Origin of the sequence: Rothia nasimurium, from assembly GCF_049068285.1 — a bacterium.
Taxonomy (GTDB): Bacteria; Actinomycetota; Actinomycetes; order Actinomycetales; family Micrococcaceae; genus Rothia; species Rothia nasimurium_I.
In genome coordinates, this window is sequence record NZ_JBLKPV010000012.1 from 1 (window position 1) to 57,671 (window position 57,671).

Annotated in this window: 49 protein-coding genes and 1 other RNA gene (1 of these 50 running past the window's edge); 32 read left to right on the top strand and 18 right to left on the bottom strand. The window is 56.0% G+C overall.

From position 1 onward, the window contains the following. The 3 genes from ACMXX3_RS10115 to panB form a co-directional block, all read right to left on the bottom strand. A partial coding sequence (locus tag ACMXX3_RS10115) for a hypothetical protein (RefSeq protein WP_421084585.1) occupies positions 1–293 on the bottom strand: 293 nt, incomplete at its 3' end. Further along, positions 293–991: a hypothetical protein gene (locus ACMXX3_RS10120; protein ID WP_421084586.1), complete on the bottom strand. Its 699-nt coding sequence runs from the start codon at positions 989–991 to the stop codon at positions 293–295. The genes ACMXX3_RS10115 and ACMXX3_RS10120, both read right to left, overlap by 1 nt. A gap of 12 nt (positions 992–1,003) precedes the next feature. Then, on the bottom strand, positions 1,004–1,891 hold the full coding sequence (gene panB, locus ACMXX3_RS10125; RefSeq protein ID WP_421084587.1) for a 3-methyl-2-oxobutanoate hydroxymethyltransferase: 888 nt from the start codon (positions 1,889–1,891) through the stop codon (positions 1,004–1,006). 220 nt (positions 1,892–2,111) lie between these two features. Between panB and glnA (ACMXX3_RS10130) the strand changes: the two genes are divergently transcribed. Then, positions 2,112–3,455: a type I glutamate--ammonia ligase gene (gene glnA, locus ACMXX3_RS10130; RefSeq protein ID WP_421084588.1), complete on the top strand. Its 1,344-nt coding sequence runs from the start codon at positions 2,112–2,114 to the stop codon at positions 3,453–3,455. 112 nt (positions 3,456–3,567) lie between these two features. Next, positions 3,568–6,741 (top strand): bifunctional [glutamine synthetase] adenylyltransferase/[glutamine synthetase]-adenylyl-L-tyrosine phosphorylase, encoded by a 3,174-nt coding sequence (locus ACMXX3_RS10135; protein ID WP_421084589.1) that lies wholly within the window; start codon positions 3,568–3,570, stop codon positions 6,739–6,741. Positions 6,742–6,869: 128 nt separating this feature from the next. Here the strand turns inward: ACMXX3_RS10135 and budA are convergent, their stop codons facing one another. Continuing rightward, complete coding sequence (gene budA / locus ACMXX3_RS10140; RefSeq protein WP_421084590.1) at positions 6,870–7,622, bottom strand: acetolactate decarboxylase; 753 nt, start codon at positions 7,620–7,622, stop codon at positions 6,870–6,872. A 107-nt stretch (positions 7,623–7,729) separates the two neighbouring features. Next, complete coding sequence (gene glnA / locus ACMXX3_RS10145; RefSeq protein WP_421084591.1) at positions 7,730–9,154, bottom strand: type I glutamate--ammonia ligase; 1,425 nt, start codon at positions 9,152–9,154, stop codon at positions 7,730–7,732. A gap of 276 nt (positions 9,155–9,430) precedes the next feature. Between glnA (ACMXX3_RS10145) and ACMXX3_RS10150 the strand changes: the two genes are divergently transcribed. Together ACMXX3_RS10150 and ACMXX3_RS10155 are read left to right on the top strand one after the other, a co-directional pair. Beyond that, on the top strand, positions 9,431–9,892 hold the full coding sequence (locus tag ACMXX3_RS10150) for an RDD family protein (RefSeq protein ID WP_421084592.1): 462 nt from the start codon (positions 9,431–9,433) through the stop codon (positions 9,890–9,892). A gap of 9 nt (positions 9,893–9,901) precedes the next feature. Continuing rightward, the gene (locus tag ACMXX3_RS10155) at positions 9,902–10,726 is read left to right on the top strand and encodes a hypothetical protein (RefSeq protein WP_421084593.1); all 825 of its coding nucleotides are present in this window, start codon (positions 9,902–9,904) and stop codon (positions 10,724–10,726) included. Positions 10,727–10,777: 51 nt separating this feature from the next. On the opposite strand, the gene ACMXX3_RS10160 is transcribed toward ACMXX3_RS10155, so the two are convergent. The 3 genes from ACMXX3_RS10160 to lipB form a co-directional block, all read right to left on the bottom strand. Beyond that, on the bottom strand, positions 10,778–11,503 hold the full coding sequence (locus ACMXX3_RS10160) for a DUF4191 domain-containing protein (protein WP_421084594.1): 726 nt from the start codon (positions 11,501–11,503) through the stop codon (positions 10,778–10,780). A gap of 124 nt (positions 11,504–11,627) precedes the next feature. Further along, a complete protein-coding gene (gene lipA / locus ACMXX3_RS10165) occupies positions 11,628–12,635 on the bottom strand; it encodes a lipoyl synthase (RefSeq protein WP_421084595.1) in 1,008 nt (335 codons plus the stop codon). A 95-nt stretch (positions 12,636–12,730) separates the two neighbouring features. After that, the gene (gene lipB / locus ACMXX3_RS10170) at positions 12,731–13,402 is read right to left on the bottom strand and encodes a lipoyl(octanoyl) transferase LipB (protein ID WP_421084596.1); all 672 of its coding nucleotides are present in this window, start codon (positions 13,400–13,402) and stop codon (positions 12,731–12,733) included. Between the two features lie 201 nt (positions 13,403–13,603). Here lipB and ACMXX3_RS10175 point away from each other — a divergent pair, with 201 nt between their 5' ends. Further along, entirely contained in the window at positions 13,604–15,247 is a 1,644-nt protein-coding gene (locus tag ACMXX3_RS10175; protein ID WP_421084597.1) for a hypothetical protein, read from the top strand. Positions 15,248–15,311: 64 nt separating this feature from the next. Here ACMXX3_RS10175 and ACMXX3_RS10180 read toward each other — a convergent pair whose 3' ends face one another. The 4 genes from ACMXX3_RS10180 to ACMXX3_RS10195 form a co-directional block, all read right to left on the bottom strand. Next, complete coding sequence (locus tag ACMXX3_RS10180) at positions 15,312–15,695, bottom strand: hypothetical protein (protein WP_237188455.1); 384 nt, start codon at positions 15,693–15,695, stop codon at positions 15,312–15,314. A gap of 164 nt (positions 15,696–15,859) precedes the next feature. Beyond that, positions 15,860–17,548 carry a 2-oxoglutarate dehydrogenase, E2 component, dihydrolipoamide succinyltransferase gene (gene sucB, locus ACMXX3_RS10185; protein WP_421084598.1) on the bottom strand — a complete coding sequence of 563 codons (1,689 nt, stop codon included), beginning with the start codon at positions 17,546–17,548 and terminating at the stop codon, positions 15,860–15,862. A gap of 82 nt (positions 17,549–17,630) precedes the next feature. After that, on the bottom strand, positions 17,631–19,025 hold the full coding sequence (lpdA, locus tag ACMXX3_RS10190) for a dihydrolipoyl dehydrogenase (RefSeq protein WP_421084645.1): 1,395 nt from the start codon (positions 19,023–19,025) through the stop codon (positions 17,631–17,633). Positions 19,026–19,371: 346 nt separating this feature from the next. Then, complete coding sequence (locus ACMXX3_RS10195; RefSeq protein WP_421084599.1) at positions 19,372–20,889, bottom strand: leucyl aminopeptidase; 1,518 nt, start codon at positions 20,887–20,889, stop codon at positions 19,372–19,374. Positions 20,890–21,230: 341 nt separating this feature from the next. Here ACMXX3_RS10195 and ACMXX3_RS10200 point away from each other — a divergent pair, with 341 nt between their 5' ends. The 3 genes from ACMXX3_RS10200 (at position 21,231) to ACMXX3_RS10210 (ending at position 25,432) form a co-directional block, all read left to right on the top strand. Continuing rightward, complete coding sequence (locus tag ACMXX3_RS10200; RefSeq protein ID WP_421084600.1) at positions 21,231–22,175, top strand: proteasome assembly chaperone family protein; 945 nt, start codon at positions 21,231–21,233, stop codon at positions 22,173–22,175. A 185-nt stretch (positions 22,176–22,360) separates the two neighbouring features. After that, positions 22,361–23,830, top strand: a complete 1,470-nt coding sequence (locus ACMXX3_RS10205) for a DUF4192 family protein (RefSeq protein ID WP_421084601.1) — start codon at positions 22,361–22,363, stop codon at positions 23,828–23,830. A 162-nt stretch (positions 23,831–23,992) separates the two neighbouring features. Continuing rightward, entirely contained in the window at positions 23,993–25,432 is a 1,440-nt protein-coding gene (locus ACMXX3_RS10210) for an RNA polymerase sigma factor (RefSeq protein ID WP_421084602.1), read from the top strand. Between the two features lie 210 nt (positions 25,433–25,642). Here the strand turns inward: ACMXX3_RS10210 and ACMXX3_RS10215 are convergent, their stop codons facing one another. Then, positions 25,643–26,143 (bottom strand): Rv3235 family protein, encoded by a 501-nt coding sequence (locus ACMXX3_RS10215; protein WP_421084603.1) that lies wholly within the window; start codon positions 26,141–26,143, stop codon positions 25,643–25,645. 23 nt (positions 26,144–26,166) lie between these two features. Continuing rightward, the gene (locus ACMXX3_RS10220) at positions 26,167–26,439 is read right to left on the bottom strand and encodes a LysM peptidoglycan-binding domain-containing protein (RefSeq protein ID WP_421084604.1); all 273 of its coding nucleotides are present in this window, start codon (positions 26,437–26,439) and stop codon (positions 26,167–26,169) included. A gap of 765 nt (positions 26,440–27,204) precedes the next feature. Here ACMXX3_RS10220 and ACMXX3_RS10225 point away from each other — a divergent pair. Continuing rightward, on the top strand, positions 27,205–27,756 hold the full coding sequence (locus ACMXX3_RS10225; protein WP_421084605.1) for a hypothetical protein: 552 nt from the start codon (positions 27,205–27,207) through the stop codon (positions 27,754–27,756). A gap of 11 nt (positions 27,757–27,767) precedes the next feature. On the opposite strand, the gene ACMXX3_RS10230 is transcribed toward ACMXX3_RS10225, so the two are convergent. Beyond that, positions 27,768–27,995, bottom strand: a complete 228-nt coding sequence (locus tag ACMXX3_RS10230) for a helix-turn-helix domain-containing protein (protein WP_421084606.1) — start codon at positions 27,993–27,995, stop codon at positions 27,768–27,770. Between the two features lie 214 nt (positions 27,996–28,209). Here ACMXX3_RS10230 and ACMXX3_RS10235 point away from each other — a divergent pair, with 214 nt between their 5' ends. The 3 genes from ACMXX3_RS10235 (at position 28,210) to ACMXX3_RS10245 (ending at position 31,972) form a co-directional block, all read left to right on the top strand. After that, positions 28,210–28,848: an SAF domain-containing protein gene (locus tag ACMXX3_RS10235; RefSeq protein ID WP_421084607.1), complete on the top strand. Its 639-nt coding sequence runs from the start codon at positions 28,210–28,212 to the stop codon at positions 28,846–28,848. 2 nt (positions 28,849–28,850) lie between these two features. Then, positions 28,851–30,245 (top strand): AAA family ATPase, encoded by a 1,395-nt coding sequence (locus ACMXX3_RS10240; protein ID WP_421084608.1) that lies wholly within the window; start codon positions 28,851–28,853, stop codon positions 30,243–30,245. Between the two features lie 182 nt (positions 30,246–30,427). Further along, positions 30,428–31,972 carry a sensor histidine kinase gene (locus ACMXX3_RS10245; protein ID WP_421084646.1) on the top strand — a complete coding sequence of 515 codons (1,545 nt, stop codon included), beginning with the start codon at positions 30,428–30,430 and terminating at the stop codon, positions 31,970–31,972. A gap of 77 nt (positions 31,973–32,049) precedes the next feature. On the opposite strand, the gene ACMXX3_RS10250 is transcribed toward ACMXX3_RS10245, so the two are convergent. After that, positions 32,050–32,298 (bottom strand): WhiB family transcriptional regulator, encoded by a 249-nt coding sequence (locus ACMXX3_RS10250; protein WP_135013289.1) that lies wholly within the window; start codon positions 32,296–32,298, stop codon positions 32,050–32,052. Between the two features lie 282 nt (positions 32,299–32,580). Between ACMXX3_RS10250 and ACMXX3_RS10255 the strand changes: the two genes are divergently transcribed. Next, entirely contained in the window at positions 32,581–32,991 is a 411-nt protein-coding gene (locus tag ACMXX3_RS10255) for a hypothetical protein (RefSeq protein ID WP_421084609.1), read from the top strand. Here the strand turns inward: ACMXX3_RS10255 and ACMXX3_RS10260 are convergent. Continuing rightward, the gene (locus ACMXX3_RS10260; protein ID WP_421084610.1) at positions 32,942–36,688 is read right to left on the bottom strand and encodes an FtsK/SpoIIIE domain-containing protein; all 3,747 of its coding nucleotides are present in this window, start codon (positions 36,686–36,688) and stop codon (positions 32,942–32,944) included. The genes ACMXX3_RS10255 and ACMXX3_RS10260 overlap by 50 nt on opposite strands. Positions 36,689–37,021: 333 nt before the next feature. Between ACMXX3_RS10260 and glf the strand changes: the two genes are divergently transcribed. The 15 genes from glf to ssrA all read left to right on the top strand — a co-directional run bounded on the left by glf (position 37,022) and on the right by ssrA (position 50,175). Then, positions 37,022–38,209 carry a UDP-galactopyranose mutase gene (glf, locus tag ACMXX3_RS10265; RefSeq protein WP_421084611.1) on the top strand — a complete coding sequence of 396 codons (1,188 nt, stop codon included), beginning with the start codon at positions 37,022–37,024 and terminating at the stop codon, positions 38,207–38,209. Between the two features lie 11 nt (positions 38,210–38,220). Continuing rightward, positions 38,221–40,242, top strand: a complete 2,022-nt coding sequence (locus ACMXX3_RS10270) for a glycosyltransferase (protein ID WP_421084612.1) — start codon at positions 38,221–38,223, stop codon at positions 40,240–40,242. Continuing rightward, the gene (locus ACMXX3_RS10275; RefSeq protein WP_421084613.1) at positions 40,239–41,135 is read left to right on the top strand and encodes an ABC transporter permease; all 897 of its coding nucleotides are present in this window, start codon (positions 40,239–40,241) and stop codon (positions 41,133–41,135) included. Before ACMXX3_RS10270 ends, ACMXX3_RS10275 begins: the two co-directional genes overlap by 4 nt. 3 nt (positions 41,136–41,138) lie before the next feature. Beyond that, the gene (locus ACMXX3_RS10280; protein WP_421084614.1) at positions 41,139–42,200 is read left to right on the top strand and encodes an ABC transporter ATP-binding protein; all 1,062 of its coding nucleotides are present in this window, start codon (positions 41,139–41,141) and stop codon (positions 42,198–42,200) included. 358 nt (positions 42,201–42,558) lie between these two features. Then, complete coding sequence (locus tag ACMXX3_RS10285; protein ID WP_421084615.1) at positions 42,559–43,815, top strand: CpaF family protein; 1,257 nt, start codon at positions 42,559–42,561, stop codon at positions 43,813–43,815. Beyond that, entirely contained in the window at positions 43,812–44,669 is an 858-nt protein-coding gene (locus ACMXX3_RS10290) for a type II secretion system F family protein (protein ID WP_421084616.1), read from the top strand. The genes ACMXX3_RS10285 and ACMXX3_RS10290 overlap by 4 nt, the downstream gene beginning before the upstream one ends. Continuing rightward, a complete protein-coding gene (locus tag ACMXX3_RS10295) occupies positions 44,666–45,601 on the top strand; it encodes a type II secretion system F family protein (RefSeq protein ID WP_421084617.1) in 936 nt (311 codons plus the stop codon). The genes ACMXX3_RS10290 and ACMXX3_RS10295 overlap by 4 nt, the downstream gene beginning before the upstream one ends. 72 nt (positions 45,602–45,673) lie before the next feature. Next, positions 45,674–45,880, top strand: coding sequence for a hypothetical protein (locus ACMXX3_RS10300; RefSeq protein WP_421084647.1), 207 nt, complete (start codon positions 45,674–45,676; stop codon positions 45,878–45,880). 11 nt (positions 45,881–45,891) lie between these two features. After that, positions 45,892–46,278 (top strand): TadE family protein, encoded by a 387-nt coding sequence (locus ACMXX3_RS10305; protein WP_421084618.1) that lies wholly within the window; start codon positions 45,892–45,894, stop codon positions 46,276–46,278. Next, positions 46,259–46,741, top strand: coding sequence for a hypothetical protein (locus tag ACMXX3_RS10310; protein ID WP_421084619.1), 483 nt, complete (start codon positions 46,259–46,261; stop codon positions 46,739–46,741). Before ACMXX3_RS10305 ends, ACMXX3_RS10310 begins: the two co-directional genes overlap by 20 nt. A 16-nt stretch (positions 46,742–46,757) precedes the next feature. After that, positions 46,758–47,240 (top strand): Tad domain-containing protein, encoded by a 483-nt coding sequence (locus tag ACMXX3_RS10315; protein ID WP_421084620.1) that lies wholly within the window; start codon positions 46,758–46,760, stop codon positions 47,238–47,240. Between the two features lie 86 nt (positions 47,241–47,326). After that, the gene (prfB, locus tag ACMXX3_RS10320) at positions 47,327–48,451 is read left to right on the top strand and encodes a peptide chain release factor 2 (protein WP_421084621.1); all 1,125 of its coding nucleotides are present in this window, start codon (positions 47,327–47,329) and stop codon (positions 48,449–48,451) included. Then, complete coding sequence (gene smpB, locus ACMXX3_RS10325; protein ID WP_421084622.1) at positions 48,452–48,940, top strand: SsrA-binding protein SmpB; 489 nt, start codon at positions 48,452–48,454, stop codon at positions 48,938–48,940. A 21-nt stretch (positions 48,941–48,961) separates the two neighbouring features. Further along, positions 48,962–49,624, top strand: coding sequence for a DUF4190 domain-containing protein (locus tag ACMXX3_RS10330; RefSeq protein WP_421084623.1), 663 nt, complete (start codon positions 48,962–48,964; stop codon positions 49,622–49,624). 175 nt (positions 49,625–49,799) lie between these two features. Further along, positions 49,800–50,175: a transfer-messenger RNA gene (gene ssrA, locus ACMXX3_RS10335) on the top strand. 112 nt (positions 50,176–50,287) lie between these two features. Here ssrA and ACMXX3_RS10340 read toward each other — a convergent pair. Beyond that, a complete protein-coding gene (locus ACMXX3_RS10340) occupies positions 50,288–51,661 on the bottom strand; it encodes an MFS transporter (RefSeq protein WP_421084624.1) in 1,374 nt (457 codons plus the stop codon). A gap of 222 nt (positions 51,662–51,883) precedes the next feature. Between ACMXX3_RS10340 and ACMXX3_RS10345 the strand changes: the two genes are divergently transcribed. The 4 genes from ACMXX3_RS10345 to ACMXX3_RS10360 all read left to right on the top strand — a co-directional run. Then, positions 51,884–53,053 carry a PucR family transcriptional regulator gene (locus tag ACMXX3_RS10345; RefSeq protein ID WP_421084625.1) on the top strand — a complete coding sequence of 390 codons (1,170 nt, stop codon included), beginning with the start codon at positions 51,884–51,886 and terminating at the stop codon, positions 53,051–53,053. Between the two features lie 4 nt (positions 53,054–53,057). Next, positions 53,058–53,621, top strand: a complete 564-nt coding sequence (locus ACMXX3_RS10350; protein WP_421084626.1) for a DUF4190 domain-containing protein — start codon at positions 53,058–53,060, stop codon at positions 53,619–53,621. 180 nt (positions 53,622–53,801) lie between these two features. Further along, positions 53,802–56,600 (top strand): GNAT family N-acetyltransferase, encoded by a 2,799-nt coding sequence (locus ACMXX3_RS10355; RefSeq protein ID WP_421084627.1) that lies wholly within the window; start codon positions 53,802–53,804, stop codon positions 56,598–56,600. A gap of 115 nt (positions 56,601–56,715) precedes the next feature. Then, positions 56,716–57,671: the 5' portion of an alkaline phosphatase family protein gene (locus ACMXX3_RS10360; RefSeq protein WP_421084628.1), read on the top strand. It continues 277 nt past the right edge of the window; 956 of the gene's 1,233 nt are visible here — the first part of the coding sequence; its start codon is at positions 56,716–56,718; its stop codon lies off the right edge, out of view.

A 57,671-nucleotide genomic window follows, 5' to 3' on the forward strand; every position in this document is an offset into this window, starting at 1 on the left:
TGAACTGCCGTGTTACCACCATCTTTTACTATATAGATGGAATCAACAACATCCTTGGGGGTATGGGCTTTTATTTTCCGAAGTCTCTGGGCAAAAGTTTCATAATCGTCAAAGCAAATGTTGAGACTGCGCCCTATGTAGTTTACGAGATGCTCAGAAATCTTTCGTGATTTACCAATAACACCTTCATAATCACCGTAGGCATAATTTTTCTCAGCTTCTTGTGCTGTCCGTAGCAACTCGTTGAGCTGGGTATCAAGTTTCAAGAAGTCAAAATTGCTGGTCGCAAGCATTATTTTTCCTCCAACTGATATACTTTAGTAAGTTCGATTGTGCCCTCAAGCAATGTGTTTTCTAGATCAGAGTCCAGAGAAAACATGGATTCAGCTACGGCCTGTTGGTACCCTGAACCTTCAGCGTAGAAGCTGCCTAGGTTTTCACTCGTTTCCAGGCCTCTATCTAGCCTTTCCTGGCGATAGCTAACCTGCATGGGAACGTGAGTTCGTTTCCACTCAAAAAAGAGAATCGGGTCTTTAGTCTCCGGGTGTTTTTGCTCCAAAGTATCGCCCCGAACGATATTTTTCTCGATTAAAAATTTGGCCGAGAGGTAAAAGTCGTTCTGAGAGTCTAAGGCACTGCCTACCGTCTTATTCCACCAATCGCTGTAGGTGGTCAACATACGTTCTTGGGCGCGATAGTGGTTATCTTTGAGAAACTCTATTCCGTAGATTGAAGCCAAGGCCCAAAGAGACTCGCGTTTGGCCTGCTCAATATCTTGTGAGTACAGTTTGTCCACAGCCGCCAGCTTACGGGTCAGCAGGGCGACTAGAAAATTCCCATCGCCTGCGGCTGGTTCTAAGAAGGTCGCGTCAATAGTTTTTGTAGCTTCTTGAACTTCGGGAATATCCAACATTAGGTCCACCATCCAGGTGGGGGTAAAAACCTCCCCGTGTTGTTGAACCCGTTCTTTTGACTTGATGAGCTCTTCCACTACAGTCTGTCCTTAGCTGTCGAATCGGTGTTCCGCTGCCGGGTAGGCCCCTGAGCGCACGTCTGCCCGGTAGGCGGCAGCGCCCTCGCTCAAGATCTCAAAGAGGTTGGCGTACTGCTTGACGAAGCGGGCCATCTTGCCCTGGCGAAGGCCAAAGGCGTCCTGCCAGACCAGTACCTGGCCACTGACGTCCGCCCCCGCCCCAATGCCGATAATGGGGATCTTCACGGCCCGGTCAATCTCAGCTGCAACATCTGAGCGGGTCATTTCCATCAGCAGACAGAAAGCCCCGGCCTCTTCCAGGGCCAAGGCGGTGTCCATGAGCACCTGCCCACCGCTTCGTCCTTGTACCCTAAAACCACCCAGGGCGTGCTCAGACTGGGGGGTAAAACCTATATGAGCCATGACGGGAACCCCGGCTGCCACCAGGGCCCGAACGTGCTCTGTGTGGTGGGCGGTTGCCTCCATCTTAATGGCGTGGGCCCCGCCCTCCTTCATGAAACGCACAGCGGTAGCCACAGCCTGGGTGGGGGACTGTTCATAGGAGCCAAAGGGCAAATCGGCAACCACCAGGGCCCGGCGGGCAGCTGAGGAGACAGCCTTGACCAGGGGGAGCATCTCATCAACGGTAATCGTCAGGGTGGATTCGTGCCCCAGGACGTTATTGCCGGCCGAATCGCCAATCAGCAAAAGGTCGATACCAGCCTGATCAAAAATGGTGGCAGTCAAAGCGTCGTAGCTGGTGAGCATAGCAAATTTCTCACCGGCCTCCTTAGCCTGCTGAAGGTGGATAGTGCGGACCTTCTTGACGTCCAGGACGCTACTTGTTTCGGTCGGGGAGGCGGGGGAGGGAATCCCGGGGGCGGCGGTGCCGTAGGGCGCTGTTTCTTCCGTGCTCATGCTCTCTACTCTAGCCTGTCTTCAGGAACTGGCGGGGGTGGGGCGCGGGGCGATATCTCACTGGGTGAAACTAAAGTTTCCTGAGGCGTAACCGTTTGGGCTCAGGACGCGTGCCTGGCGGGTTTGACCGCCCTTCAGGGCTTAGAGTGGTGGGTAGGGAAGATACGACCTGCCCACCGTGGGGCAGGTGCTTCGACGACGAAAACGAACGGATGAGTACATGGACCGTCAGCAAGAATTCGTATTACGCACCATTGAAGAGCGCAATGTGCGATTTGTCCGTCTCTGGTTCACCGACGTGGTGGGTCAGCTAAAATCAGTGGCTATTGCTCCAGCCGAGGTTGAATCAGCCTTTGACGAGGGCATTGGTTTTGACGGTTCCTCCATTGAGGGCCTTTCTCGCGTCTACGAATCAGACATGCTCCTGCAGCCGGATCCCTCAACCTTCCAGGTCCTGCCCTGGCGGGGGGACGAAGAGCCGACCTCCCGCATGTTCTGCGACATCCTCACCCCCGACGGGGAGCCAAGCGCCTCAGATACCCGGGGCGTTCTCAAAAAGGTTCTCTCCAAGGCCGCCGGTATGGGCTTTACCTGCTACACCTCACCCGAGATCGAGTTCTACCTGCTCAAGTCCAAGGAACTCGGCCCCAACGGCTTCCCCGAACCCGTCGATTCCGAAAGCTACTTCGACCACACCCCAGGCGGCGTCGTCCAGGACTTCCGCCGCAAGGCCGTAACCACCCTGGAAGAAATCGGAATCTCCGTGGAGTTCTCCCACCACGAGACCGGCCCCGGCCAGAACGAAATCGACCTGCGCCACGCAGATGCCCTGCAAACTGCCGATAACATCATGAGCTTCCGCACTGTCATCAAGGAAGTAGCCCTCTCCCAGGGTATCTACGCCACCTTCATGCCCAAGCCCTTCACCGAGCACGCCGGCTCAGGTATGCACACCCACTTCTCCCTCTTTGAGGGCGACACTAACGCCTTCTTTGAAGCCGGGGCCGAGTATCAGCTCTCCCGCACCGCCAAGCACTTTATTGCCGGCGTCCTGCGCCACGCCCCCGAGTTCACCTCAGTGACCAACCAGTTCGTGAACTCCTACAAGCGCCTCTGGGGCGGCGGAGAAGCCCCCTCCTACGTCTCCTGGGGCCACAACAACCGCTCCGCCCTGGTTCGGGTCCCCCTCTACAAGCCCAACAAGATGCAGTCAGCCCGCATGGAATACCGCGGCATCGACTCAGCAGCCAACCCCTACCTGGCCTACGCCGTCATTCTGGCTGCTGGCCTCAAGGGCATTGAAAATGAGTACGAACTGCCCAGTGCCGCTGTGACAGAAGATATTTCAGCCATGACCAGCGCCGAACGTCGGGCTATGGGCTACCATGCCCTGCCCTCCTCCCTCTACGACGCTATCCACCGCACCGAAGACTCCGAGTTCATGGCAGAAACCCTGGGCGAGCAGGTCTTCGAACAGTTCCTGCGGAACAAGCGACGCGACTGGAATGCTTTCCGGGCAGAAGTAACCCCCTACGAACTCAAATCCAACCTCGGAATCCTCTAACCCCCGTGCAGGCGCAGGGCTCACCATGAGCCCTGCGCCTTCCCATTCAAGCCACCCCAGCCCCAGCCTTCAGACACCTGACACAGACACCTCACCCAAGGAGCCAGCGCCGGTGACAGCCAACAACACCACACCCCCCACCGCCGAAGACCTCGCCCGCAAAGCTGAAGAAGAGCGCAAGGCCCAGCTACGGCTCGTCAGCGAAATGGCGGCTGTGGGCTTCTTTGATGCGGCAAAGAGCGCCAGATGGCTCAACTCCCGGGAACTAGAAGGAATCGACCGGGCTGCCCTCTTCGAAGGGCTGAGGCTGGCGCCCTCACCCGATATCGCCCTGCCTGCCCTCGTCCGCCTCATCGAACGGGCCCCCCACATAGCCCAGCTAGCTGCCCGGGGAGCCCAGGCTGAGGCCCTCTACCGCCTTCTGGGCGGCTCCGAAGCCCTGGGCGAATTCCTGATCCGCCACCCAGAACACACAGACCTACTCGAAACAGAGCAGATAACCCACCCTGCCTACGACACCCCCTCCTCCCTCCTGCCGGAAACCGACAGCGAAAACCTCACCCCAATCGCCCCGCTCGATACTGCCTACCGCACCGACCTGCTGACGGCCGTCGGGGCCGACCCCACCGCCGCCACCCCAGTCGCTACCCTCACCGGCAAAGAGGCCTACACCGCCCTGCGCGTTGCCTACCGTCGCGCCATCACAGACATCGCTATCAAGGACCTCACCAGCTTCGTCCCGGTCCAATATATGCCCACCGTCGGCCGTCAACTAGCCGACCTAGCAGCAGCCGCCCTCGAAGGGGCCCTTGCCATAGCCCGGGCTGAGGTCTCAGCCACCCGCAACCCGCTTGATGTTTCAGCCGTAGAACTGGCCATCATCGGCATGGGCAAATGTGGGGCCCGGGAACTCAACTACATCTCTGACGTGGATGTGGTCTACGTTGTTGCCCACAAACCCTTAGCCGATCTACCCGACGACTTCACCCCCCTGACCGAAAACCAACTCACCCAAATCGGTACCGAACTGGTCCACGCCCTCTCCAAGGCCATTATGGCCCCGGCCCCCGAACCTGCCCTCTGGGAAGTGGACGCCAACCTCCGCCCCGAAGGGAAGGACGGCGCCCTCGTCCGCACCATTGACTCCTACGTCACCTACTACAAACGCTGGGCAGAAAACTGGGAGTTCCAGGCCCTGCTCAAGGCCCGCCCCATCGCAGGTACCCCCGAGCTAGGCGTCCGCTGGGCCCGTGCCATGCGACCCTTCGTCTGGGAATCAGCTGCCCGCGAGTCCTTTGTCGAGTCCGTGCAGGCCATGCGGCGCCGGGTCACCGATAACATCCCGGCTGCTGAAGTTGACCGCCAAATTAAGCTGGGCCCGGGCGGCCTGCGCGATGTTGAGTTCACCGTCCAGCTGCTGCAGCTCGTCCACGGGCGCACCGACGAGAGCGTCCGCACCCAAACCACCACCGACTCCATCACCGCCCTGGCCAAGGCCAGCTTCATCGGCCGGGCCGACGCCCAAGACTTCGCCGAAAACTACGCCACCCTACGCGTCATGGAACACCGGATCCAGCTGCTCTACATGCGCCGCACCCACCTCATGCCGGCCAAGGAGAACGACCGGCGGGCCCTGGCCCGGGCCCTCAGCTCGCCCGTGACTAACACCCACCTCACCGAAGAAGACATGCTCAAACAGTGGGCCAGCATCAAGCGGGCCGTCAAATCCCTGCACGAGCGGCTCTTCTTCCGGCCCCTCCTGGCCGCTGTGGCCCACCTGTCCAAGGACGAAGTGGCCCTGACCCCCCAAGCTGCCCAAGACCGCCTGGCGGCCCTGGGCTACAAGGACCCCCGCCGGGCTATGGGCCACATCGAGGCCCTGACCAAGGGCCTGCGCCGCTCCGCCGAAATTCAGCGCACCCTCATGCCCGTTCTGCTGGGCTGGTTTACCCAGGGGGTAGATCCGGACGCCGGCCTGCTCGGCTTCCGCCGGGTCAGCGAGTCCCTGGGAGGCACCCCCTGGTACCTGCGTATGCTCCGAGACTCACCGGCCGCCGCCGAACGCCTCTGCACCCTGCTCTCATCCTCCCGCTTCATCTCCGACCTGCTCGAAGACGTCCCCGACCCCATTGCCTGGCTGGACAAGGCAGAAGACCTCAAACCCCGGGAAACCGAGGTCATCATTGGGGAATTACGCTCCCACCTGAACCGGCACCCAGAAACCGCCGAGGCGATCCGGGCCGTGCGCATGGCCCGCAGGCGTGAGATTCTGCGCCTGGCCATGGGGGAGGCCCTGGGCCTAAACTCAAATGCTGAGGTTGCCCGTGGCCTCTCCGATATTGACCAGGGGGCCATTCGGGCGGCCTTGGCTATTGCAACTCGTGAACTATTTGTGGACGGGCGGCAGCCGCTCACCGAGGTAGCCGTCATTGCCATGGGTAGGCAGGGCGGAGCAGAAATCGGCTACGGTTCGGACTCCGATCTCATCTACGTTCACAGCCCCAAGGACGGCGCAGACGAGAAAGCCGCCCAGGCTGAGGCCACAGACCTCATTAACCGCATGGTCACCCTGCTCAAACAGCCCACTACCCCGCCCATCCGGGCCGAGAAGGTGCTCGAAATTGATGCCGACCTGCGGCCCGAAGGAAAATCCGGGGCCATGGTGCGCTCGCTGGATTCCTTCCGGGAGTACTACCAGCGTTGGGCTGATACCTGGGAGTTCCAGGCCCTGCTGCGGGCCAGGCCCTTTGCCGGGGCGGAGGAGGTCGGCCAGGCCTTTGTTGAGCTGATTGCCCCCTACCGCTACCCTGAGACGTTCGGGCCGGAGAAGGTGACAGAGATACGGCGGATGAAGGCCCGAGTTGAGAATGAACGGATGCCCCGGGGCGCTGATAAGACCCGCCAGCTGAAACTGGGCCGCGGTGGGCTGACGGACGTAGAGTGGCTGGTTCAGCTACTCCAGCTCCAGCACGCCCACCGGGTTGAGGGTATGAGGACGACCTCAACCCTCAAAGCCCTGCGGGCAGCTGCCCAGGAGGGCCTGCTTCCGCTTGAGGACGCCGAGCTACTGGAATCAGCCTGGAAACTGGCCTCAAAGATTCGGGGCCTGAACGTGCTGCGGACCGGCCGGGCCTCGGACACCCTCACCACGACCCGTCCTGACCTTGAAGCTATTGCCCGCTGGTGTGGCTACCCGCCCAACTCAGCCCGTGTGCTTGAGGATGACTATCTGCGCATCACCCGCCAGGCCCGGGCGGTCTATGAGAAGCATTTCTACCCGGGGTAACTGTCCGTCCCTAGTGCTTCTCAGCCTTTGAAATCTGATCAGCCAAATCTTCTGGATGGAGTGCCCGGGTGCGAGCGAGCGAGCACTCAAGAGGGCACGGAATTGTCTCCCCTTGGTCTGGCTAGGTTTTAGTGCTTCTCAGCCTTAGAGATTTGGTCTGCGAGGTCTTCGGGAGACAGGTCTGCATTTGAGAAGGCTTCGTTGAGGGGCAGGTGCAGGCGCAGACCGGTGCCGGGGCAGATTTCAACGTGGGCGCTGCGTAGCTTGAAGTCGATGACGTGGCCGCCGCGGGTGCGCTCATCGTCAATAAAGTGGGCGTGGCAGCCGGGCACCCCAATACCTTGCTCATAGATGGGGGTGCGGAAGCCCACGATGGTGCCGGAGACATCATCGAACTGCACGATGTCTTCACCTTCAACGGCGTCAACCATCTTGGGGTAGGGCTTTTCCTGCTTCTTGACGGTTCGGGTGCGCACCCACTCGAAGTCGCCCACAATTTTGATGGCGTACATGTAGTTATCTGACAGGGTGAAATGATCGAGCACCTGGCTGGCTGAGGTACGCAGCAGGTTGGTGGGCAGGTCCCGTTTGATGGCGGGGACGAAGTTGGTGATGACCGCAAAGGGGGTCTTCTGATCGAGGGAGGCCAGCGAGATGGACCCGTCGTGGCGCATCTGGTAGCAGGTGCCATCGAGTACGATCATTTCACCGTCGAGCCCGTCAAAGGTGCCCACCCCGAAGTTACCGTGGCCCAGGAGTTCGCCGATGGTCATGTCTCCGTCGTAGATTCCGTCGAGGAGCTGGCTCATGAGGCCGGTTTGGAAGACTTCGTTGCGGTAGATGGTGGAGCGGCCTTCGAGGATGGTTGCCTTGGTGCTCATGGGGGCCTTTCGTGGGATCTTGCTGGGGCGCAAAAGCCGCGCTGGGACGTCCTTTCTGGGCGGACGCCTAGCGCGGCTTTGTGCTACTTATCTAAGTTTACTCGGGCTTAGACGCCGTAGTAGAGCTGGTATTCGAGGGGGTGGGGCACCAGGGAGAGGGGGGCCAGCTCGTTGGTACGCTTGTAGTCGATCCAGGCTGAGATGAGGTCTTCGGTGAAGACGTCACCGGCCAGGAGGAAGTCGTGGTCAGCTTCGAGGGCTGCCAGGGCTTCTTCAAGGTTGGCAGGGGCCTTCTTGATGTCTGCTGCTTCTTCGGCGGGCAGCTCGTAGAGGTCCTTATCGATGGGGGCAGGGGGTTCAATGCGGTTGCGGATACCGTCCAGGCCGGCCATGAGCTGGGCAGCGAAGGCCAGGTAGGGGTTGGAGGAGGGGTCCGGGGCGCGGAACTCAAGACGCTTAGCCTTGGGGTTGGTGCCGGTGATGGGGATGCGGATACCGGCTGAGCGGTTGCCCTGGGAGTAGACCATGTTGACGGGGGCCTCATAGCCGGGAACCAGGCGCTTGTAGGAGTTGACGGTGGGGTTGGTGAAGGCCAGCACTGCTGAGGAGTGCTCAATCAGGCCGCCAATGTACCAGCGGGCGATATCTGACAGGCCTGCGTAGCCGCGCTCGTCGTAGAAGAGGGGCTCACCGTCCTGCCACAGGGACTGGTGGCAGTGCATACCTGAACCGTTATCGCCGAAGACGGGCTTGGGCATGAAGGTAACGGTCTTGCCCCAGGCGTCGGCGGTGTTCTTGATGACGTACTTGAACTTGAGCAGGTCGTCAGCGGCCTGGGTGAGGGTGGAGAACTTGTAGTTGATCTCAGCCTGGCCGGGGGCGCCTACTTCGTGGTGGGAACGCTCTACTTCAAGGCCCACTTCGTCAAGGGCTACGCACATGGCGTCACGCAGGTCAGCCTGCTTGTCGACGGGGGAGACGGGGAAGTAGCCGCCCTTGGTGAGGGTCTTGTTGCCCAGGTTGCCGCCTTCTTCGGCGCGGCCGGAGTTCCAGGGAGCCTCGTCGGAGTCGATCTTGAAGAAGACGGACTGGGGGGTGACTTCGTGCTGGACGTTTTCAAAAACGAAGAATTCAGCTTCGGAAGCGAAGAAGGCGGTGTCGGCAATGCCGGTTGACTTCAGGTATTCTTCGGCACGCTCTGCAACACCGCGGGGGTCGCGGTGGTAGGACTCGCCGGTGCGGGGGTTAACGATGGAGCCGGTGACGACCAGGGTCTTTTCAAGGCGGAAGGGGTCAACGTAGCAGGTGGCGACGTCGGGGATCAGCTGCATGTCTGATTCGGCGATGCCCTGGAAGCCGCGGATGGAAGAGCCGTCGAACATCTGGCCTACGGTGAAGAAGTCTTCGTCGATGGCCTTGGCGGGCAGGTTGAAGTGCTGCTGTACACCGGGCAGGTCGGTGAAGCGGATGTCAACGAACTTGATGTCTTCGTTCTTGATGAAGTCGAGGACTTCCTGTGCGGTTGTGAACATGGTCGGTTGTTCTCCTTGAGTTGTGGCGACCCGGGACCCTGGTCTGGGCTCCCTGTTTGTTGTTACCTAGCCTAGGCTGGTTATTTTGCTCTGAAGTGTCGCTTATGTTTCGCTTCTGTAACGTCAGGGGCTTTGATAGTTGCGCTTCGGTTACGGGCTGGCCCCGAGGGGGTTCTTCTAGTGTATGCGGTGTGGGGGAGTCTTTCTCAGATTCTAGGACGTCGGTGCCTTGGTGTTGTGCGGCTGGTGGGGCAGGTGCCGGTAAGGTTAGGTGTTATGGTTTCGAGAAAAGATTTGGGTTCCTGGGTCGATGGGGCCCCTACTGATTTGGATTATCCGGGCCAGGGGATGGGCCGTCCTCAAAGTGGGCCGGGGTCCATTGCCCGACCTATGCGGCGTCTGCTTGCTTTTTGTTGTGATTGGTTCTTGGTTGCTGGGCTTTTCTGGCTCTTGAAGCAGTCTGTTCTTGCCGGGATTGATTCTGTGACTTTTGATGTTTCCCAGATTCTAGTTTTTTGGCTGTATATGGTGGCTTGTGTTGGTTTTATGGGCCATACCGTGGGGCATCTGGTGTTTGGGATGCAGGTCCAGCGCCTGGACGGGCAGCCTGCTGGTTGGATGTCAGCTGGTATTCGCCAGTCTCTTGTGATGCTTGTTCTGCCGGTGGTGATTATGGACGCTAACCAGCGGGGGCTTCATGACCAGGCCCGGCACACTATTCTTGTGATGATTCGATAGGAGGGGCTGATGTCTGATAACCGTAACCCCGGTGGGGGTACACCTGGGCAGAATCAGGACGCCCCGGCCCCGGCGCAGGCTGCTGGTGAGGGGCTGAACGAACAGCACCTAGGGGCTGCTGAAGAGCAAACTTTCGGGGAGCCTCATGGGGGCACGCAAGCTGGGCAGGATCCGTCCTTACCGAACTTTTTGCTTCACCCGGGGAAGATAGACAAGATTCTTTTGACCCTGCTGGGTGTGATGACGGTCTTCTCCCTGGTTATGATTCCCTTGCGCCCGAATCTGATGGTGAATGCCCCCTGGTTGCTGGCCCTTCTGACGGGTTCGGGAATCGGTACGCTGATTACAGCGGCCCAGAACCAGCAGAATGTCCTGCTCTGGTCAGGGCTGGCCCTGTTGGCAGCCCTGAGCCATATCAAGTTCTTGATTGTGTACTACTTTATGGGCAAGCACTGGGGCCAGGAGTTCATCTCTTGGATTTTCGCCAGCCATACCCCCCTGTGGTACCGCAAACTAGAGGGCTTTGTTGAACGCCATCTCCTCTTCTGCCTGGCCTTGGGCTTCGTTCCCTTCTCCCCGATTCCCGCTACAATTCTGGTGGCTATCGCCGGGATCAGGAAGGTCAAGGCCTGGATGATTGGTGTCTATATTTACCTGCTTGCCCTGGCTAATAAGTGCTTCTACCTTTATCTGGGTCTGACCTTTGGGGAAGGCATCCAGCCCACCCTCCAGACCATAGATAAGTACATGATGCAGATTACCCTGGCCCTGGTTGCCTACGTCTTTATCCTGAACTGGTACAAGTCCAGTAAGAAGCAACAATCTTCAAAGTAGCCAGATACCACAAAGGCCCGGTTCCGAGGAACCGGGCCTTTGCGTATGGTTTTAGCGCATTCCCTTGCGGTCAGGGCGCATCCGCATGGGGTCAATACCCTTGGGGATAGAGTTCAACATGCTGTTGTGCTTGGAGAGCGATTCGATCCGGTTTGCTACCTGGTGCATCTCCTGCTGGGTGAGCTGCTTGGGCAGCTTATTCATGGTCTTGGTCAGCTGCTTGAGGCTTACCTGGCCCTCGTCGTTACCGGTGTTGATAACGGTGACGGGCACGGTGGAGAGGATCTTGGCGTACTTGAGCTTTTCCTTCTGCACCAGTGCGTTGACGCGGCTGCTGGGGCCTTCGGTGACCAGGACGATGCCGGGGCGGCCAATGGCGCGGAAGACGACGTCCTGGGCCTTGTTGACGGCAACGGGCTGCTGCTCAAAAATCCAGCCGCGGCGCAGGGTGGAGAGGGCAGCGCCGGCGCGACCGGGCTGGCCTTCTAGCTGGGCGAAGGCAGCTTTTTCTGCCCGGCGGGAGAGCACCATGACGGCGAAGAGGATGCCGAAGGGGATACCGAGGATCAGGAAGGTAATCCAGTTGTTCAGGAGCAGACCGATGAGCAGGAAGATGAGGACGGTGCCGAAGAAGATGAGGGCCAGAATCCAGGGGATATTGGGGTCCTGTTCGCGGGTCATGGTGTAGACCTGCTTCATCTGGGCAAACATGCCGGGGCCACGCTTGGCGCGACGTTCGGCGCGGGCCTTCTTCTTCTCTTCGCGGGATTCAGCCACTTCTGTGTCCTTTGGTGTGTTGGTTTACCTGGCTTTGGTCGCCGGGGTTTTCGGCGTTGCCATAAGAACCCATTCTATAGGGCAAGCGCCCACGGGTGAAACCGGTGGGCGCTTGATTCTTGCATTAGGCTCCTGCAGCGACGAGGGAGCTGGCTTCCTGCATGGCGAAGCCGGTGTCGTCGATGTGGGAGAGGTGCTCGGGGATATCCCGGCCCTGCTTCTTCATAGCCCGGGCCCAGAGTTTACCTGCCCGGTAGGAGGAGCGCACCATGGGCCCTGCCATGACTCCGGCAAAGCCGATTTCTTCAGCCATTTTAGAAAGTTCTACGAATTCGGCGGGCTTGACCCAGCGTTCGATGGGGTGGAAGAGGGGGCCGGGGCGCAGGTACTGGGTAAGGGTAATGAGGTCACAGCCGGCATCGTGCAGGTCGCAGAGGGCCTCGTAGACTTCTTCGTTGGTTTCGCCCATGCCCAGAATCAGGTTGGACTTGGTAATCAGACCGGCTTCCTTACCCTGAGTGATGACGTCCAGGGACCGCTCGTAGCGGAAGGCAGGGCGGATCTGGCGGAAGATACGGGGGACAGTCTCGAGGTTGTGGGCAAAGACTTCGGGGGCAGCGTCGATGACCTGTTGGACGTCCTCTTCCTTGCCCTTAAAGTCAGGGATCAGAATTTCTACACCGGTGTTAGGGGAAACGCGGTGAATCTGGCGGATAGTTTCGGCATAAAGCCAGGCGCCACCGTCCTCAAGGTCATCGCGGGCAACACCGGTGACGGTGGCGTAGCGGAGGCCCATTTTCTTGACGTTGAGGGCGACCTTGATGGGTTCGGTGCGGTCAATGGCGACGGGCTTGCCGGTGTCAATCATGCAGAAGTCGCAGCGGCGGGTGCATTCGGAGCCACCGATGAGGTAGGTTGCTTCGCGGTCTTCCCAGCATTCGTAGATGTTAGGGCAGCCTGCTTCTTCGCAGACGGTGTGGAGGCCTGAGCCGCGGGCAAGGTCTACCATTTCCTTGTATTCGGGGCCGACCTTGGCTTTGGTTTTAATCCATGAGGGCTTTTTCTCGATGGGTACTTCGGCGTTGCGGGCTTCGACGCGAAGGAGCTTACGGCCTTCAGGCTGGGCGCTCATGGGTGGGGTTTCTCCTTTGTGTGGTGGGTAACCGGTGGGTGGGCTGGGTGGCCCTGCTCCTGTGGGAGCTCAAGTGGTAGGTGGCTGGCTCGCTCTTAGGCTTCGGGGGTGAAGCTGGCAGCAAGCTGGTCAGCGTAGCGGGCTAATTCTGCTTCTACCTGGTCAACGATATCGTTGGGGGATATATTCCTGCCGAGCTGTTCGCTGATGGTGGTGACGCCTGCGTCAGTGATGCCGCAGGGGATGAAGGCGCTGAAGGGGTCTGTGGGGTTGTTGCAGTTGATGGAGAAGCCGTGCATGGTGGTGTTTTTGGAGACCCGGATTCCGATGGCAGCAATTTTTTTGTCGGGTATCAGGGCGCCGTCGCCCAGGACCCACACCCCGGAGCGTCCTTCAACCCGCTGGCAGGTAATGCCCAGGCTGGTTATGACGTTGATGAGGACTTCTTCGATGACACGGACGTAGCGCACGACGTCAATGGGTTCGGGAAGCTGGACGATGGGGTAGCCGACGAGCTGGCCGGGGCCGTGCCAGGTGAGCTTGCCGCCGCGGTCAATTTTGATGACGGGGACGCGGTTATCGGTGGGGTATTCGTGGTCTTCGGTACGTTTCCCGGCGGTGATGACTTCTTGGTGTTCGAGGAGGAGAACGGTGTTTTGCCTTTGTTTCTTGGCCACCTGCTCGTGGACGGTCCGTTGGTAGTCTAGGGCGTCGGTATATTCCACATAGGTGGGGGCCAGGCCCACACGTTCAAACTCTAATGCCATACCCTCTAGATTAGCCCTTTTGAAGCAAAGGTAAAACCAGAGCTTGAGGGAGGTGACGGGGGAAACTACCAGCGGCAGGGATCATATTTCCCCGTTTGACGGACGCATGACGGACTGCTTTCACCGCTTTGACCTGGCTCAATAGTCTAGGCTGTGGATAACTTTCTTATGGGTTGAGCTGGTTTTGGTAAGACTGGGTGTATGAATGCACAGCTTAGCCCCACCCGTCCTGCCCTCTTAGGCCCCGGTGAATCTAAGCCATCGGGCGATGTGCCCCGTGTGGCCCAGGAGACTGCCCCGGCGGACGTCCACCTCAAGTTCTCCCTTGGCACTTCGGCTCAGAATCCTGCTTGGCTTGTGAGCTGTAGCGGGAATACAGCTGAGAGCCTACATCTTCCCACAGGTATTTACACCCTTGTGCCGGTCGCGGAGGGGCAGGGGCAGGTCGCCGACCGCCTGTGTACCTTACCCACCCTGCCGGCTGTTGCCCGGGTTGATGCTATCAGTCAGGGGCCAGAATCTGACCACATCTGGTTGGAGCCCCTTGAAGCGGGGACCCTCGCTGATTACTGCGCTGCCAGGGGTAAAATTCCCCTGGGGCAGGTCGTGGCCATCGCCAACCAGCTGACCACAGGGCTACAGTCCCTCCACTCCCACCAGATGGCCTACCAAAACCTCAGAGCTGAGGACGTAGCCTTTACCATCGGCGGGGACCTCAAACTCCTGCCTCCTGATCAGGATCTCCGAAGCGCTGATGAGGCAACCATGACAAAGGCCTACGCAGACGATACCGCTGCCTGTGCTGCAATACTCTGGCAGTGCCTTACCGGTGAAAAACCTGTGGCCCAGCGCCTGAGAACCCCCTTGCCTCTTGCGGCCCCCGGTACGACCGAGGCTATGGCAGAAACCCTTGAAAATGCCATTGACATGAGGTTTCAGCAACCTACCCTTGCCCAGATCGCTTCCCTCTTCGAGTTTGCTGCTAATCCAGAGCCTCTTGAGCTGCATCTGAGCGCCCACCCCAGCGTCCACCAGCTTCTACCGACTTTGCCACCGATTGAGGCTGCCGAGCCCCCTCGAAAGTTTCGCAGGAAGCCAGCCAGCGCAATCTCTCAGAACTTTAACCGCCCAGCAGCCCAGCGGGGTGTGGTCAGCCGGTTCTTTAGCCCTCATCGAACCCGTCAGAAGCCCTTTAAACCTCCCGCCTTGATGATAGGTGGCCTCTTGATTCTCTTAGGTGGAGGTGCTTACTGGGCTGTGACTCTGGATGAGCCCCAGCAGCTAGCCCACCAGCAGGTTGTTTCAGAGGCCGAATCGAGGAGCCCCCATCCAACAGATGATGGGGTAGGGGAAGTAGCTGAGCAGATACCTCCAGCAGATTCTTCGGGGGCTACTGAAGCCCCTTCAGCTGCTGCCGTCCCCCAGGAGGCTGATGAAATGCACCAGATCATCGCTGATCTGATTGATTCTCGAAGCCAGACCCTTGCCGCTAACGCGCCTGACCGCATCCCAACCTACGCAGTTGTAGGAGGAGGGCTAGCGGAGGCAGACCGCAAGCTACTGGAGGATCCTGCAGCCTCCCAGCTGGCGACGATGAAGACCTCTTTGCACGGTATCGAAACCCTCACCGCTGACTCAGCGACGGGGAGCATCACAGCAGACATTATCATCGCCTCTGAGGGCTTTGACCCTCCAGGAGATTCGGCCGACCTAGCAGAACAGGGCATTGATATCCAGGACGGCTCGGTATTTCAGAAGGCCCGAGTCGTCCTACAAGAAAAGGAGGGCAGCTACCTCCTGCTGAGCGCTGAGGCCGTGAGCCTTTCACCTGAAACCGGTCATTAAAGATAAAGGGTAGGGACGGTTTTTCCGTCCCTACCCTTTGGGTCCCTGGATGAGGTGACCTGTCTTAGATCAGGGGGCCCTGCATGAAAACAGCGATGCCGATGTTGATGAGGGCAAGGCCACCTACAGTATGAGCCAGGCCAATGTTCTTGCCTGCTTCGGGGGTGCCCAGGGCCTTAGCGGCCTTGTACTTCTTCTGACCCATGAAGGCAGCTACGGCGATGACCAGGGCAATCACCATCTTGATGCCAATCATCATGTGGTTGAGCTGCATGTTGTGAGCCATCTGAATGAAATAGAGGGCAAAACCAGTTACGACCTGCAGAAGGGCCGCATGGAACTGGCCCGGTAGCACAACACCTTTTTTGAAGGTGCCAATCCAGATGCCGAAAACCATGGCTGCACCGACCAGGTGCAAGAAAAGAAGAATTGAAAATGCGATCGTCATAATGACAAGTCTACTTAAGGGACTGCGGCTTAGCGACACTTTGACAGTAAAAGCGGTGTGGGAGTGGCCACGCAGGCAAGGCAGACGTATGTACAGCAGGTGCCCTACCGGATCAACCGATAGGGCACCTGCTCATGTGTCAGCTGAAATAGCTTGACGGGATTTTAGAGGCCAACCTCAGCTTCGAAGGCTGCTTCTTCAAGACGGTTCTTGAGGAAGGCCAGGAAGCGGCCTGCGTCTGCCCCGTCAACAACACGGTGGTCGTAGGTCAGGGAGAAGTAAGCCAGTGAGCGGATTGCAATGACGTCGTTGCCTTCGGCGTCCTGGATAACTGCAGGGCGCTTGTTGGTGGAACCGATGCCGAGGATTGCAACGTTGGGCTGGTTGATGATCGGGGTGAAGAAGACACCGCCGGTCTGACCGGTGGAGGAGATGGTGAAGGTTGAACCTGACAGCTCCTCGGGGCCAACCTGGCCGTCGCGGGCACGCTTGGCAACGTCGTTGATCTTCTTGGCGATACCTGAGATGTTCAGTTCACCGGCGTCCTTGACGACGGGCACGAGAAGACCCTTGGGGGTGTCAACTGCCAGACCGATGTTCTCGGATGCGTGGTAGGTGATTTCCTTGAAGTCATCGCTCATGGATGAGTTGAACTGGGGGAACTGCTGCAGGGCTTCGGTGACTGCCTTGGTGAAGAAGGGCAGGAAGGTCAGCTTGGTGCCCTCGCGAGCCTCGAAGCCAGCCTTGGCCTTGTTGCGCAGGGCAACCAGGCGGGTCAGGTCGATTTCCTGGACGGTGGTCAGCTGGGCTGAAACGGCCAGGGACTCAACCATGCGCTTAGCAACGGTCTGACGGATGCGGGGAGCCTTCTCGGTGGTGCCACGCTTGGAGGAGGCAGCAGCCTTGGGGGCTTCCTGCTTGGCGGGGGCGGCGGTCGCAGGAGCTTCGGCAGCGGGAGCTGAGGCAACAGGGGCAGCAGCACCCTTCTTGGCCTCAGCTGCAGCCAGGACGTCCTGCTTGCGGATACGGCCACCAACGCCGGTGCCCTTGAGGGTGGAGAGGTCAATGCCTTCCTGCTTAGCCAGCTTACGAACCAGGGGCGTGACGTAGGCTTCGCCGTTTTCGCCAGAGGGCAGTTCAACAGCGGGAGCTTCAGCGGCTGCGGGAGCTTCTACTGCAGGAGCAGGAGCTTCTTCCTTCTTCTCTTCAGCTGCGGGAGCTGCAGGAGCGGCAGGGGCAGTAGCTGCAGCAGATGCGTCGCCGATGATTGCCAGTACCTGGCCTACCTCTGCATCCTCATCTTCCTGGATGCGGATTTCGAGCAGGGTGCCTGCTACGGGTGAGGGAACCTCGGTGTCAACCTTGTCGGTGGAAACCTCAACGAGGGGCTCGTCAACAGCAACCTCTTCGCCCACTTCCTTAAGCCAGCGGGTGATGGTGCCTTCGGTGACGGATTCGCCCAGGGCAGGCAGGGTTACTTCAGTGCCTGAGGCTGAACCCGCTGCAGGGGCAGCAGGAGCTGCAGCTGCGGGAGCTTCTTCAGCTACAGGAGCAGGAGCTTCTTCCTTCTTTTCTTCAGCAGCGGGGGCAGCGGGAGCTTCAGCAGCTGCACCGGAACCGTCGCCGATGATGATGAGGGGGGCGCCGACCTCGACGTCCTCGTCCTCTTCAACCAGAATCTTTTCAACGACGCCTGCAACAGGTGAAGGCACCTCGGTGTCAACCTTATCGGTGGAAACTTCAACGATGGGCTGGTCAACCTCAACGGTTTCGCCAACCTCAACGAGCCAACGGGTAACGGTACCCTCGGTCACGGATTCGCCCAGTGCGGGCAGTTCTACGGTAGTGGACATAGTCCTTCGTATTCTCCTTGTGAGTGATGAAATTTGAAAGAGGGTAGGTGGCGCTGGAAGGCGCCACCTACCGAAGACTCATTTAGCCGTGCAGAGGGGCACCGGCGAGGGCCATAGCGGCCTCACCGAGAGACTCGTTCTGGGTGGGGTGGGCGTGGATGAACTGGGCGACATCCTCGGGGAAGGCTTCCCAGACAACCCACATCTGGGCTTCACCGATCTGCTCACCCATACGCTTACCAACAGCGTGAACGCCGATGATGGGGCCATTCTTTTCGCGGACAACCTTGACCAGACCGCCGGTGCCCAGGATGGAGGACTTGCCGTTACCGGCCAGGTTGTACTCAGCAACCTCGATGTTCTCCTTGCCGAACTTTTCTTCGGCCTTGGGCTGGGAGTAGCCAATGGAGGCAATTTCGGGCTCGCAGAAGGTGACCTTGGGGATGTTGATGTCTTCAACAATCTGGGGGGCAAGGCCGGCGATCTCTTCGGCAACAAAGCGACCCTGCTGGTAGCCACGGTGGGCCAGCTGGACGCCGGGGACGATGTCGCCAATTGCGTAGATGTTGCCGACGCCGGTGTGCAGGCGCTCGTTGGTGATGACGAAGCCGCGGTCCATGGTCAGGCCCTGCTCGTCGTAGCCGAAGCCCTCGGTGTTGGGGCCACGGCCTACAGCCACGAGAACAATGTCGGCCTCGAAAACGGTGCCGTCTTCCAGAGTGACCTTGGCACCGTTGGCGTCCTGCTCAACGGTCTTGAAGAACTTGCCCAGTGAGGACTTGATGCCGCGCTTCTTGAATTCGCGCTCAACGACCTTGATGATGGAGGGGTCTTCGTTGGGGATCAGGTGGGGCAGACCCTCAATGATAGTGACCTCAACACCCATGGAGTTCCACATGGAGGCGAACTCGGAGCCGATGACGCCGCCACCGAGGACGATTGCGCTCTTGGGCAGGTAGTCCATCTGCAGGGCTTCGGTGGAGGTGAGGACGCGGTCGCGGATCTCGATACCGAAGGTCTTGGAGACTGAACCTGAAGCCAGGATGATGTGCTTGCCCTTGTATTCGGTGCCAGCGACGGTGATGGTGTCCTTGCCGGTGAGCTTGCCTTCACCTTCGATGACGGTGACCTTCTTCATTTTCAGAAGACCGGACAGGCCCTTGAACTTGCCGGCGACGATGCCGTCCTTGTAGTCGCGGACCTTGGCCATGTCGATGGACTCAAGGGTGGTGTTGACGCCGTACTTTGATGCTTCCTTAGCTTCAGAAGCCAGTTCTGCGGCGTGCAGGTAAGCCTTGGTGGGGATGCAACCGGTGTGCAGGCAGGTGCCGCCCAGGTTGCTCTTTTCGATGAGACCTACGGTGAAGCCCAGCTGTACTGCGCGCAGAGCTGCGGAGTAACCGGCGCTACCGCCACCGAGGATGAGGATATCGAATTCTGTTGTTGCCGAATCGGCCACGTTGACGCTCCCTTGCATGGGTCGCGGAGGCATAAGCCCCCTTATGTACTGTCGTTTTCTAGCTTATATCTTGTAGGGGCTGACTACCACCATTGGGCGGTTGATTGTTACCGGTTGGTTTGCCTCAACCTGGAAGCAGCAAGCCGATGAGGTTTTCGCAATATATTTGCCTGTGACTAGGTAATTTACCTTCGTTAGGGGAGGGCTGTCGGGTAGGGAGTCGGGCAGATCAAAGATCACCCGGCGGGTAAACGGTGTGAGATATGGTGCATCCCACGTTAAATTTATAGGGATATGAAAGCGCCCCACCTGGAGGTTTATCCAGGGCGGGGCGCTATTCATCGGGGACTAGCCTTACTAAATTTTAGGCCTGGTAGCCTTCAATGAACTTGATGAGGGTGGCAACGGAGTGACCGGTGCCTTCCTTGGGGGTGTAGCCGTAGGGGCCCTCTTCGTTGAAGGAGGGGCCGGCGAAATCCAGGTGGGCCCAGGGGATCTTGGCTCCGTCCTTTTCACCCACGAACTCTTCCAGGAACTGGCCTGCGACCAGCATGCCACCGTAGCGGGAGCCGATGTTCTGGAGGTCAGCGACGGGGGACTTGAGGCTGGAACGCAGGTGCTCGGGCATGGGCATGGGCCAGTAGTCTTCGCCTGCGGCCCGGGCAGCGTCGAGGACCTGGTTGCGGACGTCCTCAGCGCCCATGACGGCTGCGGTACGCACACCCAGGGCAATCAGCTGGGCACCGGTGAGGGTGGCGATGTCGAGGATGACGTCCGGTTCAGCCTCAGAGGCCAGGGCCAGGCCGTCGGCCATGACCAAGCGGCCTTCAGCGTCGGTGTTCATAACCTCTACGGTATGGCCGCTACGCATGGTCAGGACGTCTTCAGGGCGGATGGAATTGCCCCCGGGCATGTTCTCAGCCAGGCAGAGGTAACCGCTGACAGCTACCGGGATATTGAGTTCTGCGGCGGCTGCTACAACGTTGAGGACGGTTGCGGCGCCAGCCATATCTGACTTCATGGTGGTCATGGACCCGGCAGGCTTTAGGGAGATACCACCGGTATCAAAGGTGATACCCTTGCCCACCAGAGCAACGGTTTTAGTAGCTCCAGCGGGGGTGTACTTAATCTCTACCAGGCGGGGCTTACGTTCTGAGCCCTGGCCGACCCCGGCGATACCGCCGAAACCTTCGGCAACGAGTTCCTCGTAGTCCCACACCTTGGTTTCGACCTGATCCAGATTTTCCAGGCGGGCCAGGGCACGCTCAGCAAAGGTCTCAGGGTAAAGGTGGGAGGGGGGAGTATTGACCAGGCGGCGGGTGTGGTCAACGGCCTCACCTAGAATCAGGGCCCGGGTCAGAACCCCTTCAGCCTCAGCGGATGACAAGGCAGTGACAATCGTGACGTCAGCTACCGGTGCCTTGATAGAGTCAGCTGTTTTGACACGCATTTGGGAGTCGGCGAAAGCGCCGTAGGCGGCACCTTCAGCAACGGCAGCAACTTCCTCTACCTCATCGGTGCCCAGGGCTAGGGCAAGGCTATCAGTGCCTGCAAGCTGGCGGACGGCGGAACCTGCTGCATAACGCAGGGCAACCAGGCGGGCCGCGGCGTCCTCCTTCTGGGCGCCCATGCCGATGAGGGCAACGACGTCGGCACCTACGCCTTCAAAGCCGGGCAGGCGGACAAGCTCGTCTTGGGCGCCGGTGACCCCGACGTCCTCCAAAATTGCCTCCAAGCCTTCAGCTGTCTCGTCATCGAGAGCATTAGCTGCGAGGAAGGGGCCTTCCTTATCTGAATGTACGCCCAAGACCAGAACATTGACGTCCAGGTCTTCTAGGTTGGGAGTAGATACAGAGAAAGAAAGATCATGAGATTCGCTCATTGAAGTCTCCTTGTTGGATCAGGGTATATGGGGCCAGCGCCTGCACCAAGAGGGCTGTGGCTTGGCACTCAAGACTTAAGCCTATGCCCTCAGAGCTAGAAAATGTAACCTAAGCAACCCAATTGAGGCCTGACATCACGCTCAGCGAACAGGCGGCCCCGGCACAACCAACTATTCTGTCCTGCACGCGGGAAGTGGGAATAAGGGGAAGGTGCTACAGGTTATAATCACGACACGGGGATCTTGAAACAAGCTGGCCCATGTCGGCTCTTGGTGAGAAACCGAGGGCCCAGACATGTCTACCACCCACCCCGGCAGTTAGGACGAGGAGGCAGAAGATTATGAATAACCACGACACTCTCTACATAGCCCATGCAGGTGCCCTGGATAATCCGCGCCTCAAAGGCCTGCCCCTGGTTATTGCCCTCTCCCACCCCCAGGACGCAGGGGGGACAGCAGGCCACCTTGGGGAGGTATTGCTGCACGAGCTAGAAAACGTGGCCATCATCGAGTTTGATTCCGACCAGCTGCATGATTACCGGACCCGACGCCCCCGCATTGCCTTCCGCAAGGACCGTTTCGTTGACCCGGTACTCCCGGAGCTGAAACTCTACGTCGTTGAAGACCGCCTGGGAAAGCCCTTCCTGCTGTTGGCCGGTGCAGAGCCTGACCTCCGCTGGCAAAAATTTACCGCTGAAGTGGTAGATATAGCCCTTCAACTTGAAGTCTCTGTTGCCCTCTCGGTAACTGCTTTTCCTATGCCCGTGCCTCACACCCGTCCGATTCCCGTAACCGCCCACGGCTCGCGCAAGGACCTGACGGCCGGAATCTCTGCCTACCAGCCGGACGCTATCGTCCCCGGCTCAGTTTCCAGCCTCCTGGAAGTACGGCTAACGGAGGCCGGGGTGGGAACGGCTGGCTTTTCGGTCAACGTACCCCAGTATCTCTCTGAATCAGAACTGCCCCAGACCGCGCTGGTGGCAATGGAACACCTCTCCATGGCTGCCCAGCTGAGTCTGCCCTCAGACCGGCTACGGGAGCTATCTGTCAACGTCCAACATCAGATTGATGAACAGGCCAGCGCAAACCCTGACATCCAGATGATGATCAACCGGCTTGAAGAAAACTACGATGCCAACACTGCCCAGTGGGGGGCGTCCCGTCCCCTGTCTGAGCGGGCAGCTGGGCGGATCCCCTCACGCGATGAAATCGGGGCTGAAATCGAAGAATTCCTCTTCAAGAACAGCCAGACACAGGGTGATACCAACCCTACTGACACCCAATAACCCGGTTCTGCCATTTCACTGACCTGTGGATAAAGCCCGTCATCAAAGTGCTAGATTCTGCAAGGAATTCACCAATTTTCCCGGTACCACCCTAGATCCGGGGGAGAAAAGGCAGGTCAGGCCAGCAGTCTAGGTGGAGGACGACTATCAACAGGGGCCGGGTTGCCTGGTCAAGGGTGGGGCTCATGCCGCACCGTGGAGCTATGAATACCTTCAACTCCCATTCCCACAGCCCCTTGACCGCCCGAGTCAGCAACGAACGAGACGTCGTTGCAGCTGCCCTCTTCCTAATGGGCTACTGGCCAGACAACTCACTAGTGCTCCTCGGCTCAGACGGCCAGGGCATTGGCCCCCTTCTCCGGGTCGATCTTCCAATACTCACTGAAACCCCCATTAAAGAAGCTGTAAGTGCTTTTCTGGATTACCTACCTGCTGAATCCCCCGGTGGGGCAGTAAATGACCGGGTCTTCGTCCTTGCCTTTACCCAAAGGAACTCATCAAGGTCTAAGCCCCACTTAAACCAGCACAAGACCCTGAGAGAGGAGGAGCTACTGGCCATCTCCAATACCAGTCTGTTGCCAGAGCTAGCAGCCCAGACAGCCCAGCGCCAGCTCAAACTTTTGGACCTGATTATCATTGGCCAAGAAAACCTGTGGGCGCTTGGGGCTGACAAACTTGATCTGGAACAGGTGTGCTCGGTGGCAGATATTAGGTTCAGCAACGTCTATCTTGATTTTCTGACCCAAGGCCATGTGATAGCAGAAAGCCTTGAACAGAGCGCAGAACTACAAAGCCCAGATCCCTTGCTCACCCACAACAAAGACGAATGCGACCATTGGCTAGCCCACGCTGAAATACTCTGCACTGACTCGGTCTACCAACGGCAGACCCTCAACCCGCACCCCATCGTCCAGCTTCAAGCAGACATAACTATTTGGGGGCAGGTGCTCACCGCCATCGCTGAAGACATTAGGAACCAATTTGGTGAGGCCCCAACATGCATAGAAGCCCAACGGGTGAGAAGAAAAGTCCTCAATGGCCACCAGGAATACATGGTAGGGGACAGGCTCCGGAACCTTCTCACCCCCACCATCTCAGCCCACCTAGCGTCCTCGATGGAAAGCAAAATTACCCTACAATTTGTACTGGGATCAGCCCTAGAATCCCCCGCAGTAGTCAGCGAAGCCATACGGTACACAGCAGCAACCGAAGGCAAGAACTGGGCTGGCCCCCACCAGGAACCCTGCCAGGTTCTCCCACCCGCTGAGGATCTAAGAGGTATCGGGTGCCCAGAACACACCCTTGAAATGGATCCAGAAAACCTCAAAAGGCCAGCCTGCCCCCAATCAATCCGCCACATGGCCACGTCCCTCTTAGGAGCAAAAGAAGGCCAGCCCCAGTGGCTAGAACTTATTGCCCTTGAAAGTCTGGCAGCCCTCTTAGAAAACATCTCCATGCCCCGGGCAGAAGCCCACTTCATGATTCTGCAAGCCTGGATACGTTGGTGCTTCGGATACTCATCGGAAGCTGAAATCCTACTCACCAAGGCTGACCTCATCGATGAGGCCGCGTCCCTCCTGCCGATCAAGGAGCTGATCTCCTCCGGTGCAGTACCCCTCTGGATTACCGAAACCCCGGTTACACCCAGAAAGTGACCCATAACAGGGCCTCAACAAGCCCCGCCTCGTGGAAACCACACCTAAAACATGTCATACTAGACTATTGACCCCGATCAAGGCGTGCCAAGAACAATTTCTTGCTTTTCCTGGAATAAAGTCAACCAAACCAGTGTTCATCTGGTGAAGACCCCAGGAAAAATGAGAAAACCGTACGGTGCTCTTGACAGGGTCTTAGGTGTTTTGACCGCAAACACCGCAATCTACTCGCTACGGTCAATTAGCTCAGAAAGGTTTTCTGTGTCACCAGCCGCACGCAAGAAAGCAGCCAGCGAAACCGCTGCCACTCAAGCAACCGCTAAAAAAACCTCAACCCGCACCAAGTCTAAAAAAGCTGAGGAAGCGGCAGAAACCCTAGAAGCAGATGACGACGTAGCTGAGGCAGCACCCAAGAGGGCCAAAAAAACTGCCACCAAAAAAGCCGTGCCCAAAAAGAGTCGCAAGGCAAAAGAAGAAGAGGACGACTTCACAGAAGACGACCTCGACCTTGACGAAGACATCGTAGACGATGAAGACATCGACGACCTCGAAGAGGACGAAGATGAAGACTCCGATTCAGTCACCAAGGAAGAAAAAAAAGAAGCTGAAGCAGTAGCCGCCAAGGGGTCTGGCTTCGTCCTCACCAATAACGACGAAGACGACGCCCCCGCCGTCCGCGTCGTCACCCCCGGTGCAACCGCCGACCCCGTCAAGGACTACCTCAAGCAAATCGGTAAGGTCGCCCTGCTGAATGCAGAACAAGAAGTAGACCTTGCCATGCGAATCGAAGCAGGCCTCTACGCCGAGCACAAGCTCAAAGAAAACCCCGACATGGACCCCCAGCTCAAAAAAGAACTCCGCTGGGTCATCCATGACGGTCGCCGTGCCAAGAACCACCTGCTCGAAGCCAACCTCCGACTCGTCGTCTCCCTCGCAAAGCGCTACACCGGTCGCGGTATGCTCTTCCTCGACCTCATCCAGGAGGGCAACCTCGGCCTCATCCGCGCTGTCGAAAAGTTCGACTACTCCAAGGGCTTCAAATTCTCAACCTACGCCACCTGGTGGATCCGACAGGCCATCACCCGCGCCATGGCTGACCAGGCCCGCACCATCCGAATCCCCGTCCACATGGTCGAAGTCATCAACAAGCTGGCCCGCGTCCAGCGTCAAATGCTCCAAGACCTCGGCCGCGAACCCACCCCCGAAGAACTTGCCAAAGAACTCGATATGACCCCCGACAAGGTCATCGAAGTTCAAAAATACGGCCGCGAACCCATCTCCCTGCACACCCCGCTCGGTGAAGATGGCGACTCAGAATTCGGTGACCTCATCGAAGACTCCGAAGCCGTCGTCCCCGCAGACGCAGTTTCCTTCACCCTGCTCCAAGAGCAGCTCCACTCCGTCCTCGACACCCTCTCAGAACGAGAGGCAGGCGTCGTCGCCATGCGCTTCGGCATGACCGACGGCCAGCCCAAGACCCTGGACGAGATCGGTAAGGTCTACGGGGTTACCCGCGAGCGTATCCGTCAGATTGAGTCCAAGACCATGTCTAAGCTCCGTCACCCATCCCGTTCCCAGGTGCTGCGCGACTACCTGGACTAAGAATATGGTGCTTCGCGGGTAACCAATTCGCAGGATTTTTTCTTTCCTCGCGCGCTCGGAAAAATCCTGCTCATCTCGCGAGCGTATCCGCCAGATTGAGTCCAAGACCATGTCTAAGCTCCGTTACCCCTCCCGTTCCCAGGTACTGCGCGACTACCTGGACTAAGAACAAAAATATCCCCCGGATTTCAAAACATCCGGGGGATACTTTTATGCAACCTGAAGAGAAGTGATCTTCCAACTCTTCCTCACCTTATCGGCCCGTAGGGCCACAGCCCGCGTCATCCAACCATCAGTTACCAACAAGCTCATCTCAAAAGCCACCGGAGAAACCTTCTGCACAATAATCCGACACGGCTTCAAAGGCTGAGGAGGAACCTGGGACTTCACCGGCGGGAATTTCCGATGACGTTCCTCAATCACCTGCCGAACCAAAGCAACTTGCTTCTCAAAAGCCCGTAAACAACCAGGCGAAACCCATGCAGCCAGCTGATGCACAGGCCTCCAGCCCATCAAAATCTCAAGCGATGCCGTACCAATTCTGATACCAAGCTGCTCCACAGCAGCCTCCTCCTCATCAATGACAGGAACAGCCTGGACCCGAGACTGCTCAGCCTGGGGCCTACTCCCCAAAGCCATAGAACGCGCATACGAATCAATATCCATAGCGGAAAACCGGCGATCATCATGTTCGGGAAAAGTTGTCTTCATGGGAATATCCTTCATCTGGGAATTTAAAGGGAAATTTTTAAGGTCTGACCAGAGAAAATCAAAGAATCAAGGGTGGGGATCAAATCTTGATTGCTCTCTTGAATGGCATATACAGCTGCTAACACTTCAGCACCGGTAGCAGACGCCGGGAGATGCTTCTCAGCGATCGACCACAAAGTGTCACCAGCAACGACGGTATAGAAAAGGGGAGCGTTACCCGTATCGGCACCGGTACCTTTTACATCCTCACCAACTGCAGATCGCTGACTAGCACCAAAAAAGGGCGAAATAGTCATATACCTGCTCTGGGCAGCTTCAACAATCGGTATAGGGATACTTTCTGTCACCACCGAAGGCGCTACAGGCAACATTGGCGATAACTCCGAAGCTGACCTGATAGAACCAACAGTCTGTACCTGGTAGAGCCCAGCAGAACCTGCGTCACTCTCAGACTGGATAGGCAGCATTGGGGATAGGGAAGGAGCCCTCGGGAGAAACTGGGAGATGCCCACGGACTCTTGAAGCACAGCTACAGGTGCAGATGGGGAAGCCGCGGCAGCGCTGGAGAGACCTGTACCCATCAGGGTACTAATACCTATGGAACCAGCTACGAGAGCCTTCATCGCTTGAGGGGCCCAAACGGGAGCTACCATGACGTAAGTACCCGGGGCGATGCGGGATAGGAGGTAACGCCCTGCAAGGTAGGTTGCGCCTGCCAACCACCACAGGACGATAATCCCACACAGAACCGTGATTCCAGCAAGAACAAACCAGCTGAACCAAGCCTCGAGGTGGGCAGGTGAACTCATGCTCACTCTATGGCCGGGGGCTAGAAGGGAAACACCCACCACCAAGCCAACGGACGCAAGAACAGGCTGGGCAAGGTTCTTCGCGATGCTGAGCGGAGCTGGCTTCTTCATTGAAATCACCTCGTATCATGTCATTTGATGTAGTTTGATGATATGTAATTATGTTACTGATGTTTGGTGAGCTTTCAAGGCTAGTAGGTAATTTTGTCAAACTTTTTCTGTTTCTCTGGAAGAACAGGTAGGGTCTGACCTATGGATACGCTTGATCTACTGTTCAGGGATATTGAGGCCCAGCTTGATGCTCAAAGACAGCGGGAGTATGAAGTTGACGCTCAAGAGCTCCGCCAGCAGGAGCTCTCACGCATCACGATGGCGGACCGGCTAGCTGCTCACATTGGTACATCTGTGACCATTGCTTGGCGATACAGCGAAGTTTGGCGGGGGCAACTTGTTGATCTTGGCATGGGCTGGATCCGCCTTGCCGTTGATTCGGGTCAGATTATCGTCCCTCTCACCGAAATTCTCTGGTGGGAGGGGGAGACGTCAAAAGCGTATGTAGAAGCGGGTGGGGTCGCCAGAAAGCTCACCTTGAACTCAGTCTTGAGGGCGCTTGCAACAGGCAGAAAAAGGGTACGGATAGACCACGGTGGCAACTCTGGACACAGTACAGAGGGCGTAATTGTTGCGGTGGGTGCTGACTACTGCCAGATGGCAATTGAGCATATAAATCCTGCTAGTGGCAGGAGGGTGCTGAGCCTGAGGGACGTTCCCCAAGCTCAAATTGCGTCCGTGCGTGTTGAATAGGTGGAAGGAAGTTAGAGGGAGTTGGCGTTGATGCGATCGTTCTTGATAGCTTCTTCGGTCATAGCGTAACGCTCTTTGATGTATTCTTCGAGCATGGTTCGTTCGACCCTCCACTGGTTCCGTCCACCAATCTGGATCGCCTTGAGCTCACCGCTGCGCACCAGGGCCCGAGTTTGGCTTGCGGAAATGTTGAGTATCTCCCCGACGTCAGTCAGGGTGAGAAAACGGGGCTCGGCCATTTGTTTGCCTCTCGGTGGGGTCGTGTAGTTCTCTAGATGTTGACCTATCTTAGTGCAGAATGACTTAGTTTGAAATTATTTGATACAAATAGGGCACGATTGGCGTGAAATATTTCCTGGGGCGTGGCCAGAAGTGTAAACTCAGAAAAACTAGAGATGGTTGAGGAAAACTCCTAGCCAGCTGAGAATTGATGTGACTCAAAGAGGTGTCATTATGTCAACGCAGTCTGAAGCTACCCGCTACAAGAAGCCTGGGTTCAAAGACCCCAAACTTGTGATTGGTCTATTACTGATTCTTGTGTCCGTAGTGGGAGTTGTTGGAATCGTACGGTTTGCCAATAAATCTGAACCCTTCTACATGGCTTCTTCTGATATCAAAATTGGTGATGCCCTTACGTCCGCAAATCTTAAGGTGGTGGACGTCCAGTTGGGTGAGTCTGCTGGTCACTATGTGAGGGCTGACGTTGAGCTCACAGAGGGGACTGTTGCTATGCAGCCGATTAAGTCCGGGGAGCTGATTGCGTCATCTGAAATTACTGATGAATTGAAGGACGGACGCCGCCTCACCACCCTGCTGATGGACCATTACGCGGTTGCCGGGTTCTCATCAGGAGACCTGGTGGATGTTTGGGTTTCCTTCAAACGTGAGGGGTCAAACGACTATGAGGCACCCCAGAGCCTGGTATCCCATGCAGAGATCCACTCAATCACTGCTCAGGAATCTATCATTGGCGGAACAGGTAAAACCGCAGTTGAGCTGTGGGTCAACGCCGATCAACTGAGCCAGGTCTTGAGTGCGTCCAACGGCGGGGCAGCGATTAACCTGATTCCGGCAGCCTATGGGGAGGGATAATCATGATGCATATTCCCCTTCTTGTCCTTGGGGACGTCAGCGGTCGGTTCATCTCTGGAATTGAAGCCCAACGCGGGAACGTCAATGTGATCCGCCATATCCAGGACATGGGAGAACTGTTAGGGATTGCACGAAGCGGAATAGCAAGGGCAGCTCTGATCGTCACCCAGTCCGAGGAACTGACCCTTTCGACAGTGACCTCACTGGTAGAAGCAGATGTTGCCGTCTGCGTAATCAACGATGTGGATGAGCAAACCCGTTTCAACCAGGTCACCTACATCGATTCTTTAGCTGATATCTCTGAGGTAATCTCTTCAATCCAACAGGCAGTCGATGACCTAGCTTCTGGGCAGGGAACTGAACCAGAGGAAAGGACCCCGGGGGCTGGGGTTCCGGCAGCAGAGGTGGGAGCCGATATTCCTGAAGGCGAGGACCAATCTAGTCAGTCACCAGATAACCAACCAGCTGAATCATCTACTGGAAAACACGGACAAACCATTGTTGTGTGGGGGCCAACCGGCGCACCCGGCCGGACCACAATTGCGGTAAATATAGCTGCAGCCTATGCGGAAAAAGGCTATTCTGTGTGCCTGGTAGACGCAGACACCTACGGACCTGCTGTCAGCGCCGTTCTTGGCCTCACCGACGAGTATTCCAGTCTTGCCCAGCTCTGCCACCACGCAGAAAGAGGCCAGCTGACCCAAAATACAGTCGAGGAACTAAGAACCAGTATCTCCCTCTCGCATGGATCCCTAGACGTCATCACAGGGATTAACAGACCAGACCGTTGGGCTGAAATCCGACGGCATACTTTTGAACAGGTTATTGCTTCTTTGACGGCTGCTTACGATATCGTCGTTGTTGACACCGGCTTCTGTCTTGAGGAGGATGAAGCCCTCACTTTTGATGGCCTGGCACCTCAGCGAAACGATGCTACGCTTGCAGCCATAGCAACTGGTGACCATACTGTAGTGATAGGTCAGGCAGATATTGTGGGTATTCCCCGGTTGATTAAGGGGTACGAGCACCTGAAACAACAGTTTGAACAGCTTGAAGAAACAGACATCACCATTGCCGTAAACCGGGTCCGTTCTGAATCAGTAGGTCCGGCTGCCCGTGGTGCTCTGGAACATTCCTGGAAACGATTTGGCCCCAATCACCCGATAGATTTCTTTCTATCTGATGACTCAACGACTGTTGAAAAAGCCAGGTTGGCTGGCCAAACTGTCTTCGAAACTGACCCTAACTCAACTATTGCCCAAGAGATGAAGATGCTCACTGACCTTGTGCACCGGAAGCTGGGGATAGGACGTCCTGAAGGGAAAGAAGACCAGGCAGGTAGCCACACTGGAAAACAAAGGCGGAACTGGTTCGCACGGAAAAGAAAACCAAGTTAACCCTAGTTATCCCTGCGCTGCTAGGTAGGTTGCGTGGAGGAACCAACAATGAAATATCAACTGGATAATTAGGAGCTCTTAGCGCTACCAGCCTAGGCTGTGTAGTAAGACTGGCCGCACAGATACCCCAGCGGAACCGGCAACAGCATAGTACGGCAACCAGAGTTAACTAGGAGCGATGTATCGTGACTCTAACTGAAGTCCTCACGAAAACAGGTGTCTACGGGCCGGGAGATATTGAATGGCTGCATCTTCTAACAAATGAATGGCAAATCATCGCAGATACTGGCTACTGCGATTTGATGCTGTGGATTCCTGATTGGGAGACTATTTCCGACCATTTCTCCCTTTCCCAATCCCTACCTGCTTCCACTGGTTTTGTCAGCGTTGCTCAGATCCGCCCCTCCACTACACATACCGTTTTCTATCAGGACCTGGTGGGCGTGCCTCTCATGGCTGATTTGGTGGACAGGGCAGTGGCTAGTTGGAATAGCCAAACCCCTAAAACAGTGAAGGACGATCATTACCTCACTGATATCGTCCTCGATACAGAGTTCTTCCCGCTGATTCGTAATGGGCGGACGGTTGCTTTGCTGTCGGTCCACAGGGAAAGTTTAGGAACCCGTAAACGACAGAAAGCTGAGCGGGTTTACCGGGACGTCTCGCACCACCTATTGTTGATGGTTTCACGAGGAGCTTGGCCGGAGTTCTCAGCCCCGGTGGGTACCGCTCATGGCAATCCACGGGTCAGCGACGGCTTGATCATGGTAGATACGGATGGCCGGGTAACCTATGCTTCGCCCAATGCCCTCTCGATCTACAAGAGAATTAATTATGAGGGCGATTTAATTGGTAACAGTCTCCTAGAGGTGACTCGGGCCCTCCTGCCGTCCGGAGAGAAGGCCGACGAAACCCTGCCACTGGTCCTTACCGGACGTATGCCGTGGCGGGCTGAAATCAAAGCCCATCGTAAGAGCGTGACCTTCAGAGCTATTCCCCTCCGCCATTTTTCCCGCTTGGGCGAAGAACGCTACGGGGCAGTTTTGCTGTGCCGGGACGTCACCGAGCTGAGGCACAGGGAACAGGAAATGATGTCTAAGGATGCCACGATTCGGGAGATTCACCATCGGGTTAAGAACAACCTCCAGACAGTTTCTGCCTTGCTCAGACTCCAATCCCGACGAATGACCACTCCGGAAGCCAAAGAGGGCCTAGAGCAAGCGATGCGGCGGGTTGCCACAATCGCTTTGGTTCATGAAGCCCTATCGCAGGGATTGAACCAGGACGTTGATTTTGATGAGTTGATTGGTCGGCAGTTCCGTCTGGCAGCCGAACTGGCTTCGCCCGGCCAACATGTTGAGACCGTCATCGAAGGTACCTTCGGTATGCTGCCCAGCCAGATCGCAACACCTCTTGCCCTTGTGATAAATGAGGTAGTCGCTAACGCAGTAGAACATGGTCTGGCAGGGGAAACGGGCACGGTTACATTAGGGTGTCGCCACCATTACGACGAGAAGCAAAACCATAGCATGGTGGTCACCGTTCAAGACAGTGGCGAAGGAATCCCTGATCAGAAGATTCAGGAACTAGAAGAAGGTGCCTCCACCACTGGCCTGGGTACCCAAATCGTCAAGACACTGGTTTCTAGTGAGCTCAATGGATCGATTCACTGGTCAGCAGGTTCAAAGGGGGGAACGCTGGTAACAATAGAAGTACCTGAAATCTAGAAGACTGGGAAAATAAAAAAGTGGGGCTATCCGATCGAAGGGATAGCCCCACATGAAACTCATAGGTTGAGTGTCCTTTAGGAAGCTCGACGAGCACGGGCAGCCCGTCGTTTCATGGCGCGACGCTCGTCTTCGCTCATGCCTCCCCAGACACCTGAATCCTGGCCAGTTTCAATTGCCCACTGCAGGCATGTGTCCATAACAGTGCAGCTACGGCAAACATTCTTCGCTTCCTCAATCTGAAGCAGGGCAGGCCCGGTGTTCCCTACTGGGAAGAAGAGTTCAGGGTCTTTTTCCAGACAAGCAGCACGGCTTCGCCAATCCATTAGCATGCTCTCCTATAGGGGTAACCGGATTAGCTGATGAAAACTCACCAGCAACTAACAAAAAAATCTGGCCCCTTTGACAAGGGGCCAAACTTGAACCTCAATAACTCTCGCACGTTATGAGGACTTAGACAAGGGGTTTATGAGCCAAAATACTCCTAACCCCTGAGGTAAATGTCACAGGTGTGCAGTCGGGGGTGAAAGTGCGTGAGAGCTGACACTCCTGGACGCTTATCCTAGAGGGGAGAAGGTCCCTCATATTGCAGGAAACAAGGAGTAAAAATGACGAATAACCGACCTCAATCTTCACTGAAAGCCCCAACCAGCGTCCTGATAGTAGCCTTCATTGGCGCACTTCAAATGATCTACCTTGTCGTTGTGGCTATTTGGGGAACAATAAGGGCAGATGAGTTAGGGCCTGCAACTGTACTAGCCAGCTTTTACTTTATTCTTGCAGGTGCGCTTGGCCTTGGCTTGTTCGCCCTGTATCAGGGGAAACGATTCGGTCAGCCCCTGGTTTTAGTCTGGCAGCTTTTTGCAGTCATTATTGGGGTGCAAACCGCCTTGGGCGGCTTCTATCTCATGGGGATTAGCTCTACAGTTTTAGCTGGTTGCGCTGTTCTCCTGCTGTTTTCGAAGGACACTATGGGGTATCTAGGGGCAGGTAGTCTTGAGCGACCTGAGCGCCGTTAGTTCCAGGTTCAGGTAAGGCCACCTGAAAGGCCAAGACCATTGAACCAGTGAAGAGCACAGCCCTGCCTTCGGGTACCTTGCCGTCTGTCCGGAGATCGAGTGGTAGGGGAGTGCCTTGGAAGAACCCTAGGTCCATGGGGTTTTCTGGACGGAGGGCTAAGCCGGTCGACGCACCATGCACGGCTGAGAGGATGGGGGATGTGCTCCAGCGCGGCCAGTGTTTGTAGGTAAAAAGTATCAGGTCAAAGCGGTCTTTCAACTTTAGGATTCCTTGCTGGACGTCTGCCGGGAGGAACTCTAAATCATCAATGAGAAGGGTGGGCCGGTTTGAGCTATTTTGCTGGGATAAGGCTGCTTCAATATCTTCTAGGCTAGGGTGCTGGGTCGCGGAGAGCTTGATGAAACTCTGGCCCGGGTTTGCCTGAATCAGGCTGGCTAGCAAAGTACTTTTTCCTGACTTTTCATTTCCACAAACTGGTACCAATGTGTTGTTGCCTGTGGGTAAATACACAGGCCTATGATTCCGATCTAAGCCCAGAAGGAGGGCGTCCTGTTTAGGTGCAAATCCCGACCCAGCTTGGAGAAACTGGCTCACTGAAACCTGCTGAGGCAATGGGGGCCATAACGCACTGCCTCCCGGCGCTGGAGACATCGATATTGATTGAAACTGGGCATACGATTTTTGGTCAAACCGGGCCCAGGTAAAGTGAGCTGCAATGATCTTCCCTTGGGCATATCCGCTTACTGCCTTCCCTTCAAGAGCCCACAGGCCCTGAGGCGGACGGGGATAATCTTTCTGGTGGGATTTCACGGGGTGGGCTTGAATTGCCTGGGCAGAATACAGAATGTGCGTAAAGGCCTGCTGGAACTTGCCCCGGACCTGTTGCATGGCAACGCAGAATATGCGGTGGCGAACGGGATTGGGCGAAGTAATTGCTTCTAACAGCTGTGATTCAGCTTCAGGATGGCGGGCTAATAGCTCCGTCAAGGTGTCAAAACCATCGATGAGAAGCAGAAAACTACGGCCTATTGGCTGGGATAGTTCTGCCAGGATGAGACGCATAAAGTCCAGATCTTTTGGAGTCAGTATCTGTATCTGGCTGTATTGGCTGAACAAGGACCGATACTCGGCTGCTGTTTGCTCAGATTCTGTGAAAAAGAGTACTGGATTTTGGTGTGCAACAGATTGGAAAAGCAATACCCGAAGGGGCACAGCCCGGTCTGCTGGGCTGGCCATCATGAGTAGGGGCTCAGGAGAACTTCCCCATCGCAAGGTCTGCTGAACTGCCAATTCAGGAATCTCGTAATCACCCAGGACGTAGGTGCAACCGGTATTTACCTCTGAGTGCTGAAGGGTCACAAGGGGGCCAGCTGGAACCTCCGGAATTGGTTGGTAACGGGTTGCTTGAGGGCTGGTATGAAGCGATGAATTGAGGGTTTGCAGCTCCCGATCAGTCAAAGCACCAGAATTAGGTTCATGTGCAGCCTTCACTGGCTTTTGGTCCAAAACAAAACGTACCTTGATATTGTCAGAGGTTTCTACCTGATACAGTCCGTCAAGAAGGGGTGCCTGAAACTCAATGAGCTGACCACTACCCTTACTGAGGAAGCCTCGCCCAGGATCGGTCGAAGCTATGCTAGCTGCTTCATCAGAACCAAGGACGTTCAATGATTCTTGGGCAGAGCTGACTCGCAGGCAGATTACTGACGAGATATTTGCCCTGATGTCCTGTGAAATAGCGCCCTGGGGTCTCTGCGTTGCCAACATGAGGTGATAACCCAGAGACCGGCCGATCGTTGCGATGCGCATGATTTCTTGCATGATATCTGGGTAGTCGTCCACGAGCATTTTGAATTCATCGATGCAGAGAACTAATTCAGGCACTTCAGGAGCAAGTTGCCGATCACGACAGACCTGTAGGTAATCTTCGTAGGAACTCACACCTGCTTGGAGAAAAAGTTTCTTCCGAGTATTCAAATCAGCCCGTAAATACTGAAGCGTACGTCCCATCAAAGTGTCATCTAAATCGGTGATAAAAGCGGCAACATGGGGCAGGGGAGCCAAGGGGCCGAGTCCAGCGCCTCCCTTGAAATCAATCAGTACTAGCCCCAAACGTTCGGGAGGGTATTGCAAAACCATAGACCACAGAATCGTCCGAAGTAACTGTGATTTTCCAGAGCCTGTTGTGCCTGCACATAAGAAATGGGGGCCCTCATTAGTCATGTCAAGACAAAGATCTGAACCCGACTCAATATCCAACCCAAGATAAAAAGAAACAGTTGGCGCCCAAGTCCTATCAAACAGCTTATAATCGGATGGCCGCTCAAAGTTGGGGATACAGGAGGTGCGCTCAGGCCTACGGGGAGACAGGGCACCAGCAAAAGCCCTGGTCTCATGCAGCTCATCCATCATCCGGGTACTCGACATCCCGTCGGGAATGACAGACTCCCAGCCCTCAGGAATCTCAATGATCCCACTACTTCCTTGATTACCTACTACAAGCTGGGTGACATAGTCTGGAACACGCGGAATCATACGGGGAGTGAACAGAACACCGCCTGATAACTGCGGAACCTGGTTGATGCCTACAAGCTGAACCTTTGAAGAGCCAGCAAGGGCTTCGAGAACTTCACTATAGCCAGGTAGGTGATCAGCAAGAGCAGCACCGGATGCTAAATCAGCGGGGACAGAGCAGGTAACGCCCCGATGAAGCAACTGACAAATCAAGGCCCTCTGCGAAGCTAAGGGAAGCTGAGGCCAAACGTGCGGTATTTGCTCGAAAGAAACTATCCAGGGAACACCATCAATGACTGGAAGCTCCCCCGACTTTTGGTGAGCGCACACGGCCCGGATAGGCCGACGTCCTCGTCCGATGACGAACCCTTGATCGGGGGCAACTGAGCGGTGCCCCCGATACCGGGCCATCGAAGCAAGCTCATCTGCAACCAGTGGGGCGAATAATTTCTTACTCCGACTGGTTTCCCTGCCTGGGGAAAGCAATTGCAACCCCATCACAAGAGAGGACCCCAAAGCCAATAAAAGGATGAACCAAAGGCCTGTGTACCAGGCTAGTAAAGAACCAATGACAACAGGGAAACCGACCATCACCACGTTTAACCACAGGGGCCGTGCTGCGGGAATATCAATTTCTCGAACGGATGGATCGACAAATAGCCCTGACTCAGCATTTGAAACCCGATCAACCACACAAATGCTGTTGCCCACTTGAAACGACTGGCCCAAGGCCACGGGAGTTGAATGATTTCCCTGTACGAAGGCAATTCCCGTACCCGAAACTTCGAGATAACCGTGTATCGGTTCAAGGGCCGTGTCATCGATACGAAGATGTTGAGCATCTCTGCCTAGACTCCAAAGGCCTCGGGCAAGGGGGAACCGTTGCTGAGAATCAGGCCCGTGAACGACAGTGAGGGTAAAAAGTGGCCGGTTACCTTGAGATAAACCGGTACTTTCTGAAAGTTGTTCGCAGCTAAAAGTTGCCCCGTCTAAGTCATGGATTTCAAGGGGAGATAGGGCCCTAATATCCTTTCCTTCCAGGAACCAAACGTAGGCATCGGTGTTCCACAGCTGGCATAGTTCTTTCCAGAGGAAGACCCCTGTTGGGTGCCCACTCAGGGTAAGGTGCACGGCCCGGAAGGACGAAGCTCCCGGCTGCTGAACTCTCAGTTTTAGATCCATGCGATGCACTAGACACCAGAAGATGTGCCATTGCAAGGGCGCAAACCGCAAAAACAACCTTATAAAGTTGTTTTGAGCTTGTTAGGTGGAAAAATATTCAACAATTTCGATAACAAAGCACTCAGACAGAAGCGGGGCGCCGCTCGGGGGAATAATCACACGGCTCCAAAAGCCAATTTTTCAGACACTTGGGCCTAGAATCCGGTAGTTTTATCTATAACTGTGTTTGCCCCCAACTCAGGCAAGCCAACCCCAATGTTTCTACACCGTAGAAAGCAGAGAACGGCAGCTCCCTGCCAAATCAGGTTGCAGCCCCAAACAAGGAGTATGTAAGTGAACGCTGATCTTGTAGTAGTAGGCTCTGGCCTTTTCGGCCTGACCATCGCAGAGCAGGCTGCAACCGAACTCGGCCTCAAGGTTGCCCTGCTGGACCGTCGCCACCATATTGGCGGTAACGCATACAGCGAGAACGAAGAAAAGACCGGCATTGAAGTCCACCGCTACGGCGCCCACCTCTTCCACACTTCCAACGAACGGGTCTGGGAGTACGTCAACCGTTTCACCGGGTTCACCAACTACACCCACCGTGTATACACAAACCACAATGGGATTGTTTACCCCATGCCCATCAACCTGGGTACTATCAACCAGTTCTTTAATGCCTCCTACTCACCGGCAGAAGCCAAGGCCCTGATTCAGGAGCAGGCTGGCGAACTGGCCGGCACCGACCCCAAGAACCTCAACGATAAGGGTATTTCTCTTATCGGGCGTCCGCTCTACGAAGCCTTTATCAAGCACTACACCGCAAAGCAGTGGCAGACCGACCCTGCCGACCTTCCCGCTTCCATCATTTCCCGCCTGCCGGTGCGTTACAACTACGACAACCGCTACTTCAACGACAAGTACGAGGGTCTGCCTGTAGATGGCTACACCGCCTGGCTGGAACGAATGGCAGCCCACCCCAACATCGAAGTTCACCTCAACACTGACTTCTTCGAAGAGGGCCACGAATACTCCCGCTCCAAGGTCCTCGGCCAGGTGCCCGTTGTCTACACCGGTCCCGTTGACCGCTACTTTGATTACGCCGAAGGTGACCTGTCCTGGCGCACCATCGACCTTGAAGAAGAAGTTCTTGACATCGAAGACTTCCAGGGCTGCTCCGTCATGAATTACCCCGATGCTAACTACCCCTTCACCCGTATCCACGAATTCCGTCACTTCCACCCCGAACGTGACTACACCAAGGACGCCACCGTTATTCACCGCGAGTACTCACGCTTTGCCGAAAAGGGCGATGAGCCCTACTACCCCATTAACACCAACGCCGACCGCGAAATGCTCCTGAAGTACCGCGAACTCGCCGGTGGTGAACAGAACGTCCTCTTCGGCGGACGCCTGGGTACCTACAAGTACCTCGATATGCACATGGCAATTGGTGCTGCCCTCTCAATGTTCGACAATAAGCTCCGCCCCCACTTCGAAAAGGGCGAAAAGCTCGTGTCCGGTGGAATTGAAGCCTAAGGTACCAAGGTATGACTACTAATACTTCCTCTGAAAAGGTCCAGTTACGAACCCTCCAGCGGGTGATTTTCCCCGAAGCGGTTCAGACCGATGTTATCCCTCTGTACGTTGATGCTGGCAAAGCAAACGGGGTCCAGTTGCCCACCCGTGAGGACGGTGATTCAAGCGAAACTTTCGCTAGGGCAACTGCCGCCCAGGAAAGCCAATCAGCGTCAACAGCCAAACCAGATGCAGGAAATGTTCTAGGGCGTCAGTCAACCTACCTGGCGCAAGGAAAGAGTATTTCTTTTGGAACCTATTTCAATGCTTTTCCTGCCTCATATTGGCGGCGTTGGACAGAACTGAAAAAGGTTTATCTGAATGTCGTCACCTCTGGTGAAGGCATGATCGTCGTCTATAAGTCCAATGCTCGCGGTGTGATACAGCGTGTGGACGCTGCAGTTGTCTCCGGCGAGTCAAACCGAACTTTTGAACTGAGCTTGGCCCCCTTCGGTGATGGCGGCTGGTATTGGTTTGATCTCGAAGCAACCAATTCAGATTTGAAGCTAGTTGAGGCCAATTGGAAGGGCGATATCGTCCCGCGCCTGGGCGAAGCTGGTGGGCAGGCAACAGTCCAAATCACCACCATGAATAAGGTCGAATACTGTATCGACAATATTCGATCCCTGGGTGAAAACATCGAGATTTTCGATTGCGTCAAAGAATTTCTCATTGTTGATCAAGGAACCCAGAAAGTTGCAGACCATCCTGACTTTGAGGAAGTCGTAGCACCTCTTGCCGGTAAGTTCCGAATTATCAATCAGGGCAACCTGGGTGGCTCCGGTGGCTTTGCGCGCGGCATGTACGAGTCAGTCAAGACAGGAAGCGACTACGTCTTACTCCTAGACGATGATGTTGTAGTCGAACCTGAGTCCATTCTGCGTATGGTGACTTTTGCAGATTACTGCAAGAACCCCACCATCGTCGGAGGCCATATGTTTGATATGTATGACCGAACCGTCCTTCACGCCTTTGGCGAAGTCGTCAACCCATGGCGTACCTTCTATGACCGTCCTAATCATGAAATGACCCTGGGACATGATTTGGGCCGGTGGAACCTTCGCAATACCCACTGGATGCACCGTCGAGTAGACGTTGATTATAACGGTTGGTGGATGTGCCTTATCCCCACCGAGGTAGTCCGGCAGATTGGGCTTTCCCTGCCCCTATTCTTGAAATGGGACGATGCTGAATACGGCTTGCGCGCAAAAGCAGCTGGTATCGCAACTGTCTCATTCCCTGGGGCCGGTCTGTGGCATGTATCTTGGACTGACAAGGACGATTCTGTTGGCTGGCAGGCATATTTCCATGAGCGAAATCGTCTGATTACTGCCCTTATTCACTCGCCCTTTGAAAAGGGTGGATCAGTATTGCGTGAATCTCTGTTCCTGGACTTCAAGCATGCTCTTTCCATGCAGTACTACACTGAGGAAGGCCGCCTGATGGCAATTGAGGATCTGCTTACTGGTCCCGGTCATTTGCATGATTCTTTGAGCTCTCGCTTGCCAGTTATTCGTGCTAAAGCCTCTGAATATATCGATGCACAGCTGAAAACTAACGTAGATGACTACCCTCAGCCCAAGACAAAGAAACCTCCTTTCAAGGGGCGTCGTAATTTTGCACCGCCTTCATACAAGAATTTGATTCCGTGGACCCTCAAGACGGTTGGCCGTCAGGCCTTTAAACCTGTAGATGAGCTAGCTGAAACAAATCCGCAGATTCAGTTGGCTTACCAGGAAAACCGCTGGTGGACGGTTTCCCGTTTTGACTCTCTTCTGGTCACCAACGCTGAAGGCACTGGAGTTTTCTGGTACAAGCGGAACCCTGCAGAACTACGTTCGAAACTTGCAAAGGCAGCTACCTTGCACGCCAAGCTTTTCAAAGATTGGGAAAAGCTACGTAAACAGTACAGGGACGCTGCAGAAGAAGTTGCCTCGTACGAGGCTTGGGAAAAAACCTTTGAAAAACATACGGAGTCTGAAGTTACTCGATGACAGAAATTGCTAATCGAGAGTTCTCAGCCCCCGGCCGTGGCCGGGGGCTACGGGACGCTCTACACCACAGATATCTCCTTAAACTCCTTGTTGATAAGGAGATTCAGGTCCGATACCGGGGTTCTATCCTGGGAATCGTCTGGTCATATATTAAACCAGCTGTTCAGTTTTTGGTTTTCTACCTAGCGCTGGGCATCTTCTTGGGCTTGGAAAAGGGTTTGCAGAACTATTCTGTGTACCTCTTTTCTGGGATTATCGTAATCAACTTCTTTTCAGAATGTTTTAGCAATGGTGCCAGGGCTTTTGTGGTCAATGGTGCTCTGATCAAGAAGATATATCTCCCCAGGCAGCTCTTCTCGCTGTCTACCATCTGGGTAGGTATTATCCATTTTCTACCTCAACTTCTGGTGTTGATGGCTGCTTGTTTCTTTGTGGGCTGGCATCCTGATATTAAACAGTTACTTGCGATTGTGGCAGGTGTTGTGTTGGTCGGTCTCTTTGGTCTTGCGACCGGCATGATTTTCGGTGTAGCCAATGTTTTCTTCAGAGACTCGGAAAATCTGGTGGATATGTTCCTCATGATGGCCACGTGGCTATCACCAGTTATGTATTCCTGGACAATGGTTGCCCGAGAAGTCACAATCCCAAATATCGAATTATTGTATATGGCTAATCCCTTGAGCGTAGCTGTTGAGCTTTTCCATTATGGGTTTTGGAGCCCAACACTTTCCGGCGACCAGCTGCAGATCTTGACTGATGGTGGATACTGGTACATGGTCCCTAACTTGCTTTCAATGTGGGTCCCCATTGCATTCGGTATTTCATTGGTGCTTTTGCTGCTAGGTAACTACCTCTTCCGTAAGTTTGAGGGTAATTTTGCTCAGGAGCTGTAAGCAATGAAGTTAGACATTTTTGATCTCCCAGCTGTCGCGCCGGATGCTCCGGATGTCATCCGGATTAAAAACCTCGATAAGCGTTTTGTGCTGAGGCATACCCGTTCAATGAAAGAAGCCTTTATCTGGCTCATTAAAGGCCGGAAGGGTGACTTAAGCAAGAAGTTCAATGCGTTGAGCGACATTAGCCTGAATATCCGTGAAGGGGAGCGGGTCGCCCTTTTGGGTTATAACGGTTCCGGCAAGTCAACTTTACTCAAGATGATTTCAGGGGTGATGCAGCCGGACGGAGGATCGGTTGTTTCACGAGGCAGAATGGCAGGTTTGATTGAAGTAGGCGCTGGATTTCACCCTGACCTGACAGGGCGTGACAACGTTTACCTTAACGCTGCAATCCTGGGTATGGAGAAGCACGAGATTGACGAGAAATTTGACGAAATCGTTGAGTTCTCTGAAATTGGCGATTTTATCGATACCGAGGTCAAGTTCTATTCATCAGGCATGTATCTGCGACTAGCTTTTGCCGTGGCTGTGCATACTAACCCCGAGATTTTCTTGGTTGATGAAATTCTGGCTGTTGGCGATGAGCCCTTCCAACAGAAGTGTCTCCGTCGTATCAAGGAACTTTGTGCAGAAGGTAAGACCCTCGTGGTTGTTTCGCATGATCTTGACCTGATGGCTCAAATCTGTGACCGTGGCGTGGTGCTCGAAAAAGGCCGGGTCAAGTTTGACGGTGAGGCCATGGAGGCTGTCGACGTGATGCGTGAGCAGCCTTTAGGCACCACAAAGAAACGGCGTTTCGAGGGCGATCTGCTGATGATTAAGCAAAAGCTAGAATCATTGGCTGTCAATAAGAAGGAACTTGAAGCTGCACTTGAGCAGAAGTCACCAGAGCCCGTTCATGTTTCTCTCATAGGCATTGCAGATGAAACTCAGTCTGAAATCAATAAAATGACGAACGCTGAAAAATACGACCTGGTGCTTTCTGAAATTGAGCGACTTCATAAGAAACGCGAGCGTATTAATGCCCGAACTACATCGATTCCTGCGATGCTAGTTGACTAGTGAGGGCTGACTTTTAGCGATTTTTCTCTCTAAAATAGTCGGCTCATCGTATCCCCTAAAATGCCCACAAGCACAGAATGCTTGTGGGCATTTTTGTGGAAACCGTTCTGGTCTGACTGCGATGCTGTGAAAGTGTTACGGAATTTTTCTTCAACAAATTATGCATCTGTGGATAACCGTATCCGATGATATGTTTCCGCATGTCAGAGGGTGTTTAATTAAGTGTGTCACAGGGCATGCTTGTTGATTCTGGGAGGTGAAAGTGTCGATAGCTGTGATTGGTGTTGAACGTTTCTCCTAACGAAAGGTATCTTGTTGGTGTTATCAGCTAATCGCAAAGACGCGAGAGGGGGACAGAATGCCCACAGCACAAGCAGAACGCATCATCGAAACAAACGTGCGAGAGCTAATCCGGCAAAGCAACATTGACCCGCTAGCCCAGCAGCAAGAAGCTAAAGAGCTAATTCAGAAGGCCCTTGGCTCCTATGAGACCCAGATGATTCGGGGGGAGGTTCCCCGCGTCAACAACATCGACGGCTTAATCACTGTACTGTTTGATCGGGTCTGCGGGTTTGGAGACCTTCAGAAGTACTTGGATGATCCAACTGTTGAAGAAATTTGGATCAATTCACCCACCGAGGTTTTTGTTGCCCGGGCAGGGGAGTCTGAGCTGACCGGACTATCTCTCTCTGATGAGCAAGTTCGGTCCCTTGTTGAGAGAATGTTGAAGAGCTCAGGTCGCAGGCTAGACCTCAGTACTCCGTTCGTAGATGCCTCACTACCAGATGGCTCCCGCCTCCACGTGGCAATTCCAGACGTCACCAGGAAACACTGGGCAATAAATATCCGTAAATTTATTGCCCGAGCCACCCGCCTGACAGATTTGGTGAAACTAGGTTCTCTCACACCTGAGGCCGCAAGATTCTTAGATTCTGCAGTAGCCAGTGGTCTAAATATTCTGGTTTCAGGAGCCACCCAGGCTGGTAAAACTACCATGCTCAACTGCCTTTCAGCTTCTATCGGCTTTAGAGAGCGAGTCATTACCTGCGAGGAAATTTTTGAACTGAAAATTCCCTTGCGAGACGTTGTTAATCTTCAGTGCCGCCAGCCAAATCTCGAAGGAAACGGCGAGATACCCCTTCGTCGTCTTGTTAAAGAAGCCCTCCGAATGCGGCCAGACCGCCTCATTATCGGTGAGGTCCGTGAAGCAGAGTCTTTGGACATGTTGATTGCCCTCAACAGCGGCCTTCCTGGCTTATGCACAATTCACGCAAATTCAGCCCGAGATGCCATCACAAAAATGTGTACCCTGCCTCTTTTGGCCGGTGAAAATATATCATCCAATTTCGTCGTACCGACCGTAGCATCATGCTTTGACCTGGTAGTCCATTGTCGACGGGACCAATCAGGTAAGCGCCAGGTATCTGAAATTCTTGCCATCGGTAACCGGGTTGAAAACGGAATTATTGAATCAACCCCAATTTTCAAAAATATTTCCGGTAGCCTCACCTGCACAGCATCAGAAGTTCCCTCTCTCGAAAAGTTTGTTCAGGCTGGCTTCAACCCTGACCAGGTGCTCCCCTTCAAGGGAGAATTTGAAGGCGGTGGAGTATGAGTATCGTACTAGGGCTTACGCTCGGGCTAGGCGCTTTGCTGGTCTTCATGTCTTTTTGGCCAGAGTCTCACCAGAAACAGACGCATCACCATAGACCCTCAAACCTCCAACAGCTCCTAGTCCAAGCGAACATGGAACGGCTAACCCCAAGCATGTTCCATCTTCTGTCAACGATCTGCGCATTGGTCAGTTTTATTGTGGTGTTCGCACTAACAACTCTCCTTCCCTTGGCCATTCTTGCCTGCGGAGTGGGGTTTGCAGGCCCACGAATTGGTCTGAAACGGATAGCCGCCAAACGGCGTGCCCAGCTCAGAGACCAGTGGCCGGACGCTGTGGACCATATCCGCTCTGCTATTCGCGCTGGCATGTCCCTGCCCGATGCCCTCATGCAACTTCAGTACAGGGGGCCTGAGCCGCTTCGTCCAGCCTTTGCTGCATTCGCCTCAGATTACCGGGCAAGTGGGGAATTTATCCCAGCCTTGAACCGGCTCAAAGATAAACTAAGCGACCCGACGGCCGATAACATCATTGAGGCCCTCAAAGTCACTCGTGAGGTCGGAGGCACAGACCTTGGCAGGCTCCTTGGAACTCTCAGCTCCTTCCTGCGCGAAAAAAGCAGGACGAGATCTGAGCTAGAGGCAAGGCAATCTTGGACGATTAACGCGGCCAGATTGGCATGTGTCGCCCCCTGGGTTGTATTGGCCCTGATGGCGACCCAGCCTAGTACCATCCGAATATATAACAGTGTCGCCGGCTTTGTTGTCCTGGCAGGTGGATGTGCAGTGACCTGGTTCGCCTACAGGCTCATGATGAAAATTGGTGCTCTTCCGGAAGAAAAGAGGGTGCTGACATGAAGCTAGAACTCCTGTTCGGCCTGTTACTTGCCTGTGGAATCTGGTTGATTTTCTCCTCTATTGCTACCCATCGGCAGCAGGATTTCTCTGACCGTATAGCACCCCAGCTTCGGGGAGCAGAGCTCAGAAAATCTAGGTTCGGGCACCATTACGAGAACCTTCCTGACGGGCTGTATGGCGGGGTGGCTGCCCTGATAGCTCCCTGGGCCCAGCAGGCACTCAAGTTCGTCAACCGGGCAAATTTTGAAACAGTTGCTCTCGAAAAACGGCTCCAGAACTTAGGGTCTGGCCTGAGCGTATCAGAGTACCGGATTCAACAAATAGTCTGGGCCCTGATAGCCCTACTTGCAAGCAGTATCTTGGTATCGCTGGGAGCTGTCAGCGGAACTGTGAGCCCGGTACCTGGTTTGATACTAGTTTTCCTGGCAACAGCTGCAGGCTTCCTCGGAAGAGACTATTGGCTTGGCCAACAAATCAAAAAACGCGAACAAGCGATGCTCGATGAGTTTCCTGCTCTTGCAGAGTTAATGGCCCTGAGCGTTGCCGCAGGCGAAACAGGCCTGGGGTCTTTGGAACGGGTTGTGCGGTGCTCTAACGGTGAGCTTTCCAAGGAATTCACCAAAATCCTTGCCATGACGCGATCAGGTGAAACCTTGGTAGCTTCCCTGCAAACATTTTCCCAGAGGACGTCAGTTTCAGCTCTTTCCCGGTTCGTGGACGGTCTGATCGTCGCAATTGAAAGGGGCACCCCGCTCGCCGACGTCCTCAGGGCCCAGGCCCAGGACGTCCGCGACAACGCAAAGCGCAACCTCATGGAGACTGCTGGCAAAAAGGAGATTGGAATGATGGCACCGGTGGTCTTTATGATTCTGCCCCTGACAGTTGTCTTTGCACTTTTCCCCGGCATTTCCTTGCTGAACCTGAATTTTTAGGTTCCCACTACTACCTTTCCCTATCCCATCCCCACATCAGCCCATTTGGGCTACTTCCCAAAGGAGATAACAATGAAGAAGCAGATCAACGAGGCGATTCTGAAGGTAATGCTGACTGTACTCGCCAGCCCCCAGGACGACGACGCCGAACGTGGCGACGTGCCGGGCTGGGTTATGATCACCATGATGTCGGCTATACTCGTGGCAGCTATTCTGGTTGTCGCCCAGGATGCCCTTGTCACCATGTTTAACAACGCAATGGGCATGATTAACCGATAGGCAGCCCGGCGGTGAGCACTTCCCAGACCCACAAAGATACCGGTAACGCAACAGCTGAATTCGTTATGGTTTCTGCACTCGTGATACTCATGTTTCTCGGGGTCCTGCAAGTTGCATTTGCAATGTTCACGAAGAATGTGATCCAAGATGCTGCCTCCCAAGGGGCTAGGTACGGAGCTATGGTTGACCGAACCCCGCAGGACGGAGCTGACAGAACCAGGGAATTGCTCACCGCCGTCCTGCCCGATGATTATGCGGCAGATGTAACCCACTCCGTAACCCAGTGGCACGGAGTCAATGCTGTCCAGATCAGGGTAGAAGCACCCATTCCACTCCTTGGCCCCTTTGGCCTGAACAGCAGGTGGGAGGTGACCGGCCATGCGATTCTTCCCGAATAAATCCAAACCCAAGGAAGAGAAAACCCTGCAGGTCGGTAGGGGCAGCCCTGGGCAGTCTAATGGCCCAGAAACCGGCAGCGCCCTCATAGAATTTATCGGACTCGGAGCCATGCTCATGATCCCGACGGTCTATTTCCTGCTCTCTATCTTCGCAATGCAGTCCAGGGCTTTCGCCGCTTCCCATGCCAGCGCCCATGCCCTCCAGGTGATTCAGCAGTTACCTGAATCCCACCGTACTCAGGCTGTAGCCCAGAATATTGCTGAGCTTGCAGCTGGGGACTATGGACTAGATGGCCATCGGGTGACGGCCACCCTGCTGTGCGAAACAACCTGTGGTCCTGCTGACCGCATCTCCGTTCAGGTATCGGTTGAGGTTCCCCTGCCTCTTATTCCCTGGTCTAAGGCACCCAGTATGGCTACGATGACCTCCGAGGCTATCCGGTGGGGCAGCGACTATTCGTGATAGTGAGGGAGAGATCGTGTTAAAGAAAGAGCCTCCAGTTCGTACATCTGACCAACTGAACTACACGCGACAGGAAGAACAAGGAAGTATTCTTCTCCTCGTGGTTGGTCTTTGTGCAGTCCTACTCCTGGTCGCTTCAACAGTGGTTGCGATTAGCTCAGCCTACCTAGAACGCCACAAATTGCAGTATCTTGCCGACCAGGCTTCTACAGTAGCTGCTATGCAGGTCGGTGGTCTCGGTGCCCTCTCAGATGCAGAAGCCCAGCTCTATCTCTCGGATGATCAGGTCAAAGCAACAACACAGACATTCATCCTCGAATCTGGCGCAACCGAAGACTTTACCAACCTCAGCATCGGTGCTGATACCGGGGCCAGCGGTGGTAACACAGCCCGGGTTGTTCTGAGCGCAACGTCCCACCCGCCCCTGCTTTCAATCGTCGTTCCCCAGGGCATCACTATCACTGTGGTGGGTCAAGCCCGAGTGGTCACAACCCGCTAACTATACTGCACTTGACCCATTCGCCCAGGCCGAAAATACAGGGGAAGAGGAGCGCAAAGGGGCACAATCAGTTAGGGTTAATAGTCATGGCTACTTTAGATTTCTCTGCCCAGATTAAAACCCTGCGCTCAACCTACGCCTCCATCGAAGAGGTCAGCGACGTTGAGCAGCTTCGTGCTACCATCGCAGAGCTTTCTGAAGCAGCCGGTGCCCCCGACCTTTGGGACGACCCAGAAGCGGCCCAAAAGGTCACTTCCCAGCTGTCTTACAAGCAGGCTGAACTCGATAAACTCACCAAGCTCAAAGAAGCTATCGATGATCTTGAAGTTATGGTTGAGTTGGCGGACGAAGAGGGCGATGCTGATACTCTCCATGAAGCTGAGGTTGAGATGGGCGTACTTGAAAAGCGCCTAGCTGAGCTTGAAGTGATTACCTTGCTCTCTGGTGAATACGACCAGCGCGACGCTGTTGTCACCATCCGGGCCGGAGCCGGTGGCGTCGATGCAGCTGACTTTGCCGAAATGCTCCTGCGGATGTACCTGCGCTGGGCAGAAAAAAACGGCTTCGATACAACCGTGATGGATACCTCCTACGCCGAAGAAGCCGGGCTCAAATCAGCCACCTTTGAAGTTAAGGCCCCCTATGCTTACGGCCGGCTGTCTATTGAGGCAGGTACCCACCGCCTGGTGCGTATTTCGCCCTTCAACAGCCAGGGTAAGCGCATGACCTCCTTCGCTGCAGTTGAGGTTATTCCCCTCATTGAGCAGACAGACCACATCGATATCCCTGAATCAGAACTAAAGATAGACGTCTTCCGCTCCTCTGGCCCCGGCGGCCAGTCGGTCAATACAACCGACTCAGCGGTCCGTATGACCCACATACCCACCGGCATTGTGGTGTCCATGCAGAACGAAAAGTCGCAGATTCAAAACCGAGCCGCGGCGCTGCGCGTCCTGCAATCTCGCCTTCTTCTCTTGCGCAAAGAACAAGAGGACGCGAAAAAGAAGGAACTTGCCGGCGATGTTAAGGCCTCCTGGGGGGACCAGATGCGCTCCTATGTGCTCAACCCCTATCAGATGGTCAAGGATCTCCGCACTAACTATGAAGAAGGGAACCCCACCTCAGTTTTTGACGGGGCTTTGGACGGTTTCATTGATGCAGGCGTCCGCTGGCGCGCGTCTGAGCGACAGAAGAGAAAGAACGAAGAATAAATGGCTAAGAAAAAAGTAACGAAAGAAGACCCCAATAACCACACCATTGCCTCCAACCGCCGGGCCCGCCACAACTACAACATCGTAGAAACTTGGGAGGCTGGGCTGGTACTGATGGGCACCGAAGTAAAGTCCCTGCGTGACGGTGGGGCCTCGATTACTGATGGTTTCTGCCAGATGTACGGCAACGAACTGTGGCTTGAAGGAATTCATATCGCTGAGTACGGGCGGGGATCCTGGACCAACCACGCTGCCCGCCGTCGTCGCAAACTGCTCATGCACCGCAATGAGATCAACAAAATTGCCCAGAAGCTCAAGGAGAGCGGCTACACAGTCGTACCCCTGAAACTTTACTTCACCAAGGGACGGGCCAAGGTAGAAATTGCCCTGGCAACCGGTAAACGTGATTACGATAAGCGCCAAGCCCTGCGAGAACGGCAGGATAACCTTGAAGCTCAGCGGGCCATGCGCTATAAAAACCTCGGCTAACCCACCCCGGAAAGGAAAACTATGACCACGGGAAACAATCAGGAAAACCCTTACGGCGACTACGTCCCTGGCCAGTACAGCAAGGACACCACCACCCCTGAAGCCTCCCCTGCCTCAGGTGCTACTGATTCCTATGGCAACCAGACCTACACGTCTGGCCAGCCCACCTACCAGCAGCCTACCCCCGAGACAACCCAGTACGGCCAGCCGTCCTACGGACAGGGCAGCTACAGCCAGACTGACTACTCAACCTCCTACGGAAGCGGTAGCTCAACTACCTACCCCTCTTATGGCTCGGGGGACGTCTATGGCGGCTACGCAGGCTACGGGACAGTAGCTAAGCCTAAGGGCCTGGCAGTTGCTAGCTTGATCCTCGGCATCCTGGCCTTCCTGAGCGGCTGGGCTGTTCTAGGCGGCATTTTCGGTATTGTGGGCCTGATCTTGGGCATCATGGGAATCAAGAAAGCGAATAGGGGAGAGGCAGACGGTAAGGGCCTGGCAATTGCCGGCATCGTAACAAGCGCCCTGGGTCTCATCGGTGCCCTGGTGGCAGCTGTCTTCTGGGGCTGGGCCGCTTCGATTGCCTTCGAGTGTGCAGACCAGCCCACTGATTACGCCATGGAGCAGTGCATCAATGAAAAAACCGGTTTGACCACCTACGACACCACCAGTATCGATAGCTAAACAATTTCATCAGCTGGGGCACAGCCATAAGGCTGTGCCCCAGCTGCTTTACAGGTTTTAAGGCCGGTGGTAAAGTTGTTTCTCCGAGCTATTTGGGCTGGCATTCTCCACGTGAGTTGCGACTCGGAGGGTGTACCGGAAAACGCTTAGCTTGGGTTCTTTGATAAAAGAATATGGGGATGATCGGTTTCGACGATGTGAGTTGAGATGGATGAAGCGTGCCGAGGACGCAGGGTTATCTCGTTAACGCCCTCTGCAAAAAAATAAGTGCAGAATCTAAGCGCACTGACTTCGCACTCGCTGCCTAATAATCCCAGCGATGCAGTCTGGTAGCCTGAGCTTGCCTTTGGCTCAGCCCCTACCATCAGTTTAAAAGGCCACTGCTGCCCGTCCTTGTCGTAGGGCCGGGTGGGACTTTTATACGGCTAGGTTAGGCCTTGTAAGTGTTTGCGCAAGCAAGGTAGCCGAAAACACCGCTTTCACAAACTGCGCACGGAGAAGACCCGTTGACGCCACATCGGACCGGGGTTCGATTCCCCGCATCTCCACATACTGCCTCCTGCTCCTTGGTTTTCAAGGGGCAGGGGGCATTTTTGTGCTTAAAACAGGACGCTCCCGCCCGGGTGGGGCGGGAGCGTCCTGGTCTAGATGAGAGGGGTGGGCCTACTTCTTGTCAACCACAGGGATAGAAGAGGTTGCCACCTTTTCCATGAGGTCTGCATCGGCCTTCTCAACCCGCTCGTAGTTCTTGCGGGTGGTGAAGAGGGCAGCGAGGAAGGAGAGGATCGCGCAGCCGATGAAGAAGTACATGGGGGAGGTGATATCACCGGTCTGGGCTACCAGGAAGGTTGCAATGAAGGGGGCTGATCCACCGAAGACTGCAACGGGGATGTTGTAGCCCATGGAGATACCGGTGGAGCGGATGGCGGTGGGGATGAGGTCACTCATCACAGCGTACGGGGTTGATGAGTAGAGTCCGAAGAGGACACAGATCACCATGAAGGGCAGGAAGATTTCTGCCGGGGTTGCCCCCGGGGCGGTGGTGAAGTACCAGTAGAGGGCTGGGATGTGCAGGGCTGCGGTGAGCATGAGGAACCAGCGGCGGCCCAGGACGTCGGTGATGAGGCCGCCGAGGGGCATCATGCAGGCTGCGGTGAGTCCGCCGATGGTGATGAACCAGAAGCGGGTTGTTGGGGGGAAGTTGAGTTCCTTGACGAAGTAGGTGGAGGAATAGGTCAGGATCAGGTAGAACATGGAGGCCAGCAGGGCGATGGAGCCTGCGACCAGGGTGATGTTGAGCTTCCACTTGAAGGTGGCCCGGATGGGGGCCTTTTCCTGGTGGCCGGTTTCTGAGATAGCTTCAAATTGGGCGGAGTCTTCAAGGCGGGAGCGGATGAAGGCGGCGATGAGGCCGAGGGGGCCGGCAATCAGGAAGGGGATACGCCAGCCGTAGGCCTGCATGGCTTCATCGCCGAGCAGGGAGGCCAGGCCGTTTGCGACGATGGAGCCGAGAATCAGGCCGGAGACGGCGATGGTCATCAGGATTGAGGTGGCTAGGCCACGACGCTGGGGGCCACCGTATTCAGCAACGTAGGAGGTGACGGTGCCAATTTCGCCGCCTGCAGACAGGCCCTGGAGGCAGCGGGCCAAAATCAGTAGGGCGGGGGCGAAGACGCCGATGGTTGCGTAGGTGGGCATGAGGCCGATGGCGAAGGTGGAGCCTGACATGAGGAACATGACCAGGGCCATGGTGTTTTTGCGCCCAATCTTGTCGCCGAGGGGACCGAAGACAAAGCCGCCCAGGGGGCGCATAAAGAAGGAGAGGGCGAAGGTGGCGAACGAGGCCATGAGGGCGAGCGCGGGGGTGTCGGCTGCGAAGAAGGCGGCGCCAACGTAGACGGCGACGAAACCGTAGACGCCGTAGTCGTACCATTCGATGAGGTGGCCGGCGACTGCGCCGATGAAGGCCTTCCGCTTTTGTTTGGTGGTTCGGACAGGTTGCATGACCTGTTCTGCTTTGAAGATCGCTTGTGTCATGGTGGTGGACCTTTGGTGCAATGGAGAGTAAGTGGGCTGCCTCACTCTTGTCTGAGGCTTGAGAACAAGACTAATGATGTGACCTGGCTCATTGCAATGTAGAAAAATCTATTACTTTACAAATTTTTTTGGAGATTTTTATAATCTTGTATGTAAAAAACCTCCCATAGTTCACTGAAAAGGCTGGTACTACCTGTGGTTAGTTCTAAGAATCACCTGGTCATGGATATCTTGACTGAGGTGTTGGAAGCCTATGAGGAATGCTCAATTCCACCCCGTCAACAGCTACACCGGGACATAGCCCTGCTGGTTGATTTTTACAGGGCAGCAGTTGCCCAGGGCGGTGAGGCTCTCGCCGGTGATGGTGGGGCCCATGAGGTATCCAGGGCCCTGCTTCCTCTTGCCCGGCAAGTGGGGGAGGCCGTCGTGCTCTTGGTGGTGGGGGTCGTCACGAGGGGGGTTCGAAGCGGGGTGCTTCAGGACGCGTCGCGCTCGCCTTCCAGAAATCAGGCAGTTTTCCGGGACCTCGAGATCTTGATTGCGGCTGAAACCTCCTTGGGGCTCACCCTGCACCGGGCCTTACAGGCAACGGGGCAGGACAGGGGGGAAAGCCGAAGGGTCATTGTTGCTGAACTGTTGGGGTTATTGTCCCGAGATGATAAGGAGGCTAGGGAAGCCCGGGCCGGTTTTGCCCACCGGCTGGGGCTCTCCGGCCAGCACCTCTACCGGGTGTGCCTGGGAAGAAGCTCGACCCCTGAAGCCTGGATTCAGGCTGTTGAAAAAGAATATTCCACAGAAGCAGTCCCTGCCTTTGCCGGCGAAGCCGACGGGCAGTTGATAGGTCTGATACCGGCGGCTACCTCATCGAGGATCAATACCGTCCTCACCCTCTGCCCTGATGCCCGTATCATGCTGGGGCAGGGCGTCCGGTTTGAAGACCTGCATGTCTCCTGGGCAGGGGCTGTTGCTGTTGCCCGGTCGGTGCCCATCTCATCGCGTCCGGGCCGCTATGACCGCCCCGAGCGAAGCTGGCGCATGGCAGTACCCTTGGTGCCCCTCATCGGGGAGCTCATCGAAGAGCACCTAGGGGCTACCCTCCTGGACTTGCCAGACCAGGGAGACTCGCTCCTGGAATGTGTCTGGGCCTATATCGAAAACGGGCTGAGTTATAAGCAGGCTGCCGCCCAGCTTTACATCCACGAAAACACCCTGCGAAATAGGTTGGCAAAGTTTGAAAGTATCGTCGGTAGAGACGTCACCAGTATCGACCTGCATTTTGAACTTTTGTGGCTCAAACTCTTTAGGGAACTCCAAGATCAGGAGATTCGCCCCGCCCCCACTAGCCATACTGATAAGCTAAAAGCTCAGTCAAGTAACTCCGAAAGCGAGTAGAGCAGTGACCCAGCCCCAGTATCCGTCTAACCCCCACTTTCAGCAGGTACCTCAGCATCTGCCTGAGCAGGGAGGGGCCGCCACGGGCCTGCTGATACCCCCGCCGTCCCCCTATGACACCGATACCCCGGGAGAGCCTGCCTCCTACATCATTCCGGACGGGCACCGCCGTCCTTTCGGGGTGAATGTGCGGGATAAGCGGGGGCGGGGGTACTACCTGGCGGTGATGTCTCTGGCTGCCGCTGTCTCAAGCGTCATTGTGGTGGCACTTGGTGGAATTTTGTCCCTGGCAGCCTTAATTCCAGCCCTGGGAGCAATAGTCCTGGGTATCAAAGCCCTAGGCAAGCTGCGAACCTTCCCGAGCACCCGCTTCGACGGCGCTACCAAGGGTTTTGCCTGGGGAGGTATCAGCCTTGGCCTGATCTGTGCGCCCCTAGCTATCGTCATGTTCCTTTTCATGAGCTGGTTTATGGACGTGGCTGAAACCGCAAACTGCGAGTACGCCCACGCAGGCGATGAGGAAGCTATTGCCCAGTGCATCGAAGACAATACGTCTTCAGATTTCTAACAGCACCTAGTCTTTCTGCTGACCCACCCAGGGTTTTTAGACCCCGCCACCCCCTCCAACTGGGAATTGGCGGGGTCTATGCGTTCGGGACGGCATCTTCCCTTGGAACCTGTGCCAGATTTCACACAGGCGCTAAAATAGTGAACAGGATCAGCCCCTCCACCCCACCAGGAGACTCCCATGACCGGTGATACCCGCTTCACTCCAGCCGACCCGGCCCACCCCACCACCGCAGAAATCCCCTTCATCTACCCCGACCACTGGGAAGCAGATGTTGTCCTACGCGACGGAGCGACAGCCCACCTGCGGCCGGTCGTACCCACCGACCGGAAAGCCCTTGAAAAAATGTACGCCGGGCAGTCCGAAAACACTATCTACCTGCGCTTTTTCACCCACAAGCCCACCCTCAGCGACCAAGAACTGACCCGGTTTACCACCGTTGACCACCACAACCGCGTCGCCTTCGTCATTATGCTGGGCGACGAAATGATCGGCATTGGCCGCTTTGACCGAACCCACCTCGAGAACGAAGCCGAAGTTGCCTTCATGATTTCGGACGCCCACCAGGGCCGGGGCATCGGATCCATCCTGCTCGAACACCTAGCAGCTGCCGCCCATGAACGGGGAATCGACCGCTTCAGCGCTGAAGTGCTACCCCAGAACCGCAAAATGCTGAACGTCTTTACCGACGCCGGCTACGAAATCTCCCGAGAATTCGAAGATGGGCTGGTCATGGTCCATTTCAATATCGACCCCACCGAAAAATCCCAGGCTGTCCGCGAAGCCCGCGAACACCGGGCAGAAGCCAAATCAATTGCAGAATTACTGGCCCCAGAAGTTGTGGTTGTTATCGGAACCGCAGACCAGTGGGCCACCAATGGGCACAAGGTCATCGACAACATCGTTGAGGGAGGCTTCACCGGAACCCTCCTAGGGGTCAACCCCGCAGGCCACCCCGCAGGCGAAACCCCCATCTATACCTCCCTGGCAGACATACCCCACAAAATTGACCTCGCCATCGTGGCCGTGCCCCTAACAGACGTCGCCGACGTCGTGGAAGCCTGCGGGGCTGCAGGCGTCCGCGGGGCCCTCATCTACACCTCAGGTTTTGCCGACGACGGTGCCCGGGGTCGCGCCCGCCAAAAAGCCCTGGTCAAATCAGCCCGCACCTACGGAATGCGGATCATCGGCCCGGCCTCCTTCGGCGTCCTCAACAACGACCCAGCCATCAAACTTGATGCCACCATCGTCCCCAAGGACCCCAAGCCCGGGGCCCTTGGTATCTTCAGCCAGTCCTCAGCCATCGGCGCTATGTTCTCGAACACCGCCGTCAAACGAAACATCGGAGTTTCCTCCCTCATCTCAGCCGGTAACCGGGCAGACGTCTCAGGCAACGACATCATGCAGTACTGGGAAGACGACGAAGCCACCCGGGTCTGCGCCCTCTACCTCGAATCCATCGGCAACCCGCGAAAATTCTCCCGCATCGCCCGCCGCCTCTCCCGCGTCAAACCCGTCCTGGTGGCAAAACACGCCGTCACCGGCCAAAAACTGCCCCCCGGCCACTCCGGCCGCACCTCTATCGCCCCCACCGAAGCCATAGACGCTATGTTCAAACAGGCCGGAGTCATCAGCGCAGAAACCTTTGACCGGGTACTCGACGTAGCCCAAATCATCGTCTCCCAGCCCCTGCCTGCCGGCCGCCGCGTTGCCATTTTGTCCAACGCCTCAGCCCTCGGCCAGATCGTAGCCGACAAGGCCGAAGAGCTACGCATCGACGTACGGATCACAGAATCCATGCTCCGCCTCACGGACGATGGAGTCAACGGCCTGGACGTCCTCGAAGAAGTGGCAACCAGCGCCCTGGAATCCTCCGACATCGACGCGGTACTCGGCGTCTTCCTCACCGGGGAGTCCATTAGCCCCAAGGACGTTGCATCCGTCCTCCTCAAAGCCAGCACCCAAGCAGGTAAACCCGCAATCGCAGCCTTCCCCGGCACCGTCAGCTTCGACTCAGCCCTCCGCGGCATCTGGGAGGGTGATAAGGACAGGCCCGAACCAACTACCCCAACCAGCACCGGTGAGGACGGAGCCACCCTGCCCGCAATCTCCCAAACAGGCCTACCCTGCTTCGAATCCCCAGGAGCTTCAATCCAGGCCCTGGCTGCAGTCATGGACTACGTCGAATGGCGGGATAAGGAAACCGGGGCGCTCGCCCAGGCCGAAGGCACCCAACCAAAACAGGCAGCCGCAACCATAGCAGGTCACATGAGCCGGATCAGCGGAGAAAACCTGCTAGAACTGTCACTGACCGAAACCGAAGAGGTCCTTGCCCACTACGGAATCCGCCTGCTACCTGAATACACCTTCACAACCCCCGAAGAAGCAGTGGCTGCAGCCCACGAGGCAGGCGGCTACCCGGTCGTCCTCAAAACCACCGATGACGTCCTCCGCCACCGCCTCGACCTGGGCGGGGTACGCCTTGGCATCGAATCCGACGAGGAACTCGTCCGAGAAATCGCCCAAATGCACCGGGTCCTGGAACCCTACGGAGTCTTTGACCTATCCGTCCAACAGCAGGTACCCGGCGGCCAAGCCTGCGTCATCACAGCAATCGAAGACCCACTCATCGGACCCGTCGTATCCTTCGGTCTAGCAGGAGATACCACCAGTCTGCTAGATGACTGGGCCCACCGCATACCGCCCCTGACCGAACGGGATATCTACAAGATGGTCCGCTCACCCAAGTCAGCAGCAAAACTCTTCGCCGCCCAGGACCTGCCTGCTGTCCGGATCGACCTGCTCGAAGACCTGTGCGTCCGCGTTGCCCAGCTCAAAGACAACCACCCTGAAATTGCCTACCTGGAACTCAAACCGGTGCTCGTCTCCCAAGACACCCTCACCGTCGTCGGCGCCAAACTCCACCTCGGTAACCCCCAGCAACGCACCGACTCAGCCCGCCGCACCATGAGCCGGTAGGAAACCGATAAACCGCTCTGCGGCCCGGCCAGATACCCTAAACTTGTAGAGGTAGGCCGGGCCCCGAGGTCCGGTGAAGAATCATAGACCTCACCAGACCAGGGGGAGCCGAACCATGACCGTCCTCAATGACCACTGCGGAACACCCCTGCCCGCCCCTCCTGCCTACGGTAAAAATACCGTAGGAGACGTCTTTGAATCCTGCGGCAGCCTCACCGCCCAGCAGAGCATAACCCCCGATCCCCACCCGGTGCTGGGGCCGGGGCGCCATGATCCAGCCGACCTTGCTGGCCGCCTGGAACAGGCCGGGGTAGACCCCAGCAAGTACCGCAGCGTCTGCCTGGTCATGGTGGACGGGCTGGGGCAAGCCCTGCTGGAAAAGTACGGATCCTATGCCCCCTTCCTCAAAAAAGCTGTGCAGCTAGGACCCATCTCATCGGCCCTTCCCTCCACCACGGTCGCCTCCCTTACCAGCTTGGGGACGGCAACCGCGCCCGCCTTCCACGGCATGGCCGGGTACGAGGTGCTCAACCCCGCAACTGGCACCGTCATGAACCAGCTCTCAGGCTGGGATAAGCAGGTTGACCCCCGCAGCTGGCAGCCCCATGCCACCGTCTTCGAACGCTACGAACAGCACCTCGACGTCGCCACCGTCTCGCTGAGTAAATACGCCGGGACCGGCCTCAGCGAAGCTTCCTTACGGGGCGGCCGCTTCATTCATGCAACCGGTTACGCAGCCCGCACCACCCTAGCTGCCAGCCTGCTCACCACCCGCAAGCCCTCCCTCGTGTACCTCTACTGGGGGGAAATTGACCAGGCCGGCCACCGCTACGGGGTGGACTCTGACCAGTGGCTCCAACAACTTGAAGAGCTCAATATGGCCCTCAAATCCCTGGCCCGTAAACTTCCGCCGCATGTACTTCTGCTGGTCACCGCTGACCACGGCATGGTAGATATTGCCCCAGAGCACCGGATCGACTACTCCCAGGAAGCTGACCTGCTCGCAAACGTGAAACTCACCGCCGGGGAACCACGAATGGTGCAGCTGTACCTAGAAGACACCACAGACGC

Excerpts from the sequence above, each read along its gene's own strand:
- ACMXX3_RS10240 (WP_421084608.1), top strand. The coding sequence starts at position 28,851 with ATGATGCATATTCCCCTTCTTGTCCTTGGGGACGTCAGCGGTCGGTTC.
- sucB (WP_421084598.1), bottom strand. The coding sequence starts at position 17,548 with ATGTCCACTACCGTAGAACTGCCCGCACTGGGCGAATCCGTGACCGAG.
- ACMXX3_RS10150 (WP_421084592.1), top strand. The coding sequence starts at position 9,431 with ATGGTTTCGAGAAAAGATTTGGGTTCCTGGGTCGATGGGGCCCCTACT.
- prfB (WP_421084621.1), top strand. The coding sequence starts at position 47,327 with ATGGCTACTTTAGATTTCTCTGCCCAGATTAAAACCCTGCGCTCAACC.
- ACMXX3_RS10330 (WP_421084623.1), top strand. The coding sequence starts at position 48,962 with ATGACCACGGGAAACAATCAGGAAAACCCTTACGGCGACTACGTCCCT.
- ACMXX3_RS10355 (WP_421084627.1), top strand. The coding sequence starts at position 53,802 with ATGACCGGTGATACCCGCTTCACTCCAGCCGACCCGGCCCACCCCACC.
- ACMXX3_RS10310 (WP_421084619.1), top strand. The coding sequence starts at position 46,259 with ATGCGATTCTTCCCGAATAAATCCAAACCCAAGGAAGAGAAAACCCTG.
- ACMXX3_RS10250 (WP_135013289.1), bottom strand. The coding sequence starts at position 32,298 with ATGGATTGGCGAAGCCGTGCTGCTTGTCTGGAAAAAGACCCTGAACTC.
- glnA (WP_421084588.1), top strand. The coding sequence starts at position 2,112 with ATGGACCGTCAGCAAGAATTCGTATTACGCACCATTGAAGAGCGCAAT.
- ACMXX3_RS10275 (WP_421084613.1), top strand. The coding sequence starts at position 40,239 with ATGACAGAAATTGCTAATCGAGAGTTCTCAGCCCCCGGCCGTGGCCGG.
- ACMXX3_RS10340 (WP_421084624.1), bottom strand. The coding sequence starts at position 51,661 with ATGACACAAGCGATCTTCAAAGCAGAACAGGTCATGCAACCTGTCCGA.
- panB (WP_421084587.1), bottom strand. The coding sequence starts at position 1,891 with ATGAGCACGGAAGAAACAGCGCCCTACGGCACCGCCGCCCCCGGGATT.
- lpdA (WP_421084645.1), bottom strand. The coding sequence starts at position 19,025 with ATGCAAGGGAGCGTCAACGTGGCCGATTCGGCAACAACAGAATTCGAT.
- ACMXX3_RS10345 (WP_421084625.1), top strand. The coding sequence starts at position 51,884 with ATGGATATCTTGACTGAGGTGTTGGAAGCCTATGAGGAATGCTCAATT.
- ACMXX3_RS10225 (WP_421084605.1), top strand. The coding sequence starts at position 27,205 with ATGGATACGCTTGATCTACTGTTCAGGGATATTGAGGCCCAGCTTGAT.
- ACMXX3_RS10285 (WP_421084615.1), top strand. The coding sequence starts at position 42,559 with ATGCCCACAGCACAAGCAGAACGCATCATCGAAACAAACGTGCGAGAG.
- ACMXX3_RS10205 (WP_421084601.1), top strand. The coding sequence starts at position 22,361 with ATGCCGCACCGTGGAGCTATGAATACCTTCAACTCCCATTCCCACAGC.
- ACMXX3_RS10215 (WP_421084603.1), bottom strand. The coding sequence starts at position 26,143 with ATGAAGACAACTTTTCCCGAACATGATGATCGCCGGTTTTCCGCTATG.
- ACMXX3_RS10290 (WP_421084616.1), top strand. The coding sequence starts at position 43,812 with ATGAGTATCGTACTAGGGCTTACGCTCGGGCTAGGCGCTTTGCTGGTC.
- lipA (WP_421084595.1), bottom strand. The coding sequence starts at position 12,635 with ATGAGCGCCCAGCCTGAAGGCCGTAAGCTCCTTCGCGTCGAAGCCCGC.
- ACMXX3_RS10280 (WP_421084614.1), top strand. The coding sequence starts at position 41,139 with ATGAAGTTAGACATTTTTGATCTCCCAGCTGTCGCGCCGGATGCTCCG.
- ACMXX3_RS10175 (WP_421084597.1), top strand. The coding sequence starts at position 13,604 with ATGAATGCACAGCTTAGCCCCACCCGTCCTGCCCTCTTAGGCCCCGGT.
- ACMXX3_RS10200 (WP_421084600.1), top strand. The coding sequence starts at position 21,231 with ATGAATAACCACGACACTCTCTACATAGCCCATGCAGGTGCCCTGGAT.
- lipB (WP_421084596.1), bottom strand. The coding sequence starts at position 13,402 with ATGGCATTAGAGTTTGAACGTGTGGGCCTGGCCCCCACCTATGTGGAA.
- ACMXX3_RS10270 (WP_421084612.1), top strand. The coding sequence starts at position 38,221 with ATGACTACTAATACTTCCTCTGAAAAGGTCCAGTTACGAACCCTCCAG.
- glnA (WP_421084591.1), bottom strand. The coding sequence starts at position 9,154 with ATGTTCACAACCGCACAGGAAGTCCTCGACTTCATCAAGAACGAAGAC.
- ACMXX3_RS10235 (WP_421084607.1), top strand. The coding sequence starts at position 28,210 with ATGTCAACGCAGTCTGAAGCTACCCGCTACAAGAAGCCTGGGTTCAAA.
- ACMXX3_RS10300 (WP_421084647.1), top strand. The coding sequence starts at position 45,674 with ATGAAGAAGCAGATCAACGAGGCGATTCTGAAGGTAATGCTGACTGTA.
- ACMXX3_RS10220 (WP_421084604.1), bottom strand. The coding sequence starts at position 26,439 with ATGACTATTTCGCCCTTTTTTGGTGCTAGTCAGCGATCTGCAGTTGGT.
- ACMXX3_RS10255 (WP_421084609.1), top strand. The coding sequence starts at position 32,581 with ATGACGAATAACCGACCTCAATCTTCACTGAAAGCCCCAACCAGCGTC.
- ACMXX3_RS10260 (WP_421084610.1), bottom strand. The coding sequence starts at position 36,688 with ATGGATCTAAAACTGAGAGTTCAGCAGCCGGGAGCTTCGTCCTTCCGG.
- ACMXX3_RS10195 (WP_421084599.1), bottom strand. The coding sequence starts at position 20,889 with ATGAGCGAATCTCATGATCTTTCTTTCTCTGTATCTACTCCCAACCTA.
- smpB (WP_421084622.1), top strand. The coding sequence starts at position 48,452 with ATGGCTAAGAAAAAAGTAACGAAAGAAGACCCCAATAACCACACCATT.
- ACMXX3_RS10295 (WP_421084617.1), top strand. The coding sequence starts at position 44,666 with ATGAAGCTAGAACTCCTGTTCGGCCTGTTACTTGCCTGTGGAATCTGG.
- ACMXX3_RS10230 (WP_421084606.1), bottom strand. The coding sequence starts at position 27,995 with ATGGCCGAGCCCCGTTTTCTCACCCTGACTGACGTCGGGGAGATACTC.
- ACMXX3_RS10155 (WP_421084593.1), top strand. The coding sequence starts at position 9,902 with ATGTCTGATAACCGTAACCCCGGTGGGGGTACACCTGGGCAGAATCAG.
- budA (WP_421084590.1), bottom strand. The coding sequence starts at position 7,622 with ATGAGCACCAAGGCAACCATCCTCGAAGGCCGCTCCACCATCTACCGC.
- ACMXX3_RS10210 (WP_421084602.1), top strand. The coding sequence starts at position 23,993 with ATGAGAAAACCGTACGGTGCTCTTGACAGGGTCTTAGGTGTTTTGACC.
- ACMXX3_RS10180 (WP_237188455.1), bottom strand. The coding sequence starts at position 15,695 with ATGACGATCGCATTTTCAATTCTTCTTTTCTTGCACCTGGTCGGTGCA.